This window comes from Pseudarthrobacter albicanus, from assembly GCF_018224015.1.
Lineage (GTDB): Bacteria > Actinomycetota > Actinomycetes > Actinomycetales > Micrococcaceae > Arthrobacter > Arthrobacter albicanus.
This window is the reverse complement of the sequence record NZ_JAGPOT010000033.1, coordinates 1-56806: the sequence shown is the minus strand read 5'-3', so window position 1 is coordinate 56806 and position 56806 is coordinate 1. Positions and strand designations below refer to the sequence as shown.

50 protein-coding genes (1 of these 50 cut by a window edge) are annotated in these 56806 nt (G+C 67.1%); 17 read left to right on the top strand and 33 right to left on the bottom strand.

What is annotated here, in order from left to right; all coding sequences use genetic code 11:
* From J9611_RS09500 to J9611_RS09480, 5 genes are all read right to left on the bottom strand, one after another.
* Positions 1 to 879, bottom strand: the 5' portion of a protein-coding gene (locus tag J9611_RS09500) for a sulfate adenylyltransferase subunit 1 (RefSeq protein ID WP_211879607.1). 546 nt of this gene lie to the left of the window's left edge; only the first 879 of its 1425 coding nucleotides appear in the window; it begins with the start codon at positions 877 to 879; its stop codon lies off the left edge, out of view.
* Positions 879 to 1901 (bottom strand): sulfate adenylyltransferase subunit CysD, encoded by a 1023-nt coding sequence (gene cysD, locus J9611_RS09495; RefSeq protein ID WP_246527600.1) that lies wholly within the window; start codon positions 1899 to 1901, stop codon positions 879 to 881. Before cysD ends, J9611_RS09500 begins: the two co-directional genes overlap by 1 nt.
* Positions 1898 to 2692, bottom strand: a complete 795-nt coding sequence (locus J9611_RS09490; protein ID WP_246527599.1) for a phosphoadenylyl-sulfate reductase — start codon at positions 2690 to 2692, stop codon at positions 1898 to 1900. The genes cysD and J9611_RS09490 overlap by 4 nt, the downstream gene beginning before the upstream one ends.
* Positions 2689 to 4437 carry a nitrite/sulfite reductase gene (locus J9611_RS09485; RefSeq protein WP_211879605.1) on the bottom strand — a complete coding sequence of 583 codons (1749 nt, stop codon included), beginning with the start codon at positions 4435 to 4437 and terminating at the stop codon, positions 2689 to 2691. Before J9611_RS09485 ends, J9611_RS09490 begins: the two co-directional genes overlap by 4 nt.
* A gap of 132 nt (positions 4438 to 4569) precedes the next feature.
* Entirely contained in the window at positions 4570 to 5322 is a 753-nt protein-coding gene (locus J9611_RS09480) for a sirohydrochlorin chelatase (RefSeq protein ID WP_211879604.1), read from the bottom strand.
* A gap of 60 nt (positions 5323 to 5382) precedes the next feature.
* On the opposite strand from J9611_RS09480, the gene J9611_RS09475 reads away from it, so the two are divergent.
* Both J9611_RS09475 and J9611_RS09470 read left to right on the top strand, forming a co-directional pair.
* Positions 5383 to 6054: a trimeric intracellular cation channel family protein gene (locus J9611_RS09475; RefSeq protein ID WP_211879603.1), complete on the top strand. Its 672-nt coding sequence runs from the start codon at positions 5383 to 5385 to the stop codon at positions 6052 to 6054.
* A 13-nt stretch (positions 6055 to 6067) separates the two neighbouring features.
* Positions 6068 to 6496, top strand: coding sequence for a hypothetical protein (locus J9611_RS09470; protein WP_211879602.1), 429 nt, complete (start codon positions 6068 to 6070; stop codon positions 6494 to 6496).
* 127 nt (positions 6497 to 6623) lie between these two features.
* Here J9611_RS09470 and J9611_RS09465 read toward each other — a convergent pair whose 3' ends face one another.
* From J9611_RS09465 to J9611_RS09440, 6 genes are all read right to left on the bottom strand, one after another.
* Positions 6624 to 7460 carry a type IV toxin-antitoxin system AbiEi family antitoxin domain-containing protein gene (locus J9611_RS09465; RefSeq protein ID WP_211879601.1) on the bottom strand — a complete coding sequence of 279 codons (837 nt, stop codon included), beginning with the start codon at positions 7458 to 7460 and terminating at the stop codon, positions 6624 to 6626.
* A gap of 233 nt (positions 7461 to 7693) precedes the next feature.
* Positions 7694 to 8794 (bottom strand): polyprenyl synthetase family protein, encoded by a 1101-nt coding sequence (locus tag J9611_RS09460; RefSeq protein ID WP_211879599.1) that lies wholly within the window; start codon positions 8792 to 8794, stop codon positions 7694 to 7696.
* Positions 8791 to 10137, bottom strand: a complete 1347-nt coding sequence (locus tag J9611_RS09455) for a geranylgeranyl reductase family protein (RefSeq protein ID WP_211879597.1) — start codon at positions 10135 to 10137, stop codon at positions 8791 to 8793. The genes J9611_RS09460 and J9611_RS09455 overlap by 4 nt, the downstream gene beginning before the upstream one ends.
* Positions 10138 to 10150: 13 nt before the next feature.
* Positions 10151 to 10936 (bottom strand): demethylmenaquinone methyltransferase, encoded by a 786-nt coding sequence (locus J9611_RS09450; protein WP_211879624.1) that lies wholly within the window; start codon positions 10934 to 10936, stop codon positions 10151 to 10153.
* Positions 10937 to 10948: 12 nt separating this feature from the next.
* Entirely contained in the window at positions 10949 to 11965 is a 1017-nt protein-coding gene (locus tag J9611_RS09445; RefSeq protein ID WP_211879595.1) for an L-idonate 5-dehydrogenase, read from the bottom strand.
* Complete coding sequence (locus J9611_RS09440; protein ID WP_211879593.1) at positions 11962 to 13410, bottom strand: MFS transporter; 1449 nt, start codon at positions 13408 to 13410, stop codon at positions 11962 to 11964. The genes J9611_RS09445 and J9611_RS09440 overlap by 4 nt, the downstream gene beginning before the upstream one ends.
* 281 nt (positions 13411 to 13691) lie before the next feature.
* On the opposite strand from J9611_RS09440, the gene J9611_RS09435 reads away from it, so the two are divergent.
* From J9611_RS09435 to J9611_RS09415, 5 genes are all read left to right on the top strand, one after another.
* Positions 13692 to 14405 carry a GntR family transcriptional regulator gene (locus J9611_RS09435; protein ID WP_211879592.1) on the top strand — a complete coding sequence of 238 codons (714 nt, stop codon included), beginning with the start codon at positions 13692 to 13694 and terminating at the stop codon, positions 14403 to 14405.
* Between the two features lie 68 nt (positions 14406 to 14473).
* Entirely contained in the window at positions 14474 to 15919 is a 1446-nt protein-coding gene (locus J9611_RS09430; protein ID WP_211879590.1) for an isochorismate synthase, read from the top strand.
* 161 nt (positions 15920 to 16080) lie between these two features.
* Entirely contained in the window at positions 16081 to 17037 is a 957-nt protein-coding gene (locus J9611_RS09425) for an ABC transporter substrate-binding protein (protein ID WP_211879588.1), read from the top strand.
* 35 nt (positions 17038 to 17072) lie between these two features.
* Positions 17073 to 18059 (top strand): amino acid ABC transporter permease, encoded by a 987-nt coding sequence (locus J9611_RS09420; RefSeq protein ID WP_211879586.1) that lies wholly within the window; start codon positions 17073 to 17075, stop codon positions 18057 to 18059.
* Positions 18056 to 18832, top strand: a complete 777-nt coding sequence (locus J9611_RS09415) for an amino acid ABC transporter ATP-binding protein (protein WP_246527597.1) — start codon at positions 18056 to 18058, stop codon at positions 18830 to 18832. Before J9611_RS09420 ends, J9611_RS09415 begins: the two co-directional genes overlap by 4 nt.
* Positions 18833 to 19035: 203 nt before the next feature.
* On the opposite strand, the gene menD is transcribed toward J9611_RS09415, so the two are convergent.
* The 4 genes from menD to J9611_RS09395 form a co-directional block, all read right to left on the bottom strand.
* Positions 19036 to 20838, bottom strand: a complete 1803-nt coding sequence (menD, locus tag J9611_RS09410) for a 2-succinyl-5-enolpyruvyl-6-hydroxy-3-cyclohexene-1-carboxylic-acid synthase (RefSeq protein ID WP_372447778.1) — start codon at positions 20836 to 20838, stop codon at positions 19036 to 19038.
* A gap of 124 nt (positions 20839 to 20962) precedes the next feature.
* Positions 20963 to 22783, bottom strand: coding sequence for an arginine--tRNA ligase (gene argS, locus J9611_RS09405; RefSeq protein ID WP_211879584.1), 1821 nt, complete (start codon positions 22781 to 22783; stop codon positions 20963 to 20965).
* 242 nt (positions 22784 to 23025) lie between these two features.
* Complete coding sequence (locus tag J9611_RS09400) at positions 23026 to 25149, bottom strand: PhoX family protein (protein WP_211879581.1); 2124 nt, start codon at positions 25147 to 25149, stop codon at positions 23026 to 23028.
* A gap of 101 nt (positions 25150 to 25250) precedes the next feature.
* Entirely contained in the window at positions 25251 to 25739 is a 489-nt protein-coding gene (locus J9611_RS09395) for a MarR family winged helix-turn-helix transcriptional regulator (protein ID WP_211879578.1), read from the bottom strand.
* Positions 25740 to 25972: 233 nt separating this feature from the next.
* On the opposite strand from J9611_RS09395, the gene J9611_RS09390 reads away from it, so the two are divergent.
* Positions 25973 to 26587, top strand: a complete 615-nt coding sequence (locus J9611_RS09390) for a TasA family protein (protein ID WP_211879575.1) — start codon at positions 25973 to 25975, stop codon at positions 26585 to 26587.
* 186 nt (positions 26588 to 26773) lie between these two features.
* Positions 26774 to 28207, top strand: coding sequence for a LamG-like jellyroll fold domain-containing protein (locus J9611_RS22470; protein ID WP_211879573.1), 1434 nt, complete (start codon positions 26774 to 26776; stop codon positions 28205 to 28207).
* A 28-nt stretch (positions 28208 to 28235) separates the two neighbouring features.
* Here the strand turns inward: J9611_RS22470 and J9611_RS09380 are convergent, their stop codons facing one another.
* Both J9611_RS09380 and J9611_RS09375 read right to left on the bottom strand, forming a co-directional pair.
* On the bottom strand, positions 28236 to 29084 hold the full coding sequence (locus J9611_RS09380) for a COG4705 family protein (RefSeq protein WP_211879571.1): 849 nt from the start codon (positions 29082 to 29084) through the stop codon (positions 28236 to 28238).
* Between the two features lie 39 nt (positions 29085 to 29123).
* On the bottom strand, positions 29124 to 30194 hold the full coding sequence (locus tag J9611_RS09375; RefSeq protein WP_281414552.1) for an o-succinylbenzoate synthase: 1071 nt from the start codon (positions 30192 to 30194) through the stop codon (positions 29124 to 29126).
* Between the two features lie 387 nt (positions 30195 to 30581).
* Here J9611_RS09375 and J9611_RS09370 point away from each other — a divergent pair, with 387 nt between their 5' ends.
* The gene (locus J9611_RS09370; RefSeq protein ID WP_211879569.1) at positions 30582 to 31241 is read left to right on the top strand and encodes an MBL fold metallo-hydrolase; all 660 of its coding nucleotides are present in this window, start codon (positions 30582 to 30584) and stop codon (positions 31239 to 31241) included.
* Positions 31242 to 31275: 34 nt separating this feature from the next.
* On the opposite strand, the gene J9611_RS09365 is transcribed toward J9611_RS09370, so the two are convergent.
* The gene (locus J9611_RS09365; protein WP_211879567.1) at positions 31276 to 31734 is read right to left on the bottom strand and encodes a Clp protease N-terminal domain-containing protein; all 459 of its coding nucleotides are present in this window, start codon (positions 31732 to 31734) and stop codon (positions 31276 to 31278) included.
* A gap of 8 nt (positions 31735 to 31742) precedes the next feature.
* The gene (locus J9611_RS09360) at positions 31743 to 31946 is read right to left on the bottom strand and encodes a helix-turn-helix domain-containing protein (RefSeq protein ID WP_211879565.1); all 204 of its coding nucleotides are present in this window, start codon (positions 31944 to 31946) and stop codon (positions 31743 to 31745) included.
* A 113-nt stretch (positions 31947 to 32059) separates the two neighbouring features.
* Between J9611_RS09360 and J9611_RS09355 the strand changes: the two genes are divergently transcribed.
* Complete coding sequence (locus J9611_RS09355) at positions 32060 to 33058, top strand: phosphatase PAP2 family protein (protein WP_211879563.1); 999 nt, start codon at positions 32060 to 32062, stop codon at positions 33056 to 33058.
* A gap of 174 nt (positions 33059 to 33232) precedes the next feature.
* On the top strand, positions 33233 to 34447 hold the full coding sequence (locus J9611_RS09350) for an aminotransferase class I/II-fold pyridoxal phosphate-dependent enzyme (RefSeq protein ID WP_211879561.1): 1215 nt from the start codon (positions 33233 to 33235) through the stop codon (positions 34445 to 34447).
* A gap of 298 nt (positions 34448 to 34745) precedes the next feature.
* Here J9611_RS09350 and J9611_RS09345 read toward each other — a convergent pair whose 3' ends face one another.
* From J9611_RS09345 to tnpA, 8 genes are all read right to left on the bottom strand, one after another.
* Entirely contained in the window at positions 34746 to 35960 is a 1215-nt protein-coding gene (locus J9611_RS09345; protein WP_211879559.1) for an MFS transporter, read from the bottom strand.
* Positions 35961 to 36141: 181 nt separating this feature from the next.
* On the bottom strand, positions 36142 to 37131 hold the full coding sequence (locus tag J9611_RS09340) for a glycosyltransferase family 2 protein (RefSeq protein ID WP_211879557.1): 990 nt from the start codon (positions 37129 to 37131) through the stop codon (positions 36142 to 36144).
* A gap of 160 nt (positions 37132 to 37291) precedes the next feature.
* The gene (locus J9611_RS09335; RefSeq protein ID WP_211879555.1) at positions 37292 to 38026 is read right to left on the bottom strand and encodes a GAF and ANTAR domain-containing protein; all 735 of its coding nucleotides are present in this window, start codon (positions 38024 to 38026) and stop codon (positions 37292 to 37294) included.
* A gap of 9 nt (positions 38027 to 38035) precedes the next feature.
* Positions 38036 to 39247: a MinD/ParA family ATP-binding protein gene (locus J9611_RS09330; protein ID WP_211879553.1), complete on the bottom strand. Its 1212-nt coding sequence runs from the start codon at positions 39245 to 39247 to the stop codon at positions 38036 to 38038.
* Positions 39248 to 39492: 245 nt separating this feature from the next.
* Positions 39493 to 39636 (bottom strand): hypothetical protein, encoded by a 144-nt coding sequence (locus tag J9611_RS09325; RefSeq protein ID WP_211879551.1) that lies wholly within the window; start codon positions 39634 to 39636, stop codon positions 39493 to 39495.
* Between the two features lie 113 nt (positions 39637 to 39749).
* Complete coding sequence (locus J9611_RS09320) at positions 39750 to 40565, bottom strand: MBL fold metallo-hydrolase (RefSeq protein WP_211879549.1); 816 nt, start codon at positions 40563 to 40565, stop codon at positions 39750 to 39752.
* A gap of 365 nt (positions 40566 to 40930) precedes the next feature.
* Entirely contained in the window at positions 40931 to 42097 is a 1167-nt protein-coding gene (locus tag J9611_RS09315) for an acyltransferase family protein (RefSeq protein WP_211879547.1), read from the bottom strand.
* 271 nt (positions 42098 to 42368) lie between these two features.
* Complete coding sequence (gene tnpA, locus J9611_RS09310) at positions 42369 to 42785, bottom strand: IS200/IS605 family transposase (protein ID WP_211879545.1); 417 nt, start codon at positions 42783 to 42785, stop codon at positions 42369 to 42371.
* Here tnpA and J9611_RS09305 point away from each other — a divergent pair.
* A complete protein-coding gene (locus J9611_RS09305; RefSeq protein ID WP_246527596.1) occupies positions 42732 to 44060 on the top strand; it encodes an RNA-guided endonuclease InsQ/TnpB family protein in 1329 nt (442 codons plus the stop codon). The two genes, tnpA and J9611_RS09305, sit on opposite strands and share 54 nt — an antisense overlap.
* Before the next feature lie 78 nt (positions 44061 to 44138).
* Here the strand turns inward: J9611_RS09305 and J9611_RS09300 are convergent, their stop codons facing one another.
* Positions 44139 to 45254, bottom strand: a complete 1116-nt coding sequence (locus J9611_RS09300; RefSeq protein ID WP_211879541.1) for an acyltransferase family protein — start codon at positions 45252 to 45254, stop codon at positions 44139 to 44141.
* Between the two features lie 356 nt (positions 45255 to 45610).
* On the opposite strand from J9611_RS09300, the gene J9611_RS09295 reads away from it, so the two are divergent.
* A complete protein-coding gene (locus J9611_RS09295) occupies positions 45611 to 46153 on the top strand; it encodes a hypothetical protein (RefSeq protein ID WP_211879539.1) in 543 nt (180 codons plus the stop codon).
* Between the two features lie 67 nt (positions 46154 to 46220).
* Here J9611_RS09295 and J9611_RS09290 read toward each other — a convergent pair whose 3' ends face one another.
* Genes J9611_RS09290 through pdhA form a run of 3 tightly spaced genes read right to left on the bottom strand, consistent with a single transcriptional unit; the run spans position 46221 to position 50019 of the window.
* Complete coding sequence (locus tag J9611_RS09290) at positions 46221 to 47681, bottom strand: dihydrolipoamide acetyltransferase family protein (protein WP_211879538.1); 1461 nt, start codon at positions 47679 to 47681, stop codon at positions 46221 to 46223.
* A gap of 2 nt (positions 47682 to 47683) precedes the next feature.
* The gene (locus tag J9611_RS09285; RefSeq protein WP_211879536.1) at positions 47684 to 48769 is read right to left on the bottom strand and encodes an alpha-ketoacid dehydrogenase subunit beta; all 1086 of its coding nucleotides are present in this window, start codon (positions 48767 to 48769) and stop codon (positions 47684 to 47686) included.
* Complete coding sequence (gene pdhA, locus J9611_RS09280; protein ID WP_211879534.1) at positions 48766 to 50019, bottom strand: pyruvate dehydrogenase (acetyl-transferring) E1 component subunit alpha; 1254 nt, start codon at positions 50017 to 50019, stop codon at positions 48766 to 48768. The genes J9611_RS09285 and pdhA overlap by 4 nt, the downstream gene beginning before the upstream one ends.
* Positions 50020 to 50178: 159 nt before the next feature.
* On the opposite strand from pdhA, the gene J9611_RS09275 reads away from it, so the two are divergent.
* Positions 50179 to 50643: an Lrp/AsnC family transcriptional regulator gene (locus J9611_RS09275; protein ID WP_211879532.1), complete on the top strand. Its 465-nt coding sequence runs from the start codon at positions 50179 to 50181 to the stop codon at positions 50641 to 50643.
* A gap of 184 nt (positions 50644 to 50827) precedes the next feature.
* On the opposite strand, the gene J9611_RS09270 is transcribed toward J9611_RS09275, so the two are convergent.
* Positions 50828 to 51658, bottom strand: a complete 831-nt coding sequence (locus J9611_RS09270) for an IS5 family transposase (protein WP_211879617.1) — start codon at positions 51656 to 51658, stop codon at positions 50828 to 50830.
* Between the two features lie 740 nt (positions 51659 to 52398).
* Between J9611_RS09270 and J9611_RS09265 the strand changes: the two genes are divergently transcribed.
* Positions 52399 to 53964, top strand: a complete 1566-nt coding sequence (locus tag J9611_RS09265; protein ID WP_211879530.1) for a tyrosine-protein kinase domain-containing protein — start codon at positions 52399 to 52401, stop codon at positions 53962 to 53964.
* A gap of 174 nt (positions 53965 to 54138) precedes the next feature.
* Entirely contained in the window at positions 54139 to 55527 is a 1389-nt protein-coding gene (locus tag J9611_RS09260) for an O-antigen ligase family protein (protein ID WP_211879528.1), read from the top strand.
* 1075 nt (positions 55528 to 56602) lie between these two features.
* On the opposite strand, the gene J9611_RS09255 is transcribed toward J9611_RS09260, so the two are convergent.
* The coding region (locus J9611_RS09255; protein ID WP_211879527.1) for a hypothetical protein at positions 56603 to 56806 on the bottom strand (204 nt) is incomplete at its 5' end.

Here is a 56806-nt window from a genome sequence, read left to right as displayed (position 1 = left end):
GCCTTCGGTGATCTGGCCGGCGTAGGCGCGGTAGTCGCGGTACTGCCTGGCGTCGAGCCCGCCGGCGAGGGCGTCGGGCGCCAGCGCGCCCTGCGGCCGGATGACGAGCTGCACCGGGAAGCGGAAGCTCTCCAGGTCGCTTTCGAGTTCGTCCGCGGCCGGCAGCGACTCGAGGACCTCGAGCATGGCCGGCCCGCCGTACCAGGGCGTGCGGGCGGAGCGGTCCACGACGTTGTCGCCGTCGAGCGCCGACACCGGAATGACCAGCAGGTCGGTGACGCCGTCCGCGCCGAGGCCGAGCTCGCGGCCGACCTTCCGGACGTCCGCCTCGATCCCGCGGAACACGGCCTCACTGAAGTCCACGAGGTCGATCTTGTTCACGGCCACGACCACGTGCGCCACGCGGAGCAGCTTCAGCACAGACAGGTGCCGGCGGGTCTGTTCCAGGACACCCTTGCGGGCGTCGATGAGCACGACGACGGCGTCCGCGGTGGACGCGCCGGTCACCGTGTTCTTGGTGTACTGCACGTGGCCGGGGCAGTCCGCGAGGATGAAGCTGCGCCGGTCGGTGGCGAAGTAGCGGTAGGCGACGTCGATGGTGATGCCCTGTTCCCGCTCGGCCCGCAGGCCGTCGGTCAGCAGGGCCAGGTCGATCGCCTGGGTGCCGGTGGCCCCGGACCCGCCGAAGCCGCGGTCCGCGGAGGTGCGGGCGACGGCGTCGAGCTGGTCGGCGAGGATCGCCTTGGAGTCATGCAGGAGCCGGCCCACCAGGGTGGACTTGCCGTCGTCGACCGAGCCCGCGGTGGCGAAGCGGAACAGCGTGGTGGGCAGGGCCGCGGACGCCAGGTCCGGGCCCGGGAGGAAAGTGTCGGTGCTCATTAGAAATAGCCGTCCTTCTTGCGGTCTTCCATGGCGGCCTCGGAGATGCGGTCATCTGCCCGGGTGGCCCCACGTTCGGTGATGGTGGACGCGGCAACTTCAATCACGACGTCGCGCACGGTGGCGGCGCCGGATTCGACGGCGCCGGTGCAGGACATGTCCCCGACGGTGCGGTAGCGGACGGTCTTGGTGATGACGTCTTCGTGTTCGCGCGGCTGGGAGACCTCGCCGACCGCGCGCCACATGCCGTCGCGGGCAAAGACCTCGCGGTCATGGGCGTAGTACAGGCCCGGCAGGTCGATGCCTTCGCGCTCGATGTAGCGCCACACGTCCAGCTCGGTCCAGTTGCTGATCGGGAACGCGCGGACGTGCTGGCCCACGGTGTGCCGGCCGTTGTACAGGTTCCACAGTTCGGGCCGCTGGTTGCGCGGGTCCCACTGGCCGAACTCGTCGCGCAGGCTCAGGATGCGTTCCTTGGCGCGGGCCTTGTCCTCGTCGCGGCGGCCGCCGCCGAACACGGCGTCGAACTTGTTGCGCTCGATCGCGTCCAGCAGCGGGACGGTCTGCAGCGGGTTGCGGGTGCCGTCGGCGCGCTCGGCGAGCTCGCCCCGGTCAATGAACTCCTGCACGCTGCCGACGACGAGCTTCAGTCCCAGCCGCTCCACCGTTCGGTCGCGGAACTCGATGACCTCCGGGAAGTTGTGGCCGGTGTCCACGTGCAGCACCGGGAACGGCACCTTGCCCGGCCAGAAGGCCTTCGTGGCCAGGTGCAGCATCACCACGGAATCCTTGCCGCCCGAGAACAGCAGCGCCGGCTTCTCGAATTCGGCAACGACCTCGCGGATGATGTGGATGGCTTCGGACTCGAGGGTGTCCAGGCTGGAGAGTCTTGCCACTGCTTCTCCACGCGGCTTAGACACACTCGCTCGTTCCTCGCTCGCGCGATGCGCCGCTTTCGGAGAATCAGCGTCAAGATCCAGCACAGACAGCTCCAGGTCCTCGTTGGTGATTTGGGTGCTCATACGTGTAGTCCGCATTCTGTCTTGTCGGTTCCTGCCCAGCGGCCGGCGCGGGGGTCGTCCCCGGGCGCCACCTTCCGGGTGCAGGGCTGGCAGCCAATGGACGGGTAGCCCTGGGATAGCAGCGGGTTGACGGGAAGGAGGTTGTCGTCGGAGTACTGCACCAGCTGGTCGAAGCTCCAGGCCGCCAGGGGGTTGACCTTGACCAGTCCGTTGGTTTCGTCCCAGCTGACCAGCGGGGTGTTGGTGCGGGTGGGGGCCTCGTCGCGGCGGACTCCGGTGAACCAGAGTTCGTAGCCGGCGAGGGTGCGGCGCAGCGGCGCGACCTTGCGCAGCGCGCAGCACTGGGCGGCGTCGCGGGCGAAGAGGTCCTTGCCCAGGAGCCGGTCCTGCTGCTCCACCGTGTTCTCCGGCAGCACGTCCACGACGTTGACGCGCAGGTTCGCGGCGACCTCGTCGCGGGTGGCGTAGGTTTCCGGGAAGTGGTAGCCGGTCTCCAGGAACAGGACGTCGACGCCGGGCAGCTGGTCCGCGACGAGAGCCGGGAGCACGGCGTCGGCCATGGAGCAGGCGACGGCGACGGCGGGCAGCTCGAAGTTCCGCGCCACCCAGGCGATGACATCCCGGGCCGGGGCATCCCAGCCGAGCTCGGCGGCGCCGGCCCCGGCGAGGGCCTTGAGCTCGTCGTGGGAACGCAATGTGCCGGTGACCTGGCCGCCGGTGGTCGAGCTTGTCGAGACCGGGATTTCGACAGGCTCAATCACCGGGTCCACTCCCAATGCGTGCTTGCTCATTGCAGGTCCCCCTCATCGGCGGCGAAGGCCCATTCGGCGAAGGTCTGGCCTTCGGCGTGGTCGGCCACGAACTTGCGGACCACCCGTTCGACGTAGTCGGGCAGCTCCCCGGCGGTGACCTTGAGCCCGCGGACGGTGCGTCCGAGGCCTGCTTCCTCGCGGCTGGAGGAAGCCAGCCCGCCGCCCAGGTGGACCTGGAAGCCGGGGGTGGGGTCGCCGTCGGGCGTGGGCAGCATCATGCCCTTGAGTCCGATGTCCGCGGTCTGGATGCGGGCGCAGGAGTTGGGGCAGCCGTTGATGTGCAGGGAAAGTGCCTGCGGCAGCTGCTTGCTTTCGACGAGGTCGGCCAGTCGGCGTTCCAGTTCGGCGACGGCGGTGGCGGCCGTGACCTTGGTTTCGACGATGGCGAGCTTGCAGTATTCGATGCCCGTGCAGGCGATGGTGCCGCGGCGGAACACCGACGGGCGGGCGGAGAGGCCCAGGGCGTCGAGCTCGGCCACGAGCGGTTCCACCTCGTCCTTGGGCACGTCGAGGACCACGATCTTCTGGTGCGGGGTGGTGCGCAGCCGCCGGGAGCCGCGGGCCTCGAGGGTGTCCGCGAGCCTGACCAGCTGGCTGCCGGAGAGGCGGCCGGCCAGCGGGGTGGCGCCGATGAAGAACTTGCCGTCCTTCTGCTCGTGGACGCCGATGTGGTCGCCCGGGGCGGAGGGCTTGGGGGCCGCGGGGCCGTCGCTGAGCTTGTAGCCGAGGTATTCGTCCTCGAGGACCTGGCGGAACTTCTCCGTTCCCCAGTCGGCCAGCAGGAACTTCAGGCGGGCCTTGGTGCGCATCCGCCGGTAGCCGTAGTCGCGGAAGATGCTGGTCACGCCGAGCCAGACGTCGGCGGCCTGGTCCGGCTTGACGAACGCGCCGAGCCGTTTGCCCAGCATGGGGTTGGTGGAGAGCGCGCCGCCCACCCAAAGGTCGTAACCGGGCCCGAGTTCGGGGTGGACCATGCCCACCAGGCCGATGTCGTTGATCTCGTGAACGACGTCCTGGCTCGGGTGGCCCGTGATGGCGGTCTTGAATTTGCGCGGCAGGTTGGCCAGTTCGGGGTCACCGATGAAGCGTTCGGCGAGTTCCTGGATCAGCGGCGTGGGGTCGATGATCTCGTCCCTGGCGATGCCGGCCACCGGGGAACCCAGGATGACGCGGGGAACGTCGCCGCAGGCCTCGGTGGTGGACAGGTCCACGGACTCGAGCCGGCGCCAGATTTCCGGCATGTCCTCCACCCGGATCCAGTGCAGCTGGATGTTCTGGCGGTCGGTGAGATCGGCCGAGTCGCGGGCGAAGTCCACGGAGATCTGGCCGATGACGCGCAGCTGTTCGGTGCTGAGCGCGCCGCCGTCGATCCTGACGCGCAGCATGAAGTACTTGTCTTCGAGCTCGTGCGGCTCGAGCGTGGCGGTCTTGCCGCCGTCGATCCCGGGCTTGCGCTGGGTGTACAGGCCCCACCACCGGAAGCGGCCGTGCAGGTCCGTGCCGTCGATGGAGTCGAAGCCGTGCTTGGCGTAGACGGACTCGATACGCTCGCGGACGTTGAGGCCGTTGTCCTCCTGTTTCCAGGTTTCGTTGGCGTTCAGCGGCGCGGTGCCGTCCACTTTCCACTGCCCGTGCGGCTTGGCGGCGGGGCGGGAGGCGGGGCGTTTGGCGCGTGCGGGGGCAGCCTGGTCCGGGGACGCTCCGGCTAGAGCTGTATCAGTCATGGATCGACTGTAGGCGGCCTTTAATGCCGTCACAAAGGGTCTGAAACGGGAAGTCACCTAGGGAAACAATTCGTCACGAACCGCCCCGAAGCCTTGAACTGCCGGGGCGTGCGTGCATGGCGGGTCCCGGCTTTACGCCCGGGGTGCCCGCGCCGCGACGGCCGCGTCATACCGTTCCAGGGCGATCCCGGCGAGCACCGGCGAGGGAAGCAGCGGCGCCGTGACCAGGTCCGCCCCGGCCTTGGCCAGCTGGTCGTGGAAGAAGCCCGGCGCCAGCAGGTAGGACGCGATGACCACCCGGCCGGCCCCCGCCTCCCGGCCCACGGCCTCTTCGCGCAACGCAGCCTCCCCGCGCAACGCCGCCTCTTCGCGCAACGCAGCCACGGCCTCGGGTACGGAGGGTTTGGCCGAGGCGCCGTAGCCGGCCACGATCCGGTTCGGCCGCAGCGCCCGCAGCTGGCCGGCGAGTTCCTCGACATTCCGGGCGGCGGCGGGATTGGAGGAACCGGCGGCGGCGAGGACCACGGCGTCGTTGTCCGTCACGCCGGCCTCCCGCAGGCGCGCATCCAGCAGGGCCGCCAGCCGCGGGTCCGGCCCGAGCGGGGCGGCGGCGAGGGTGTCCGGCCGGCTTTTGACCGCCCGCGCGATGTCCACCTTGACGTGGTAGCCCACGCTCAGCAGCAGCGGCACCACGACAGCGGGCTCCCCCGCCGGCAGGCCCGCCACCACGGCCGGCAGTTCGGGATCCTGGACGTCCACGTAGGCCTCGCGGACGTCGAGCCCGGGGCGCAGGGCCGCGATGCCGGCCCGGAGGGCGTTGACCTCCGCCGCGCCGGCCGCGCTGGAGGTGCCGTGGGCGCAGGCGATCAGGATGGGGCTATTCATAGCCGCTAGCGTAACCTTGGAGCCGCCCCATCCGCCCCCTGCTACCGACCGGGACGCCCCATGACCTTCTCCTTCAGCATCGCCCTGGTCTGGCTGGACCTGGCCGGCGTCTTCTTCTTCGCGGTCTCGGGTTCGCTGCTCGCGGCGCGGAGGCAGTTCGACATCGTCGGTTCCCTGCTGCTGGCCTCGGTGGTCGGCCTGGGCGGCGGCGTCATCAGGGACATCATCATCAACGCCGGCCCGCCCGCCGCCTTCACCAACCCCGCCTACCTTGCGCCCCCGCTCCTGGCCGCGGTGCTGGTGTACTTCCTGTTCTCCAGCGTCGAGCGCTTCACCTCGCTGCTGATCCTGTTCGACGCCGGCGGCCTGGCCCTGTTCTGCATCACCGGGACGCTGAAGGCGCTCGGTGCCGGGATGCACCCCGTGCCGGCCGTCCTCCTGGGGGTCACGACGGCGGTGGGCGGCGGACTGCTGCGGGACATCACCGCCAATGAGGTGCCCCAGCTCTTCGACCCCAAGGACATCTACGCCCTGCCCGCCTTCGCGGGGGCCGCGCTGACGGTGTTGCTCTCCGTTACGGGCACGTTCAACGTGGTGACCGCGGGTGCGGTGGCCGCCGTCGTCTTCGCCTTCCGTGTCACGGCCTGGCGGCGCCACTGGCACGCCCCGCTGGCCGTCCGCGGCTGGCACCGCCTCGGCCTGGACCCGGCGGATAGCGGCCCCCGGGATTAGCTAGGATAAGAGCATGACTGACATGTTCCTCGAGAAATTCCGCGCGCTTGTCCCGAAGTATCTCGAAGACGAATGGCAGGAAGAGGATGGCCTGCCGGCCGAGGACCTCGAGAAGGCCCTCGCGGAGCACCAGTTCCAGGTGCCGCTGGTCCTGCGGGAGTTTTACGAGGCGGTGGGCGGCTGCGAGGACCTCATGGAGGCCTACCACTACTTCTGGGACCCCGAAGAGCTCGAAGTTGATGACGAAGGCTTCCTGATGTTCCTCGAGGACGAGGAGGAACAGTTCACCTGGGGGTTCCGGGTGGGCGACCTCAGCGTCCCCGACCCGATCGTGTGGCGCCGCAACAACGCCCGCGGCCAATGGAAGAGCGAAGAAGGAACCTTCTCCGAGTTCGTCTTCGACATGTTCGAGTGGGCCTTCAACGACGACGACGAGGACTAGGCCTCCGCGCCTGGCGCGGTCCGGCGCGGTCCGGGGGCACTTTGACGCCGACACGCCGTCCCCGGGCCCGGATTCCGCAGCCGGGGGCTTCAAAGTCGCCCCGGACGGCAGCCACCGTCAATGTGGATCAGGGGTGGAACGCGCCGGCGCGCCGCTGCTCCAGCACCGCCAGGACTTGCGCCATCATCCGCTCCGGGTGATGGACGACGTCGGCATAGCCAAACCGCAGCCCGAGGTAACCTCCAACGACGGTCGCGTTGTTCCGGCTCCGGTCCTTCCTGACCTGGATCGGCTCGAGGTGGGTTTCTCCGTCGGTCTCCACCACGAGGCACTCCTCGATCAGGAAGTCGACCTCGCCCACGCCCGGAATCTCCACATGCCGCCGCACGTGCAGCCCGGCCCGGCGGAAAGCGTCATTGGCCAGGACCTCCAGCACTGAATCGGCCCGCGGGATGACCCGGTCCAGCACCGACCTGGCCCGGCCGTTCCGGTTGCCGCCAAGCTTGCTGCGGAGGAACCCGAGGCTGATGTCGCCACGGCCCACGGCACACTGGACCATCACGAGGGCCTGCAGTTCCGGCAGGCAGTGCAGGGCATGGATGAGCACATCGGCGAGGCCCGCCACCGGCAGCCAGGGGTGTTGCGGGTGGCGGCAGGCGCCGTGGGCCACGGTGTCCAGCGGTGCCCTGCGATGCCCGGAGCACAGGTGCAGGGTCCGCGCCGGGACCAGGGTCCACAACCGGTAGCTTGGGGCGGCGGACAGGCACGTCAACAGCGCCTTCAGCTCTCGAGCGGCGCGGTGGTCGCTGGGATCCTGCGGCAGCCCGTAGTGCCCGCGGCGGATCCTGATAATGGCACCGGCTGCCAGGGCCCGGTCCAGCCCTGCACGGCTGAATCCCGCCCGGGCAAGATCAGCCGTACCGGCTGCACCGCCTCGCGCGGCCAGGAAAGCGGAAAGGTTCATCCCCCCAAAATGCCTTGTTCACGGCGCCGCCTGCAGACTCCGCCCAGGCCATGTGGAGAACTCTGGACAACTCTGAACAACGGGCGGCGCGGTCAGGGGGCACTTTGGCGCCGACACGCCGTCGTTTAGCCCCTAACGTGCCCGGATCGGGCCCAAAGTCCCCCCGGACGGCAGCACTCCCGCAAAAACCCGAAGGCGCCCCCGCTGAACCCGAAGGCGCCGGCCGGGAAAAACTAGCTGCTGCGGTCCACCACGGCCAGCGCGAAGCTGGTCAGCGACGCCTTCACCACACCCTCGGGCAGCGGGGCCAGGGCGGCGATGGCCTCGTTGGCCCAGGCGCGCGCCACAACCCAGGATTCCGCGGTGACGGGGTGTTCGCGGAGTCCGGCGACGGCGGCCGCGAGGGCCTCGTCCGAGGACAGGTCGCCGTCGATCAGCTGCAGGAGTTCGACGGCGGAGCGGTCACCGTCCGCGGCGGCCTTGCGCAGCAGCAGGACCGGCAAGGTGGGCACGCCTTCGCGCAGGTCGGTGCCCGGGGACTTGCCGGACTTGACCTTGATGCCGGTGACGTCGATGACGTCGTCGGCCAGCTGGAACGCCACGCCCACCTTCTCGCCGTACTCGACCAGCAGCGGTTCGTAGGACTCGTCGGCGCCGGCAAAGATCGCGCCGAGCTGGCCCGAGGCCGCCACGAGCGAGCCGGTCTTGTCCGCGATGACGGAGAGGTAGTGCGCCAGCGGATCCTCGTCCGGGCGGGGGCCCACCGTCTCGTGCAGCTGGCCCAGGCACAGCCGCTCGAAGGTGCGGGCCTGGATGCCGAGCGCACGGGACCCGAGTTCCGAGACCAGGATGGAGGCCCGGGCGAAGATGAGGTCGCCGGTGAGGACGGCCACGGAGTTGCCCCAGACCTCGTGGGCGGTGGGGGCGCCGCGGCGGAGCGGGGCCGAGTCCATCACGTCGTCGTGGTACAGCGTGGCCAGGTGCGTCAGTTCCATCACGACGGCGGCCTGCACCACCGCCGGCCGGGAGGCGTCGCCGAGGTGAGCGCACAGCAGGGTCAGCAGGGGGCGGATCCGCTTGCCGCCGGCTTCCACCAGGTGCCGGGACGTGGCGTCGGCCAGCGGGTCCGAGTTGGCGATCGCTTCGCGGAGCTTCTTCTCCACGCGGGCCAGGTTGGTGGTCAGCGCGGGGCCCAGTTCCGGGTCCCCGGCGATGGCTGCGAAGCCGGCCGGGAGTTGCAGGCCGGTGGCGATGGCGGTGGTGTTGAGGTCGGGCTCGGAGCTCGGCAGGCCGTGCCCGGCGTGCGTCCAGCTGCGGTCTGGAGAGTTGGTCACGGGTTAACCCTAACTTTTGTTGCGGAAACCGCGGAGTCGGCGCCGGAGTGCGGGGGGCCGGAGCTGTTGGACGTGGCGGGCACCAGTGATTCCAGGACCCGGATGGCGCGGTCCTCGAAGCCCTTGGCCGCAGGATCGGTGAGGTTGGCCAGCAGCCGCACCACGAACCGCATCAGCACAGGAATGGGCATGCCCGTCCGGAGCGCGAGCTTCATGACGGCGGGCTTGCCGATCAGCGCGGCGAAGGCCCGGCCCAGGGTGAAGTGCGAGCCCCACTGGTCCCGGACATGGTCCGCGTACCCGGCGAGGTGGGCGTCGGCGTCGGCCCCGGTCCAGCCTGCGGCGGCGGACCGGGCGGCGCCGTCGATGATGAACTCGGCCGCGAACCGCGCGGATTCCATCGCGTAGGAGATGCCCTCGCCGTTGAACGGGGACACCATGCCGCCGGCGTCGCCGAGCAGCAGCAGGCCGGGCGAATAGTGCGGGGTGCGGTTGAAGCCCATGGGCAGCGCGGCGCCGCGGATCTCGCCCACCTGGTTCCCCGGCGTGAAGCCCCACTCGGCGGGCATCCCGGCGGTCCATTCGCGGAGCACCTGCTTGTAGTCCAGCCTGCCGAATTCCTTGGAGGAGTTCAGGATGCCCAGGCCCACGTTGGAGGTGCCGTCCCCGACGCCGAACACCCAGCCGTAGCCGGGCAGCAGCTTGCCGTCGCGGCCGGGGAGCTCGAGCCAGCCTTCCATCCAGTCGTCGTCGTGGCGCGGGCTGGTGAAGTAGGTGCGGACGGCGACGCCGAGCGGCCGGTCGTCGCGCTTCTGCAGGCCCAGGGACACGGCCGTGCGCGAAGAGTTTCCGTCCGCGGCGAGGACGACGTCGGCGGCGAAGTCGCGCGTTTCGCCGGTCTTGCGGCCGGATTCGTCCAGCAGGGCGGCGCGGACCCCGGTCACGCGCCCGGCCTCGGAGCGCAGCGCCTCGGTGACGCTGTGCCTCTCCAGCACGACGGCGCCCGCGGCCTGGGCGTGCCGGGCGAGTTCCTCGTCGAAACCGAGCCGGGTCCGGATCAGCCCGTACTGCGGGAAGTCGGAGACCTCGGGCCAGGGCAGTTCGATGCTGCGGCCGCCCGCGATCAGCCGCAGGCCCTTGTTCCGGCGCCAGCCCCCGGCCTCGGGGTGCGGCAGGCCGAGCTTCTGGATCTCGCGGACGGCGCGCGGGGTGAGGCCGTCGCCGCAGACCTTTTCGCGGGGGAAGCTGGTCTTCTCGAGCACCGTGACGCCGATGCCGGCCTTGGCGAGGTAGTAGGCGGCGGTGGACCCGGCGGGCCCCGCCCCGACGATCAGTACATTCACGGGCAGCGCTCGGCTAACGCGCCGGCCGGGTGATGTTCCGGCGCAGCCTGGCGACCGGGCCGCTGTGGGCGGCAATGGCGGCGGCGCCGCCGTCGGGCGTTGAATCGAGGGGCTTCCGGGCGCGGTGCACGGCCACGATCCCGCCGCTGAGGTTCCGGTAGGTGACGTCCTCCCAGCCGGCTTCCTGCAGCCACGCGGCGAGGTGGTCCTGGTCCGGCCAGGCTCGGATGGACTCGGCGAGGTAGACGTAGGCGTCCGGGTTGGAGGAGACCTTCACGGCGATGGCGGGCAGGGCGCGCATGAGGTACTCGGTGTACATGGTGCGCCACAGCGGCACCACGGGCTGGGAGAACTCGGCGATGACGAGCTTCCCGCCGGGCCTGGTGACCCGCAGCATCTCGGCCAGGGCCTTCTTCGGCTCGTTGACGTTGCGCAGGCCGAAGGAGATGGTGGCCGCGTCGAAGGTGCCGTCGGCGAACGGCAGCGCGGTGGCGTCCCCGGCGATGAAGTCGATGTCCGGGCGGCGGCGCTTGCCCACCTTGAGCATGCCGAGGGAGAAATCGCAGGCGATCACGTTGATCCCGGCATCGGCGTACGGCTCGCTGGAGGTGCCGGTCCCGGCGGCGAGGTCCAGCACGCGCTGGCCGGGCTTCATGCCCATGGCCTCGACCACGATCCGGCGCCAGCGGCGCGTCTGCCCCAGGGACAGGACATCATTCACGACGTCGTATTTGGGCGCCACATCGTCAAACATGGTGGCTACTTCGTCGGGACGCTTATCCAAGGATGCTCGGTTCACCATGACATTGTCTCAGACAAATTTGAGAAGGACTTTCGAGGAGCCGGTCCCCCGGTCCGAGGCCACGGCAAACGCTTCGGCCACCTCGCCGGCGTCGAAGGTGTGGGTGAGCAGCGGCTCGACGTCCAGGCCGTCGGCCAGGTACGCCAGGGCGTCGTCCATCTCGTCCGCGAAGCGGAAGGTGCCGCGGTAATCGATCTCACGGAACACCAGTGCCGCGAGCTCGGCGGTCACGGGTCCGGCCGGCAGGTTCCCCACCTGGACCACGGTGCCGCCCCGGCGCACGGCAGCGAGGACGCCGCCCAGCGCGCGGGCGGCGCCGGAGGCCTCGAACGCCACATCCACCTCGGGCAGGCCGGCGACCGAACCCACCAGCACGACGTCGTCGGCCCCCATGCGCTTGGCGATCGCCAGCGAGGTTTCGGACAGGTCGCTCGCGACGACGCTCGCCGCGCCGGCGCGCCGGGCGGCGGCCACCAGCAGCGCGCCGATCGGCCCCGCACCGTTCACCAGCACGTCCTTGCCGGCCAGGCTGCCGGCCCGGTTGACGGCATGGATCGCGACGGCGAGCGGCTCGGCGACGGCGGCCCGGCGGGTGGACACGCCGTCGGGCAGCCGGCGGAGCTGGCTTGCCGGCACGGCCTTGCGGGAGGCGAACGCGCCGTCCGTGTGCGGGCTGTGCGCGGCGCTGCCGTAGTAGGTGACACGCGGGCACAGGTTGGTGCGCCCGGCCAGGCAGTCCGCGCAGGCGCCGCAGTACACGGCAGGGTGGACGGTCACGGCATCGCCGACGGCGAAGCCCTCAACGCCCTCGCCGAGCACGGAGATCCGGCCGGCGACCTCGTGGCCCAGGACCATGGGATCGGCCAGGATGCTCAGTCCCGAGGCGCCGTGGCTGACGTAGTGCAGGTCCGAGCCGCAGATGCCGCCGTATTCGATGTCGACGATCACCGAGCCGGCCGGGCAGTCCGGGTCCGGCCGGTCCTCCAGGCGGAGGTCTCCGGCCGCGTGGACAACAACGGCTTTCATGCCGCGTCCTCCACGAGGGTCAGGTCGCGGCCCTTGGTTTCGGGGGCGAGGAAGGTGGCAACGAAGGCGATCGCCGAGTAGAGGACCATCATGCCGGCAATCGGCCACCAGGAGTTGGTGAACAGGGCCAGGAGGCCTGCGGCGATGATCGGGGCGAGGCCGCCGGAGAGCACGCCGCCGATTTCCTTGGCCAGGGCCAGCTGCGTGTAGCGGTTGCGGGAGCCGAAGAGCTCGTTCACGTAGGCCGACTGGACCGAGAACATTCCGAGCACCGAGACGGAGAGGCCGATGATCAGGGCCAGCGAGACCAGGAACGGATCGCGGGACTGCATCATCAGGATCGCGGGAATGGCGAAGAGCATCTGGAAGCCGGACAGCGCACGGTACATGCTGCGGCGGCCGAACTTGTCGGACAGCCAGCCGGCCAGCGGGACCGTGGCGAAGCCGATGATCGAGCCGATGAGCAGCGCGAAGGTGCCCACGCCCTTGTCCATGTGCAGGCCGGAGACGATGTAGCCGATGAGGAAGGTCTGGATCATGGCGGAGTTGCCGGATTCGCCGATCCGCAGGGCCATGGCCAGGAAGAACGCCTTGCCCTTGCGCTGGGTCTTGGTCTCCGCCCGGCCGGCGGCGGGCTGCCCGACGGCGGGCTGCCCGACGGCGGGCTGCCCGACGGCGGTGCCGGAGGTCGCGGCGGACTGCCCGACGGCGGTGCCGGAGGTCGCGGCGTCGGCGGCGGCAGCTGCGGCGTCGTCGGCGGCGTCCTGCTCACGGGTGGCCTCGAAAACGGGGCTTTCCTTGAGGTTGCGGCGCATCCACAGGGCATACAGGGTGATGCCGATGCTGGCGATGAACGGCAGGCGCCAGCCCCAGCTCATGAGTGCTTCCTCGGGCAGGAGGGTCAGCAGGACCCACAGGCCGGAGGCGAGCAGGGTGCCGGAGTTGGTGCCCAGGCAGACGAAGGAGGCGATCAGTCCGCGCTTCTTGGGCGGGGCGTACTCGGCCAGCATGACGGAGGCGCCGGAGAGTTCGGCGCCGGCGCCGAATCCCTGCGCCAGGCGGAGGACCACCAGCAGGATCGGCGCTGCGAGCCCGATCTGGGCGTAGCCGGGGAGGAAGCCGATGAGCATGGTGGACACGCCCATCATCATGATGGTGATGACCAGGACCTTCTTGCGGCCCACGCGGTCACCCATGCGTCCGAAGAACCAGGCACCCACGGGGCGGGCCATGAAGCCGACGCCGTAGGTGATGAAGGCGACCAGCAGGCCCACTACGGGGTCGAAGTTGGGGAAGAAGATCTTGGGGAAGATGATGGCCGCGGCCAGCGAATAGAGCTGGAAGTCCATGTATTCCATGGCCGTGCCGAGCCAGCCGGATACTGCTGTTCTGATCAGGTCTTTGGATGAGCGCTGGGTGGCGCCGATCTGGATTGTTGCCGTCATGAACCCCTCTGTTCTACGGGCCGGCCGAATGCGCATCTTCAATGATGGGGCACGCTGCCAGAGTCTTCATGTATCCACCATTGGAAACATAACTGCCATTCAAGCACTGCCATACCAGTATGTCAAAGTGACTGGCGCCACTCCGCAGGGTCCTGGCCCTGGCCCCGGGTGCGGGCCCGGTCGCTGGCCCGACTGGTGCCTGACCGCGCCGCGCCGCCCGGCCCCGCCTGGTGCCTGACCGCGCCGCGCCGCCCGCCGCGCCGCCCGGCTACTGTGGAAGCATGGCCGCCTCCGACAACACCCCCCGCGCCTCGGCACGCGTGATGGCGTATGCGCGGATCCGCGAGCGCATCATCTCCGGCCAGGACGCACCGGGCACCCTCCTCTCCGAAAACGAGCTCGCGCACCATCTGGGCACCAGCCGCCAGCCGATCCGCGAGGCGCTGCTGCTCATCGCCCAGGAAGGGCTCGTGGAGATCCGGCCGCAAAGCGGCACCTACGTGACCTACATCGATGCCGACACCGTGGCCCAGGCCCAGTTCATCCGCGAGGCCATCGAGGTGGCCTCGCTGGCCGAATGCGCCCGCAACATCACCCCGGAAGCCACCGCCGCGCTCCACCGGCTCCTGGACCGCCAGGACGCGTGCACCAGCCGGGAGGAGTTCTACCCGCTGGACGAGGAGTTCCACCGCGCCCTCCTCTCCATCGCCGGCCACGAAACCGCCTGGGCCACCGTTTCCAACGCCAAGGGGCATCTGGACCGGGCCCGGTATCTGGGACTCAACGGCTACCGCGGCATCAGGGAGTACGCGGCCGACCACCGCCGGGTCCTTGAAGCGGTCCTGGCCGGCGACCTCACGGCCGCGGAGGACTGCCTGCGCAGCCACCTGCGCTTCATCCTGGACGACGTCACGAACATGCGCGCATTGCGGCCGGAGCTGTTCTCGGCCCCTGCCGTACCGGAGCGCCGCACGGGCCGTCCGGCTCGGGTCTGAACCGGAGGGCCGCACCGGAACGGCCAAACACCGGACTCGGCCCGGCTCCGGAGTAGTGTTGTCCCATCATGACGAGCGCGTTCCGTACCAGCACTTTGAAGACCCTGACAGTCCCCCTCGAAGTTGACTCACCTTCCGGGGGGCTGCCGTCGTTTCTGGTCCGGGACGACGTCCTGTGCTGGACCCGCCGCGAGGCCGGCCTGGTGGGCTTCGGCGAGATCGCCCGGTTCACGGCCACCGGCCCGGAGCGCTTCCTCGAAGCGGACATCTGGTGGCGGCACCTGGTCCTCGAGGCGGACAGCGTGGACGCCGTGCAGTGCCCCGGCACCGGACCGGTGGCCTTCGGCTCCTTCGCCTTCTCCAAGGCCTCCCCGCACGGGTCGCGGCTGATCGTCCCCGAGATCGTGGTGGGGCTCCGCGACGGCAGCTACTGGCTCACGCAGCTGACGTTCGACGACGGCGAGCTCACCGAAGCGGGCGCCCTCGCCGCACTGGACGGCTGGCTGGGCGGTGGCGGCGCAGGCGGCTCCCCCGGTGGCTCCTTCACCGGATCCCCCGCCGCCGGGCACCTCCCGGCGTCGGGCGCGGCCGTAGTTGGGGACGGCACCGCCAGTGACGTGCCCGCCAAGGCGGGCACCGCCGTCGTACGCCCCCTGCCTCTTGCCGCCGGCGCAACGCTGCACACCGGCTCGCTGAGCGAGGCGGACTGGATGGCGGCGGTGGCCGAGGGCGTGGCCGAGATCCGCACGGGGGCGCTGGAAAAGCTGGTGCTGGCCCGCGACATCGTCGCCACGGTGCCGGCCGGCGTGAACGCGGCGGAAATCCTGCGCCAGCTGGCCGTCCGTTACCGCGAGTGCTGGACCTACGGGGTGGACGGCCTGGTCGGCTCCACCCCCGAGATGCTGATCCAGGTGGAAGGGCGCACGGCCCAGGCCCGCGTGCTGGCCGGAACCCTGGACCGCCGCGACGCCGAGGGGATGGCCGGCTCGCCGCTGGAGTTCGCCGAACGCGTCCTGGCCGGGTCCGAGAAGCAGCGGCACGAACACGACATCGCCATCCAGTCCCTGACCACCCAGCTGGCGCCCTTCTCCGAGGCCCTGAATGCGCACGACGAACCCTTCATCCTGGAGCTGCCGAACGTGTGGCATCTGGCCTCGGATGTGAAGGCCGAGCTGGCCGAGGTCGAGGGCCACGTGCCCACCTGCCTGGCCCTGATCAACGCCCTCCACCCCACCGCGGCGGTCTGCGGCACCCCCACCACCGTGGCCGGGGCCCTGATCCGCAGGCTCGAGCACCTGGACCGCGGGCCCTACGCCGGCCCGGTCGGCTGGCTGGACGCGGCCGGCAACGGCGAATGGGGCATCGCGCTGCGCGGCGCGGTGATCGAATCCCCGCAGACCGTCCGGCTGTACGCCGGCTGCGGGATCGTGGAGGGTTCCGCCCCGGAGGCCGAGCTGGCCGAAACCTGGGCCAAGTTCCGCCCGATGCTCGAATCTTTGGGCATCAGCAGCTAGAGTCCGGGATTACAGACACACCGCCGCCGGAAACCCTTGCTTTCGGGGCGCAATAGTTATCCAATAGTGAAACTAAGTTTTCTGTGACGTACATCTCAGGTTCAGCGATACACTATGAACCGACTTTGTTACGCATCCCTCCTGACACAAAAGGTAAGAAAATGCAGATCTCCTCGCTTGTGAGCAACTCCAAGCTCAAGGCCGCCGCCGTTCTCGCCATCGGTGCGTTCGCCCTCTCGGGCTGCACCAACGCCTCCCAGTCCGGCACCCAGGGCTCCCCCGGCGCGTCGTCGGGCCCGTCCGGCAGCGCCAGCTTCGACCCTTCCACGGTCCAGAAGGACGACGCGCTGGCGGCCATGGTTCCCGCCGCGATCAAGTCCAAAGGCACCCTCACCGTGGGCTCGGACACGAGCTACGCCCCCGCGGAATTCCTCGGTCCGGACGGCCAGACCCCGGTGGGGTACGACGTCGACATCGCCAAGGCGATCGGCGCCACGCTCGGCCTCAAGGTCCAGGTGCAGACGGCTGAGTTCACAGGGATCCTTCCGGCCCTCGGTCCGAAGTACGATCTGGGGATTTCCTCCTTCACCATCAACCCCGAGCGGCTCGGCGCGGTGAACATGGTCAGCTACTTCAACGCCGGCACAGCCTGGGCCGTGCAGAAGGGCAACCCGAAGAAGTTCTCCCTGGATGATGTCTGCGGCAAGTCCATCGGTGTCCAGACCGGCACCGTCCAGGAGGATCCCGACCTGGCCGGACGCAACAAGAAGTGCGCCGCGGACGGCAAGCCGGCCATCAACATCATCACGCTCAAGAACCAGACGGACGTGACCACCCGGCTGGTGAACGGCAGCATCGATGCCATGGCGGCGGACTCCCCCATCATCGGCTACGCGATAACGCAGACCAACGGCCAGATTGAGAAGATTGACAAAGTCTACGACGCGGCCCCGCAGGGCATCGCCGTGGCCAAGTCCGATACCGCCTGGGCCGGGGTCGTCCAGAAGACCGTCACCAAGCTGATGGAGACCGGTTCCTACCAGAAGATCCTGCAGGGCTGGGGCAACGCCGAAGGCGCCATCACCAAGTCCGAGATCAACCCGGCGGCCGGATCTTGACTCTTCCGGCAGCCCAACACGAATCAGGTGTCCGGATGGACCGCCATCCGGAAAACCACGCAGCACCGGTGCTGAATAAGGCAGTGCCGGTGCGGCACCCCGGCCGCTGGATCAGCGCCATCGTCATTCTCGGGGTACTGGCCCTGGTCCTGCAGAGCCTGGTCACGAACCCCAACTTCCGCTGGGACATCGTGGGGACGTACATCCTGGATACCAAGGTGGTCCAGGGCGTCGGCTGGACCCTGCTGCTCACCGTCGCCGCCATGGTCCTGGCCATTGTCCTTGCCGTCATCCTGGCGTTCATGCGCCAGTCGGACAACCCTGTGCTGCGCTGGTCCAGCTGGGTCTGGGTCTGGTTCTTCCGCGGCACTCCCGTGTACACCCAGCTGGTGTTCTGGGGCCTGGTCTCGGTCCTTTACCCCAAGATCAGCGCCGGCGTCCCGTTCGGGCCGGAGTGGTTCAGCGTGGACACGAGCGCCGTCATCACGGCCTTGCCTGCGGCGATCCTGGGCCTTGGCCTGAACGAGTCCGCCTACCTGGCGGAAATCTTCCGGGCAGGACTGAAGTCCGTGGACCGCGGGCAGATGGAAGCGGCCGAGGCCCTGGGCATGGGCAAGACCAAGATCATGTGGCGGATCATCCTCCCGCAGGCCATGCGGGTGATCGTGCCGCCCACCGGCAACGAGACCATCGGCATGCTGAAGACCACCTCGCTGGTCCTCGCGGTGCCGTTCACCCTGGACCTGACCTTCGCCACGAACACCCTCGCCAACCGGACCTACCTTCCGGTGCCGCTGCTGCTCGTGGCGGCCACCTGGTACCTCGTCATCACGAGCCTGCTCATGGTGGGCCAGCACTTCATCGAGGCCTATTACGGCAAGGGCGTGGACAACCTCGCTCCGGCAGCCGTGAACCCGGCCGCCGCCAAGGCCGCCGCCGCCGGGAGGCCAACCGGGGTGGCGCCGAGCGCAGAGGCGGAGCCGGCCCTGAAGATGGACTTTCCCGAGGAGGAGGCAAAATGACTATCACCACTGAGAACCCGCTGGTGCGGATCGAGGGCCTTCACAAGTACTACGGCCCGCACCATGTGCTTCGGGGCATCGATCTGACGGTCAACCAGGGCGAGGTGTCGGTGGTGATCGGGCCGTCCGGTTCGGGCAAGTCCACCATGCTGCGCTGCGTCAATCTGCTCGAGACCATCAGCGCCGGCCGCATTACCGTGGGCGGCCAGCTGATCGGCTACCGCGAGGTCAAGGGCAGGCTGCATGACCTCAAGGTCAAGGAGATCGCCGCCCAGCGCCGCGAGATCGGCATGGTGTTCCAGCGGTTCAACCTGTTCCCGCACAAGACCGCGCTCTACAACATCATGGAGGCGCCCGTCCAGGTCAAGGGACAGTCCCGGCAGGCGGCCCGGAAGAAGGCGCTGGAGCTGCTGGACCGGGTGGGCCTCGCGGACCGCGCCGGCCACTACCCCTCGCAGCTTTCCGGCGGCCAGCAGCAGCGCGTGGCAATTGCCCGCGCGCTGGCCATGGAACCGGAGCTCATGCTCTTCGATGAACCCACCTCGGCGCTGGACCCGGAACTGGTCGGCGACGTCCTGAACGTCATGAAGGACCTCGCCAAGTCCGGCATGACCATGATTGTGGTGACCCATGAGATCGGCTTCGCCCGGGAGGTGGGCGACCGCCTGACGTTCATGGACGGCGGTGTGGTGGTGGAGTCCGGTGATCCCCGGGAGATCCTCGCCAACCCGCAGCATGCCCGCACCAAGGAGTTCCTCAGCCGGGTGCTCTAGGCCGGACTGACTGCCCCGCGCAATTGGCGCTGCGCTAATGCCCTGTCGCTGCCGGAATTCCGGTAGCGACAGGGCATTGGCGCCTCACGGTCCGGGGGTACTTTGGCGCGGACACGCCGGCGTTTAGCCACGAAATTGCCCGGATCGGGTCCAAAGTTTCCCCGGATCGCGCCAACCGAACTCGGCCGGGCGGGAAGCAGCCGCTACTCCGCCACCGGCAGCCCGGCGACGGCGGCGCCCACGGCGGCCCGGATGCGCGCGTGCAGTTCGCGGAGGCCGTGCCGGTCCGTGCGCACCTCGATGATGCTGCGGCCGGACAGCGGCGCGGACAGCGCGCGGGCGAGTTCCGCCGTCGTGCTGACCGCGCGGTGGGCGACGCCGTACGCCGCCGCGAGTGCCGCGATGTCCACGCTGTGCGGGGTGCCGAAGAGGCGTTCGACGGCGTTCCCGTAGCGGCCCGTGGCCTCGACCGCGCCGTGTTCCAGGAGCCCGAAGATGGCCCCGCCGGCGTCGTTGAGCACCACGATCCGGAGCGCCGGCTCGGCTTCTCCGGAGCCGAGCAGCAGGCCGCCGGCGTCGTGCAGGAAGGTGACGTCGCCCAGCAGCACGGTGGTGTCCTGCCGGCCGCCGAGCGCGATTCCGGTGGCGGTGGAGATGGTGCCGTCGATCCCGGCGAGGCCGCGGTTGGCGAAGACGGTGGCCTGCGGTGCGGCGGCGGGCGCGCCGGCGAGGTCGGCGTCGCGGATGCCGTTGGAGGAGCCCAGGACCAGCTGGCCGCGCGAGTGCTCCCAGACCAGGGCGGCCACCGACGGGCCGGTGGCCGCCGCGGAACCGGTGGCCGCGGCGGAGCCGGACAGCACCAGGTCGATGGCGTGCTGGGCGGCGGCCCCGGCCAGCAGCCAGGCGTCGAGCCATTCAGTGGGGCCGCGGCCGGCAAAATCGCCCAGCTCCGCCAGGTTTTCCAGCGGCAGTTCCGTGCGGCGGCCGGGCTCATACCAGGCCACGGGAACCGGCTGGTAGAGGGCCGAGGGGATGTCGGCGCGCGCCAGCAGGTCACTGACCGGCCGGGAGAGCGTGGCCCGGCCGAACAGGACCACACGCTCGACCGGCTGCGCCGACTCCGGTCCGAAGTGTTCGAGCAGCAGCCGGTAGGGGCCCACCGCGTTCGGCCCGTACCGGGCGTTGGAGGAGGGCTCGGCGAGCAGCGGCAGGCCGTGGGCGCGGGCAAACGCCTCGGCGACCGGGCCGGCGTCGTGCCCGGCGAGCACCACGGTGCGCCGCTCCGTCAGGGCCGCGGGCGCCGCCGGGAAATCCAGGGCCAGCGGGCCCGGGACCGCCCGGTACACGCGGCGCCCGGACTCGGCGGGAAGCCGGTCGCCGGGGGCCGGGACCAGCGGGTCGCGGAAGGCGAGGTTGAGCTGCACCGGCCCGGGCGGGGTGTCCTCGAACGCCCCGGTCGCCGCGTTCAGGGCGGTCTCGACGGCGCGCTGCGGGTCGGCCCCGGCGGGGACGTCGACGGCGAAGCGGACGTGCTCGCCGAACAGGTCCAGTTGCACGGTGCTCTGGTTCGCGCCGGTCCCGCGGAGTTCCTCGGGCCGGTCCGCGGAGATGACCACGAGCGGAACGGCGGCGTGGTTGGCTTCCATGACGGCCGGCAGGAGGTTCCCGACGGCGGTCCCGGAGGTGGTGAGCACGGCCGCGGGCGCGCCGGTGGCCAGGGCCAGGCCGAGGGCGGTGAAGCCGGCGGAGCGTTCGTCGATCCGGACCAGGAGCTCCAGCCGGCCGGCGGCGTCGGCCTCGGCCAGGGCGTACGCCATAGGCGCGGAGCGCGAGCCGGGAGCCACCACCACGGTGCGCACCCCGGCGTCCAGCAGGGCGGCGACGGCGATGCGGGCCGCATCGATCGAGCTCAGCCCGGGCAACGGCGGGGTGAGGGAAGCTGCCCGCGTTCCGGCGTCCTCCGGGTCCGGGGCGTCAAGCGGGTCCAGCGGGTTCTCAGAAGTCACCAAACCAGTCTGCCACCATCACCCCGACCCTCCCTCACTTCCCGCACCCCAAAGTGCAGCTTGTGAGGGAGCGTCACCGGAAAACGCCCCGAACGTGAGGGAGCGTCGAGAGGGGACGGGAGGCCTACATGTTCTCGGGCGTCTCGATGCCCAGCAGTTCCAGGCCGCCGGCGAGCCGGCGCAGCACCAGCGCGCACAGGGCGAGCCGTGATTCCCGGACCGAGTCCTCGGCCTTGAGCACCGGGCACTGGTCATAGAAGGAAGTGAAGAGCTGGGCGAGCTCGAACAGGTAGGTGCACAGCCGGTGCGGCTCGAGCAGTTCGCCCACCCGCTGCAGGGTGACGCCGTACTCCAGCAGGTGCAGGGCGAGCGCCCGTTCGGCGGGTTCGACGACGGCGATCGCCGTCGCGGGGGCGGCCGCCCCCGAAGCCGCACCCGCCGCCGTCGTCCCGGTCCCGGTGTAGTGTTCCAGGACGCCGGCCTTGCGCAGGATGGAACGGATCCTTGCGGCCGCGTACTGCACGTAGGGTCCGGTGTTGCCGTTCAGGGCCAGCATCCGGTCGAAGTCGAAGACGTACTCGGTGTCGTGCCCCACGGAGAGGTCGGCATACTTGACCGCGCCGATGCCCACCTGGCGGGCTGTCACGGCCCGCTCCTCGTCGGTGAGCTCGGGACGGCTGGCGTCGATGACGGCCCGGGCGCGGTCCACGGCCTCCTCCAGCAGGGCCATCAGCTTCACCGGGGCACCCGAGCGGGACTTAAGGATCTTCCCGTCCTCGCCGAGGACGTTGCCGATCTGCACGTGCACGGCGTCGACGGTGTCCGGCAGCCAGCTGGCGTCGCGGGCGGTGGCCATGACCATGCGCAGGTGGACGTTCTGCGGCGCGCCCACCACATAGAGGACGCGGTCGGCCGCCAGTTCACGGACCCGGTAGCGGATGGTGGCGAGGTCGGTGGTGCCGTAACCGTAGCCGCCGTCGGACTTGCGGATGATGAGCGGCTGCGGCGCACCGTCCCGGCCGGTGAAGCCCGCCGGGAAGGTGCACAGGGCGCCGTCGCTGATCCGGGCGATGCCGCGGGCCTGGAGTTCCTCGCACAGTTGGGCCAGATGCGCGTCGTAGGAGCTTTCGCCGGCGATGTGGTCATCGGTCAGGCTGATGCCGAGCATGGAGTAGATGGCGTTGAAGTAGCGCTTGGATTGCGCCACGAGCCGCTGCCAGACCGCGAAGGTCTCCTCGTCCCCGCCCTGGAGGGCCACGACGCGGAGCCGGGCCCGGGCGGCGAAGCCGTCCTCGTCGGTGGGGGAGGCGTCGAACTTGGCCCGGGCCGCCTGGTAGAAGGCGCTGGGGTCATCCACCAGCAGGGCGGCCTCCGGGGAGTCCTCGCCGATCTCCAGCCAGTGCTCGATCAGCATGCCGAACGGCGTGCCCCAGTCGCCGATGTGGTTCTGCCGGATGACGGTGTCGCCCAGCGCTTCCAGGACCTTGACGAGGCTGTCCCCCACCACCGTGGTGCGCAGGTGCCCCACGTGCATTTCCTTCGCCACGTTCGGGGAGGAATAGTCGACGACGACGCGCCCCGGTTCCGCGGCCGGCCCGGCCGCCGCCGTGGTCCCGGCGGCCGGGCCGGCGGCCGGAACCACGGCCGGGCTGGCGGACGTGGACGCCTGCGCGTTGAGCAGCTCCTCGATCCAGGTGCCGTCGAAGGTGAGGTTGATGAAGCCCGGCCCGGAGATCTCCACGGCGGTGCAGATGCCGTCCAGATCCAGGTCGTCCACGATCCTGGCGGCGGCGTCCCGCGGCGGCAGGCCGACCCTCTTGCCCAGGGCCATGGCGGCGTTGATCTGGATGTCCGCGAACTGCGAGGGCCGGATCACCGGGTCGGTGCCGCGGAACTCTTCGCCGAACGCGCTGGCAATAGCTGCCTGGACTCTGGGGATAACCATTTCGGCCGGATTGTTCACCCTCCCAAATTATCAGTCCCTGGGTGGCGCTCCCTCACGCTTCGCGGGTTCCAGCCCGACGCTCCCTCACCTCCCGCGTCGGAGCCGCAGAACGTGAGGGAGCGTCACTGCAAAGCCCGCAAGAGCTGAGGGAGCGTCACAGCAAAGCCCGCAAGAGCTGAGGGAGCGTCACCCCAGAACGTGCGGAAGGTGAGGGAGCGTCCCGGCGGCGGCGGCAGCAGGGGTCAGGAGTCGCCGCGGAACACCTGGACCACTGCCGGACGGGGGGCGCGCCCCTGGCCGGGGGCCGGCGTCGTACCTGCCGCAACGTAGTCCGGGAAGTACGAGTGCTGGTCCGCGAACGTGCCCTCCTCGCCCGGGTGCTGCACTGCCACGAACACGGAGCGCTCCTCGTCGTGGATGATCGGGCCGCAGGTCTCGGCGTCGCGAGGCACGGCCAGGAACTGTTCCACCTTGCCGCGTTCCGCGCCGTCCAGGGTGACCTTGAAGAGGCCGTCCGCGTAGTGGATGGCCGAGGGGGCGCCGTCGGTGGCGATCCACATGTTGCCCACGGAGTCGAAGGCCACGTTGTCCGGGCAGGAGATCGGCGAGACCTTGTCCGTCGGGAAACCGGCGAAGTACGTGGACTTGTTCTTGGCCGGATCGCCGCAGACCATCAGCAGGTTCCAGGCGAACTTCGTGGAGGTCTGGTCTCCGGTCTCGGTGATTTCCACGATGTGGCCGTCGCGGTTTTCGTTGCGCGGGTTGACCTCCGTGGCGCTTTCCAGGCCGGCCGGGCCGCGCAGGTTGTTGTTGGTGCAGACCACGTAGACCTTGCCGGTGTGCAGGCTGGGCTGGACGTCCTCGCAGCGGTCCATCTTGGTGGGGCCCACCTTGTCCGCGGCGAGGCGGGTGTAGACCAGGACCTCGGCCACCGACATGCCTGCCACGGCGGACGTGCCGTCCACCACGAGCGGCAGCCATTCGCCGGAACCGTCGAAGGCGCCGTCGGAAGGAAGTGCGCCGGTGCCGGTGATTTCCGACGCCGGGGAGTCGCCGGTGAACCTGGCCACGAAGAGGTCGCCCTCGGAGAGCAGGTTCATGTTGTTGCGTCGGGCGGCCTTGGAGTCGCCGGCCTGGTACTGGCCCTTGGAGACGAACTTGTAGAGGTAGTCGAAGCGCTCGTCGTCGCCCATGTAGGCCACCACGTGGCCGGACTCGGCGACGATCACGTTGGCGCCCTCGTGCTTGAAGCGGCCCATGGCGGAGTGCTTCTTCGGGGTGGAGGTGGGGTCGAAGGGGTCCACCTCGACGATCCAGCCGAAGCGGTTCGTCTCGTTGGCGTAGCCGGCGTTGCGGGTGTCGAAACGCGGTTCGTCAAGTTCCCATTTGCGTGCCGTGGGCTTGTTGGTGAGGCCGTAGCGCTTGTCGCCGGCCGACGTACCCGGGGAGACGAAGTAGCCGTTGAAGTTTTCCTCACCGGAGAGGATGGTGCCCCACGGGGTGGTGCCGCCGGCGCAGTTGCCCAGGGTGCCCTTGATGGCGCGGCCGGTGGGATCGTCGGTGGTCTTGACAAAGTCCGTGCCGGCAGCGGGACCGGTCAGTTCGTAGGTGGTGTCCGTCAGGAAGCGGCGGTTGAGCTTGGCGCCCTGCACGTAGTCCCACGGCTTGTTCTTGTTCTTCCGCTCCAGTTCCACCACGGTCAGGCCGTGCGCGGCGCGGCCGATTTCCCGGCCCTCGGCGGCGTCAAAACCGGCCGGGAACATGATGTTCTCGTTGGTGTATTCGTGGTTCGTGAACAGCACGGCACGGCGGTCATTGTTGTTGTTCTGGCCATCGTAGTTGCCGTTCTCGGGGAACCGCAGGATGTCCGTGTAGTCGTTGTTGTAGCCGAACTGCCGGGCCTGGGCGGCTGCCGTCTGCTTGTCCAGGTCAAACGCCGGAGCGTCTTTGAACAGGGGGTCGCCCCAGCGGATGATCGGCTGCCAGGTGAAGCCTTCGGGGACGGTGAACGCGTCAACAGAGGCGTCCACCGGCTTGATCGGCGTGAACTCCAGCTTGGACTTCGCGAATCCCTTTTTCGCGGCGGCCGCAAGGCCCGGACCGCCGTCGGCCGCTGCCGTCGGGGCGGACGTCACGGCATTGCCGAGGACGACGGCGAGCGCACCGGCGGCGCCGAAGCCCAGGGCGGCGCGGCGGGACATGGTGGCGGAGGCGATGTCGCGGAAGTAGCTGTTGGAGCTGGTGTTGCAGACCTCGCCGGTGCAGGCATTGTCGCACTTCAGCGCGCAGGTGACGGGGCTGCGCTTGCCTTTGGTGTGGCCAAGCATCGGGAGCAGGCTGAAGCGGCGGGCGGCGGTTTCGGGCATGGTGGGAGACCTTCCAGGCGGGGATGGGATGCGTTCCCGCCCACCGTTTCAGCCACCGGCTACGCGGAACGGTCCCCCGGGTGAAGTTCCGGTGAACTCGCTTAGCTCGGAGCCTGGTCCGGCGCGCTGGCCGCGGTGATCAGCCGCTGGCCGATGCCCTCGAGAAACTGCGCGATGTCGGCGATGCTCCCCTCGGAGGATCCATCGAGGACTGCCGAAGCCGCCTCGGCAAAGTGTTGGTTGGCCCACTGCATGGCGTGGGTCCCGGCCGGGCTCAGGTGCAGGAACACGCTGCGCCGGTCCGCGGGGTTGGGCTTGCGGACCATGAAGCCCTTGGATTCCAGGCGGTCCACCATGGCGGTCACCGATCCGGTCGTGATGCTGAGGATGTTGCCAAGGGCCTTCGGCGTCATGCCGTCGACCTCGCCCACGAAGGCCATCGCGTTGATATCGATGGTGCCGATCCCCAGTTTCTCGGCCAGCCGGATCCGCAGGGCGTAGGTCCCGACGTCAACCCGCCGCAGGCCCTGGGTGATCCGCAACAGTGCGTCCTTGCCTACCGATGCCAGCCCCTCCGCCTGCTCTGCCATGTCCAACCCCTTATTTCGCCATAAACCTCTATCTCGATCTACTTTACTCTCAAGCTAACGCCAGTGAAATCCCCAGAATCACGCGCTTCTTCGGGTCAGTAAGTTAGGCCAAATGTCCTGTAACTTGATAATCAAGTAAAACGGTTGTAGTTTTACATTCATCGGTTCCAACTACGGAACATGCGCCAGGTCTCAACCGGGCACAGTCCCCACTTCCTCACCAGGAGCACCTCATGGCACAGATTTCAGCACGCACGGCCAAATGGGCCAAATGGGCCGTCGTCCCCGCAGCACTCCTCGTGAGCGGCCTTGCGGTATCCCAGGCTTCCTACTCGGCGTTCAGCGACAAAACCGTGGACGCCGGGAACAACTGGGCAGCCGGCACGGTCAAGCTGGTCAACAACGCTGGCTCTGCGGTGTTCACTGCAACGAACCTCAAGCCCGGACAGAACGGGGCCAAGTGCATCACCGTCAGCTCCACCGGCTCGCTCGCCTCCACCGTGAAGCTCTACGCCAAGGATTTCAACACGACGCCAGCCGTCACCAACGACCTCAGCCCCTACATCGATCTGATCATCACCGAGGGCACCGGTGCAGCGGCCAACTGCTCTGACTTCGCGGTGTTGAGCCCCACCCCGGCGACCCCTTCCACGATTACCCTTGCGGCCTTCGACGCCAAGAAGACGTTCAGCGACGGCGTGGGCATCTGGGCACCGGCTAGTGCAACATCTGCAGCACCGGCAACGCGCACCTACAAGATCGACTACACCCTGAGGAACAACGTACCGGACAGCGCCCAGGGCGGCACCGCGAACGTGGTCTTCACCTGGGAAGCCCAGAACAGCTAATCTCCGATGCCCGCGTCGAGTCAGCTACCCGTGGCGTCCGGGCACCGTCCCGGTCGCCCGGCTACTGGCCCGTCCCTCGGAACACGCCCAATCAACTTCTCCTCCGGGCCTGCCCCCCGGCCCGGAGGAGAACCCATCCAGTCCGACCACGCCGATGCCGCCCAAGTAGGGTGGGCACGGCTGGCCGTGACTGTTGTCGCCCGGGTGGTCTTGTTCACTGTCCTCGGCATGCTGGCCTGGGCGGTGCTCCCGACCGCCCTCGGCTGGACCCCCACCACCGTGATGACCGGATCCATGGAGCCCCGCATCCACCCCGGAGACGTGGTGGTCAGCCGCCCCGTCCAAGCTGACGCGGCAGCCCTGGGCCACGTCTTGCTGGTGGATGATCCGGACCATGCCGGCCGGTTGCGCCTCCACCGCTTCGCCGAATTCGCCCCCGACGGCAACCTCATCCTGCGCGGCGACGCGAACTCCGCCAACGATTCCACCCCGGTTGCGCCATCCGCGGTCCACGGTGTAGCAGTGCTGCGTATACCCTTCGTGGGCCTTCCGATTGTTTGGTTCGCGGAAAAGAACTGGGGCGTCCTCGCTGCGACCCTCGCGGCTGTGGCGGCCCTGACCGTGGCAGCGGCATCGGGCTCCAGCACGGCACCCCTCCCCGACGACCCCGAAAAGCCCGGCGAAAAGCCTGGCGAGAAGCCCCGACCACATGGGAAGCCGCGCATTCGCCGTGCCATCCGTCCTCGCGTGCGCGCAACCGCTCGCAAGACCCGGCGAATTCGGGCGTTCTTGGCCTTGGCCACAATACCGGTCTTGGCGTCCCTAATGACGTCTGCGACGGCGCACGCCAGCTTCTCGGCCGCAGCCCCCACTCAAACCAGCAGCTTCTCCGCGCTGGCCAGCTTTCCTTGCCAGCCGGCCACCCCGCTGGACAGTCCCTACCTGTTCTACCCATTCAATGAGGGCTCTGGAACGGTCGCCACTGACGCATCCGGGAATGCGCGGAACGGCGCCCTCCAAGGGACAACCACGTGGGTGCCAGGATCGTGCAGTCCCAGCCCCGCCCTGACGTTGAACGGATCCACCGGTTACGTCAGCACCGCGTCGTCTGTTGCGGCCCCGAACATTTTCACCGTGGAGATTTGGTTCAAGACCACCACGAGCACCGGCGGGAAACTTATTGGCTTCGGCAATGCCCAGACCGGCCTTTCCACCATCGCTGACCGGCACCTCTACATGACGGACACCGGCGCCATCGCGTTTGGTGCCGCTAATCGCAATGGCAACAGCCAGAATTTCAGGGCAGCCACCATCACCAGCCCCAAGGTTGGGTACAACGACGGCGCCTGGCACGTGGCCGCTGGGACGATGTCTGCGGCCGGAGCCACTCTCTACATCGATGGAAAAGAGAGCGTCCGCATTTCCAACAGCGTCGTCGCAGAACGTCCCTACAACGGGTACTGGCGCATCGGCTACGACACCATGGACTTCGACGGCAACAAAGACTGGGCGGCCACTCCCACCAGCCCTTTCTTCGCGGGCACCATCGACAACGCCGCCGTCTACTCCGCGGCGCTTACGGCGGACCAGGTCAAAGCCCACTACGACGCCGGCCACTGAGCACGCGTGATACCGCTATTGGGCGCCGTTACTTGCTGCCCGCGGGCCCGGCCGAAACATCGTCGCGTTGGACGTCCTTGCCGGTGATGGCGAGGTAGGCGACGAATCCGAGGATGGCAACCGCCCATCCGAGGCTAACGGGACCGGAACCCCAGTCGAGTCCGCCGCGGGCCGGGGAGACTGCCATCCAGTCGGCCACCGAAGCCCCGAGGGGCCGGGTGGTGACATAGGCAAACCAGAACCCGAGAACGGCGTTCAGCCCCAGCCGCCGGTATCCGATGGCTGGAATCGCGATGATCACCGCAAACAGCACTGCCGAGGGAAGATACCCGAGCTGCAGCGTCATGGCCGTGAGATCCCCCGCAGCGGTCCCCAGGGCAAAGGTGGTCATCACTGCCGCCCAGTAGAAGAACTCCCGCCGCGGCGTGAGGATGCTGTGGATGGACAGCGTCCGTTCGGTGCGGTGCCACACCAGGAAGACGACGGCCAGGACCACCGCGAACAGCGCGGTCGATGCCGCATACGGCACGTCGAGCCCCACATGGAGGACGTCGGCGGCCATGGTGCCGAAGACGCTGACCATCACCACGGCAGACCAGTAAATCCACGGAACGTACCGCCGGACGGCAAACTGCAGCACCAGCGTGATGGCCAGTCCTGCCGCCCCGAGCGCGACGGCGATTACCGGATCGAGCCTCGTCACCAGGAAATCCGAGGTTGTCTCGCCCATCCCCGTGGTGAGTACTTTGGTGATCCAGAAATAGAGCGAGACTTCCGGGACCTTGCTGGCGGCGTACCGGGCGCCCCCGGCCACGCGGTCGGGTTTCAGGGACGTCTGGACAGTGTTGTGGTCTAGTTCTTGAACCGGCTGAGTCATGGACGGGATTGTCGCAGACGGACCTTGGCGTTCCGGTCTCTATGACAAGGATCGGTCACGTGCAGCCAGCACCGCGTGCACCCGCCGCAGCCGGTCCAGCCACCAGTCCCTGCGCTCCGGGGCCGCGGCGTGCTGCGCCAGCAGTTCGGGGTCGGCAGCCACGTCGCGGAGGCGGATAGCGCCGTCGTCGGGCACCAGGGAGTCCCTGGTGACATCGGCGGCGAGCAGGGACACCGTCCCGAGCCCGCAGGCGTAGGGCAGGTCGGGGAGCGCCGCGGCGAGCGCCAGCCCGGCCCGGATCCCCACCGAGGTGTCCAGGGCTGAGCTGACGACGGCGGGGAGCCCGGCCTGCGCCACGATGTCCAGGGCGCGCCGCACTCCCCCGAGCGGTGCCACCTTCACCACGATCAGGTCCGCCGCGCCGGCGCGGGCCACCTTGAGGGGGTCGTCCTCCTTGCGCACGCTCTCGTCCGCGGCGATGAGGACCGGGGTGCCGGCGGCACGGAGCCGGCGGCGCACTTCGGCGAGGCCGGCGATGTCCGGCACCGGCTGTTCGGCGTATTCGAGTCCGACGACGGCGAGCCGGGTGAGTGCCTCGACCGCCTCCGCGACGTCCCAGCCGCCGTTCGCGTCCACCCGGATCGCGGCCTCCGGGAAGGCCGCGCGGACAGCGGCGACGCGGGCGGCGTCGTCCTCGAGGCTCTGGCCGCGTTCGGCCACCTTGACCTTGACGGCGTCCACCCGGCCGAAGCGGGCGAGGATTTCGGGGACGCGGCCTGCGGGAACGGCCGGGACGGTGGCGTTGACCGGGATGGCCTCCCGCAGCGGTTCCGGGAAGCCCAGCCAGCCGGCCTCGATCGCGGCGGCCAGCCAGCGCGAGGCTTCGGCGTCGGCGTACTCGGGGAAGGGGCAGAATTCCCCCCAGCCCAGCGGCCCCTTCAGCAGCAGGGCTTCGCGGTGCAGGATCCCGCGGAATTTCACGCGCATCGGCAGGCTGACCACATAGGCGCCGGCGAGGAGTTCGTCCAGTCCGGGGAGGCTGCCGGAGGCAGCCACACGGAGCCCGGTCCAAAAGTGCTCCTGGGCGGGGGTGACTGGGTCGCTCGGCATGATGTCACTCTACCGGGATGCCGCGCCGGCCGTCCGGGAGCAATCCTCAATGAGAGCTGCCGTGAATGGACCGGCGTGCCTCGCTGTCGCCTTGAATGGGCCGGCGCGGACTGGGGGTGAGTCCCTGGTCTAGGAAACTCGTCTGCGCCGGCCCCGCTCAAGGAGCGACTTCACGGTGAGCCACACCGGTAAGACGAGTCTAGGAACCGCGCTCCGGCGCGGCACGAGTACCGTGTACTTGATTTTCACGGCGGACACTACCCGTGGGGCGCCCTGCAGGGTGCAAGCCCGGGCCGGAGGGTGGCCGCGCGCCGAGCGGTCCTCCTTGACGTTCCTGCCTGCGGCGCCGATATTGGGGGAATCAGCCGCCCGCCGGAAAGGTACACCATGGTCAACGCCGGAACGTTTGTGGAACCAGTCATCCAGCAAGTCCACGTGCCGGCAGGCGTTGCGGGGCCGGTCGAGCTCAGTTTTGACGTGCGCTGCTTCCTGGTGGGCCTTCCGGACGGGCTGGTCCTGATCGACGCCGGTCCGGCGGGCAGTGCCGGGGAGATCGGAGCCGCGCTCGAGCGGGTCGGTGCGCACTGGTCCGATGTCACCGACGTCGTCCTCACTCACTCGCACCCGGATCATGTGGGCGGTCTCGGCGAGGTCGCAGCACGGACGCCCGGGGCCAGGATATGGGCCGGCGCACCGGACTGCCCGCACATTGCTTCGCCGGTCCCGCTGCAGCCGCTCTCCGATGATGACCGTGTCCGGGACCTGCGGGTCATACCGACGCCCGGCCACACGAAGGGCCATATCAGCCTGCTGCACGAAGGCGAAGGCCTGCTGTTCGTGGGCGACGCGGTGGGCACTTTGTCGGGATCCATGATGCGGGCTCCCGCGCAGTTCACCGCCGACGCCGCGGAAGCGGAACGCTCGCTGCGCAGGCTCAGCGAGCTGGCGCCGGCCCGGATGCTTTTCTCGCACGGACCCGAGGTGACCGACCCTGTCGCGGAGCTCCGCCGTCTGCTCAACGGGAATGGCGGGGCTGGCGGGAACTGACGCTCCTGGCCCAGGGACGACGAGTGCGGCCTGATCAGCCGGCGAGGATCCTGCGCCGCACCTCGGTCCGGTCGACCGCCAGTTCGTTGAGGAGTGCGGCCGCCGGATCGTGTTCTTCACGGTCCAGGAGTGACAACAGAAGGTGCGCGGTCGTGATCTTTCGCGCCTTTTCGGCGGTGGCATACCGGTGCATGCGTTCCAATACCGAGCGGGCACCCGAGCTGAAGGGCAGGTGCTTGCCCGGGCGGGGCATGGTGTCCGGTTTGACGCCCTCGGCATCTATTCCGACGGAGGCCAACGCGGCGCGGTCAAGTTTCCTTGCCGCCGCCCGGGCAACCTCGACAGTGACACCCATAGTGCCGGCGGGGCCGGGTTCACGGAGCGCACCCAGCAGCAGGTGATCCGTGCCCAGGCGATTGTCGCCGCGGTACCGGGCTTCCTCCATGGCGAAGCCCAGGATCTCGCGGACGTCGTTGGCAAGGCGTTCAAACATGGTTCATCTCACTCTCGGTGCTTTGCATGGACTGACTGTCTCGAGACGCCCAGGGCGTCACCGATCTGTTCCCAGGTCCACCCCTGCTGACGGGCGGCTTTCACTTGGGCAGCCTCGACCTGTTCTGCCAGCCGGTGAAGGGCGCCGACCGCCCGTAGCCCCACCGCGGGGTCTGCGGAACGGATCTGGCTCGAAAGATCTCCGGTTTCCATGCTTGTCAGCCTAGACTGACAACTTACGACTCGTCAATACAGACTGACAGCAGGCCGCGGATGCGCACCGGCCCATCAGGCCGCTCGCAGGGTTGTGTGGGAACCTGTTAAGGATGAGTTTTAGGCAGGAACGCACCAGCAATCACCCCTCCGCGGAGTACCCGGCGCCCCCGACGCACGCGCCGCGCCCGGCACCCCCGGCGCAAACGCCCGGCACCGCCACAGGTCTCCTGTTCCTGCTCGCCACCCTCGGCTGCGTGGCCGCGCTGGCCGCCACGTATTACTTCTTCGTCCGCACCACGACGGGCCAGTTCATCGACGAATCGGCGCTCGTGGAAGCCGTCGCCCTCAGCGGCACGGCCGGGAGGGCCGCCACCAAGTTCCTGGACTGGCTGCCCGCCCTGTCCGTGGTGATCGCCGCCATCGTGGTCCTCTTCGTCACCGTCATCCGGCGCCGCTGGGCCGCGGCGGGCATCGCGGTGGCAGCCTGCGTGGGCGCCAACGTGGCCACCCAGATCCTGAAAGACCTGGTGCCCGTGCGGCCCTTCCGCGGCGTCGAGACGCTGGAGCTGAACTCGCTGCCCTCCGGCCACACCACGATGGCGGCGTCGGCCGCGGCCGCGGTGTTCCTCATGGTCTCGCCGCGCTGGCGGCCGCTGGCCGGCTTCCTGGGCGGCAGCTTCGCCGTCGCCACCGGGGTGTCCACCCTGATCAACCAGTGGCACCGCCCGGCCGACGTGATCGCCGCCTTCCTCGTGGTAGCCGCGTTCATGCTCCCGGCCGGCTGGCTGATCATCCGGACCGGACCGCGCTGGAACGCCTGGGACGGCGACGGGGACCATCGGGCCGCCGCCAGGCTGTGGGTGGCGCTGCCGGTGATCCTGGGTCTCGCGTCGGCCGGGGTGGCCGGCTATTCGCTGCTGAGGATCGCACCGGGTCCGGGGCAGGAAACCGGCACCACCGACTACTTCTGGGCCGGAACGTCGCTGATCGTGATGGCCGGATACCTCGCCACCGCGGCCGGCGTCTGGCTGTTCGGCCACGCCGCACGCCGCACCGCACGCCGCACCGCACGCCGCACCGCACGACGGCGGGACGCGCCGGGGCGCTGAGCGGCAGCACATCCGGCCACCCAAACGGCCGCCCCGGCAAACCGCCCGCCGACCCAAACGCCGTTTACATCCGGCCCGCCGAGGGCCAGAATTAGTCCCGCCCAGGCACTGGCTCAGCAGCGCGTTGGGCCCATCCGTCCATACGGTCAAGCTGCCACGTCTCGAGGGACTGTCATGAGCACTGATTCTCCGGTTTCTCGGCGCGCCACCACCCTCGCGTCCGTACCGTCGCAACAGCGGATCAACACCTTCCTCCGCGACTCCGCCTACGCCCGGCGCCAGCACGAGCCGGGGATCTGCGACCTCGCCCTCGGCAACCCGCACCAGATGCCGCAGTCCGCCTATGTCGAAGCCCTTAAGGACGCCCTGACGCCCCGGAATGAGCGGTGGTTTGCCTACAAGACGAATGAGCCGGAGGCGCAGGCCGCGGCTGCGGCGTCCCTGCAGCGCCTGCTGGGCCTGCCCTTCGAACCGGCGGACATCCACCTCACCACGGGAGGCTTCACCGCGATTCCGCTGGCGCTGAAGGCGGTCGCCGACCCCGGCGACGAGGTCATCTTCACCCTGCCGCCCTGGTTCTTCTATGAGCCGCTGGTGATCGAGGCCGGGCTGGTACCGGTTAAAATCCGCTGCGACGCCGAGACTTTCGACGTCGATCTGGCGGCGCTGGGGGCGGCCATCACGCCGCGCACCCGGGTGGTGATCGTCAACACGCCCAACAACCCGACCGGCAGGATCTACCCGCCCTCGCTCCTGAAGGACCTGGCCGACATGCTGGAAGGGGCGTCGCGCAGCAACGGCAGGCGCGTCTACCTGCTTTCCGACGAGGCCTACAACCGGATCGTCTACGACGGCGCCAGGTTCCACAGCCCCGCCGAATACTATCCGTACACGCTCCTGGCCTACTCATACGGCAAAACCCATCTGGCGCCCGGGCAGCGGATCGGCTACCTGGCCCTGCCGCCCACCATGCCGGACCGTGGCCCGCTGCGGGAGGCGCTCACCGCCCTGCAGATGGCGATGGGCTGGATCTATCCCAACGCCCTGCTGCAGCATGCGCTGCCAAGGCTGGAACAGTTCTCGATCGACGTCGGGCAGCTGCAGCGCAAACGCGACCTGATGGTGGAAGCGCTGACCGGCATGGGGTACCAGCTGCCCCGACCGGAAGGGGCGTTCTACCTCTTCGTCCGCACCCCCGCCGACGACGACGAGCAGTTCACCGCCGCCCTCGCGGACCAAGGCGTCATTGTGCTACCGGGCACCCTGTTCGAGACGCCGGGCTATTTCCGGATCTCGCTCACCGCATCTGAGGAAATGATCCAGCGCAGCCTCCCGGTCTTCGCGGATGCGCTCGCGAAGACCAGGCATGCAAAGGAGAACGCACCATGAGCATCCTGAACCTTCCGTCCGACGCCGAAGCAACCGGCCTGCCGGCTGAAATCTACGCGGACGACATCCGCTCGACGGGCCATGTGCCCAGCCACACCAAGGCCCTCAGCCTCTGGCGGTGGATCTTGGCGTCCCGGAGGGCCTCAGCCCGGCTCTCCGGGAGGCGTTGCTGGCCCCGCGCCCGGCCCGCCCAACTAACTCGCATTAGTTGCCGTTTTGGGCGCTCAAAACGGCAACAACTGCGACCCAGTTGGGTGAGAAACCGGGCCGGAGGTGCACTGGCCGGCCCCGGCCCGGCTCAGTAGTTCCGGCGGTGCCTGAGGCGGGGAATGGTGACGCCGAAGACGGCCGCGGCGGCGAAGCCGAGCACCCCCGTCGCGCCCACCCCGGCGCCGAGCGAGGCCGCGGCGGTCACGCCCGAGAGCAGCACGGGACCGCCGGTGGCGCCGGCGTCGGCCATGAACCGCCAGATCCCCAGGAACTGGCCGCGGCCGTTATCGGGCGAGAAGTCGGCCCCGAGCGTCATGTTCAGGCCGGAGCTGATGCCGTTGCCGAAGCCGATCAGGAGCGCCGCCAGCATCAGGGTCACGAACCCGGTGCTGAGCGGAATCAGCAGCAGGGCCGTGCCCATGATGAGCGTGGACGGCACCGCCACCCATTGCCTGCCCTTGCGGTCCATCAGCTTGCCGGCCGGGTAGAAGACCAGCATGTCGATGGCACCGGAAATGCCGTAGATGAGCGAGGCCTGCGTGGCGTCCAGGCCCAGGTGGTCGGCCCAGAGCGGGATGACCACCTGCCGGGAGGCCCGCAGGGCGCTGAGCAGCAGCACGCCCACCCCCACGCTCAGGAACACCCCGGCATGGGACACCGCGACGCCGCGCAGCGTGGCCTGCCGCACCGGCGCGCCGCCGGCCGGGGCCGGTTCCGCCACGAGGTCCGGGATGGTGACGGCCAGGCCCGCGGCGGCGGCCATGGCCACCACCCCCACCCAGTACGCGCCGGTGATCCCGGCGAACTGCATCACCCCCGCGCCGATGAAGGGGCCGATGAAGATCCCGATCCTGGTCACTCCCCCGAGCGTGGACAGGGCCCGCGCCCGGAAGACCACCGGCACCGCCTCGGTCAGGTACTTCTGCCGGGCCAGCGCGAAGACGCTCGCGGCCATCCCGACGACGACCATCGCCGCCGCCAGCAGCCACAGCCCCGCCGGGAGCAGCGGGGCCACCGCCGCCGCCGCCAGCGCCAGCGCGCTTGCGACGGCGGCGCCCACGATCGCCCAGCGCTCACCGAACGTCATGGTGATGAGGGAGGCCGGCAGGTTGAAGAACCACGAGCCGAGGCCGATCAGGGTGACGATCAGGGCGGCAAGTGGTACCGAGGCGCCCAGGTCCCGGGCGGACAGGGCCACCACCGGCAGGACCGCGCCCTCCCCGATGGCGAAAAGCAGGGGCGGCCCGAAGGCAGGGAGGGCGATGCTGCGGAGACTGAAAGGTGCGGGGCGTGTGGTGGTCATCCCCTTCATCCTAGGGCCCAAGTAACTCGCAGTTGTTGCCGTTCTGAGCCCTCAAAACGGCAACAACTGCGAGTTACTTGGGGCGAACCAGGCGGGGCCGGAGCCGGAGCCGGGGCGGGGGTGATGCCGCCTGGATGAACACCCCTCGCGTCGCCCATCCGAAGGTTCTGCCAGCGTCGAGCTACTTCCTTCTAAGGCGGTCTTTGGCCCTGCGGTAGCGCCGACGGAGAAAACTGACCAGGCTTGCATCGCTGATCGATTCCTCGAGGGACCTGAGCCTCTCCTCAGTCCGTGCGGAGCGCTCGATGAGCTCCCGGAGGAGACCCTCAGAGTACGTCTGGCGGCGGTGGAAGTGCTCTATCTCCGCGTCTTGGTGCTTGGTGAGGTACAGCAGGCCGCCGAGACCGACCTCCGCGGCATAATTCCTTAGGTATTTTTCCCGTACGGTGCGGTCGAAGTTGAGGTGCGCGAAGTCGGAGGCGATGACGCTGTTGCCGAGGTCCCCGGTAGCTTCCCTGCGCTGGTGCCAAAATGCCAGGGGCGCCCCGTCGATGAATCCGAGGTGGTGGCCCTGCAGCATCCGGAGCTGGAACTCCCAGTCGCCCACGACGTCCAAATCCTCGTCGTAGTAGCCCACGGAGTCGTGGACCGAACGGCGGTAGAGCAGCGAAATCGGGACGCACCGGTTGGAGCGCAGCGTATCGAAGAGGGTGATGGCGCGGACCTCGGGTTCGAATATTTCCCGGCTGACCTCCTGGATCAGGTCTTCCTCGAGGCGCTCATAGACGATTTCCGTCCGCACGCCCACGCCAGCATCGTCGGCCGTGCGCAAATGGTCGACGGTTCGCTGCAGGAAGTCGGGATGCCAGGTGTCGTCGTCGTCGTGGATGGCGATGAATTCGGATTCGCTCCCCGCGATGCCCGCGTTTGAAGCCGCTTCCATTCCGCGGCTGACTTGATGGTTGAGGATCCGGACCCGGCCGTCGAGGTGCCGCCGGTGACGCTCGATCACGGAGTCGACCTCCGAGGCGTTTCCGCCGTCGTTGACTACCACCAGCATCCAGTTCGTGAAGGTTTGTGCGAGCACGTCACGAACGGCGCGGTCAAGCAGGACCGCCCGGTTCCTGGTCCGCATGATGATCGCCACGGAAGGCAATTGGTCAGTTGTCATTTGATTATTTTCCCAACGAGAGTCCGGACCGGGGCAAGTTTACGAATGAATGCGAAGCTCCGCGAGTCGAGCCAGCGCTGCTCCTTGGCCGCTTCTGAGGCCCCAGAACGGCAACAAATGCGAGTCACTTGGGGCGAACCAGGCGTCGAAGGGGCCCGTGTCAGGCGTCGAAGTGGGTGCGGACGTCCCCGCCCGGCAGGTTGCGGAGGAGTTCGGCGGCGACGTCCCTGAGCTTCTGGTTCCGGTTGCTGGAGACCTTGGTGAGGATGGCCATGGCCTCCTCCTGGGAGCAGCGGTTCTGGCCCATGATGACCCCGCAGGCAAGATCGATGGACGTGCGGTGCTCCATGGCGGCCTTCAGGTCCTCGGCGCGGGACTGGGCGGTGCCGATCCGGACGGCCAGGCGCAGGGCCCGGCCCGCGAGATCGGCGAACCCGACAGCCTCCCGCACCACCGCCTCGGTGAAGACCCCGTGTCCGGAGGCAAAGAAGTTCAGCACAGCGGCCGCATCGTCACCGATTTCGAGGGGGACGCCCAAGGTGCTGCGGCATCCGTTGGCCGCGAGCTGCCGCTGGTAGTCCGGCCAGCGGCGGTCAGTGTCCACATCGGCGAGCAGGACCACGGATTTGATCCGCAGCGCCTCCAGGCAGGGCCCATCGCCGAGGCTTTGCTCAATCCGGTCCAGGACAACCGCCCTCGGACTGCTCCCCGCCACGGTCATGGTCCGCTTGCGGCGCTGGAGCGTCACGCCGCATTCGATCTTCACCCCGACAGATTCGGTGAGCGTGGCCGCCGAGAATTCCGCGAGGCGGTCAAGGAAATCCTCGACGTTCCCGGTACCCATGATGAGGTCCTGAAGCTGGCGGGCGGCTTCATCCCCGGCATAGTTGGCCATCCCTAAAGCTTAGACGTACCCGTCCACGATCGCGGCGGCGATCTCCTTGTAGGCGCGCCGCGTTTCGGGGCGGAGCACGTCCAGGGTGACCAGGTCGCCGTCGGCCACGCCGCGGTCATGGGGAACGGCGATCAGCTGGCGGCAGATGCCGGAGAGGTGGTCCTCGATCGCGTCCTTGTCCACCCGCGAGGAGACCTCGTCCTTGTCGGTGATGACCACGATCGCGTTGCGGGCAAGCTCCTCGTAGCCGTGGCCGGCAAGCCAGTGCAGTGTGGCGCGGGCGCGTTTGGCGCCGCTGACGGCGTAGCCTGCCGCGATGATGAGGTTGTCCGCGGACTGCAGGATGCCGCTCATGGCGTTGTGCGTGACGCCGGTGCCGCAGTCGGTCAGGGCCACCGAGTAGTAGCCGGAGACGAGTTTGCGGATCCGCAGGTATTCCTCGGCGGTCAGCGAGTCGGAGACCTCGGGGTCCTGTTCGCCGGCGATCAGGTGCAGCCGGCCGGCGTGGTGCATGTACCGGGCCAGCTCGGTGAGGGAATCGACCTGCTCGATGTTCTGGAGCAGGTCCGTGATGGTGCGCGGGCTCTGCTGCTGGTAGAGCCCCTCCCCGAGGGCTCGCTCCACGAGGTCCCCGGAGTCCGGGTTGGCGTCGATCGCGCAGGGCGGATCCCCGCGGTATTCGGCCAGGGTCAGTCCGACGCCGACTGTGGTGGAGGTCTTGCCGATGCCGCCCTTGAGGCTCAGGATGGCGGTGTTGTAGCTGCCCTGGAGCTGGCGGGAGATGCGCTTGGCGAGTTCGTCCTCCGCGCGCTGCCGGGCGCTCGGGCCCAGGTTGATCCCGCCGCCGGTCATGGCGAAGAGCGCGCCGCGGAAGCCGCCTTTCGGCCGGGGCTTCTGCGCCCGGACGAAGCCCGGTGAGCTGGTGAAGTCCGTGCCCGGTGCGGCCTGCGCCGCTGCCCGGCCGGCGGAGCGGGTGGAACGGCTGGGGCGGGCCGGGACCGCGGGTGCCGTTTCGGGTGCGGCGGGCGCCGCAGCACGCGGCGGAAGCGGCGGAACCGCCGCTGCCGAAGCACCCTCCGCGGAAGCACCCTCTGCGGAAGCGCCCTCTGGGGCAGTGAGGTCGGCGGCAGCATCCGCGGCCGCGGCGGCCTCGGCCCAGGAGCCGCTGCGGACCGGACCGGGCGGGCGGGTGTCGACGTCGTCGGGCGTGATGATTGGCATGGTTCCTGTCCAGGCGTCGGAGCCGTCGCCGCGGCGGTAACGCCGGCGCCGGAGATCGGGTTGCTCTGCCCCCACGGCAGCGTCAGTAGAAGTGGTGTCCACCGGTTCCGGCATATGTGTTCCCCTAGGACTCACAGCGCAGACGGGTGCGGCGCTCGTATGAATAGGTCCAAGGACCAAGTCTAGGGGCAGGCAGCGCAGCCGGCGGACCAGCAGGTCCGGCGCGGCCGGAGGAGGTCAGCGGCTCACCGCTGCAGCGCGAGCACGACGACGACGACCGTCACCGCCGCGAGCGCGGCCAGCCCCACGTAGGCCAGCGCCTGAAGACGCCGTCTCCGGAACTCGCGCTTTGCATCCCTGGCGTAGTACCTGCCCGTATCTGTCCCCATGCCGACGATCGTATAGGCACAACCTTGGGATTGGTGCAAGTCATACGAATATTTCGAAGATCGCTTCCAGGATTCGACGGCGGCCGCCACGTGCGCCCAGGCCCGGAGAAGCCTCAGTGCTGGGCCCGGGTCTCCTGCAGCCGCTTGATGAACCAGCGGGACTGTTCCGGCCCGTACGGGAGGATCGGGATCGCCTTGGTGGCGTCGTCGGGGGTTTCCCGGGTGGCCTGGATCGCCTGCCGCACCGCGGTGGACATGGTGTTCGCCATGGTTTTCACGAGCTGGTCGCCGAACGGCTGCCCGTGGCCGGGAATCAGGAATTCGTACCGGTGCCGCAGCGCGGAGATGTGCCGGAGGGCGTCCGCCCATTCCTCGGGGTAGGAATCCTCGAACGACGGGTAGGAGCCCTGCTCCACGAGGTCCCCCGCGTACAGGGTGGTGCCGGTCCCCACCAGGAGGTCGCCGTCGGTATGGCCGCGGCCCAGGTAAAACAGCGTGACCGTCTGGCCGCCGAGGTCCACCAGGACCGGCTGGTCCTTCACGATCGCGTTCGGCACCACCAGCTCGACGTTCTGGCCGTCGCCTGCCGCCATTTCCGGCTCCCCGGACCCCACGAGCCGGCGCTGGGCGTCACCGTTTCCCTCGATTTCCGCGGCGCAGTTCTCGTGCGCCCAGAACTCCGTGACGCCGGCATCGGCGAAGACGGCGTTGCCGAAGAAGTGGTCGTAGTGGGCGTGGGTGTTGACGACGACGAGCGGCAACGCGGTCTTTTCACGCACCGCATCGAGGATCTCGCGTCCCTGCCGCGGGCCGCCGCCGGTGTCGATCACCATGGCGCGTTCGGTGCCGACCACCAGGCCGGTGTTGAGCAGGGATCCCTGGGTAGTCAGTACGTAGTTGTCCGGACCGACCTCGAGCCATCGTGACATTAAATCTCCGTATTCCGGCGCTGGTGCTTGCCATGTTCAGGCCTCGATTCTACCCGTGTGGGCTGGCAGGACCCTGAAGACGTGCCGCGGACGGGGGCAACCTCGCCATGGGGGCCTGAGCCGGGCACGCCCGATGCACGGATACGCGGCGCTTCGCGGAGGGGTAAGGCGCTCCGCGCCGGACGCGGATGTCCCAGTTCCGCGGTCGCCTTTCCGTAGCGGACGACGGCGGTAAGCCGGCGGAACTCCGCGGCTCGGTCACAGGCGCTGAGCTTGTCCGCGTTGCACGTAGGCGTCCAGAGATAGACCAGCGCGGCGCTTATTGCCACTTATGGCCCCGGGCTCCGAGGGCCGGTGCGATTTCGCTAATCAGCGGCCTTCTGGGTTCCAACCAGTGTTGCAGGTGCTTTCTGCCATCGCTGCAGGATTGCCGCCCGGAACCGGTAGCGGGCCGGGGTCTCGAAGTATTTGAATACCAGCACGCTGATCACAATTGTGGCAGCCAGGAGACACCAGCCGATCGGCACTGTGGGTTGGGCCATGGTGTAGATGTCGCGCAGCGGCACGTGGATCATGTACAGCGAAAAGCTCGCTTCGCCCAATACGACAAGTGGACGCCAGGCAAGCCAGCTGGGGCGGCGGGCCGGCGCGACCGCCAGTGTAAGGATGAGAACGGCAAAAAGTGGGCTCATGAGTAGGTATGCCGGGTTGACTGGCCGCAGATAGGCCAGCGCCGCTAGCGGAACAAGAGATCCGGCCAGCAGGAGATTACGCCTGGCGCCTTGCCCGATCCATTCTCGGCCGCCGCGCAGGAATATGAGTCCCGCGGTGATGCCGGCAAGGAATTCAAACAGGTGCGTCACCGGGAATTGATAGACCAGGAACCCCTTCTGGTCAATCGGCGCGAATGTTCGGGCCGCCCAAATGATGAAACACTGGAGGGCGAAGCACCCTTCGAGGATAATAGCGATCCGTGCCGGGGACAGGCGGCGCATCCTGACAATCAGAAACGGGAACAGCGCGTAGAAGAACATCTCACACGCGATGCTCCATGCCGGAGCGTTCCATGGCTGGTTGATCGAAGCCGTCGGAAACCACCCCGTGGTCATCGTGAGTTGAGCAAGCAAGCTGCCGCCGACGGTGAAGATGTTCGCATCCTCCAACGCGTACCAATCGGTCAGCACGCCGGCGTCGCGGTTGATAACGGCGTAGCCGACGCCACCAGCAGCGAGCAGCAGGGCGAGGATGGTGACGGGGTAGATACGCGCTATTCGGCTGGCGTAGAACTTCACGCGCTCGCTTACCCCGGCCATGTTGGAGTAGTTGTAGGTCAGGATGAACCCGGATAGGACGAAGAAAAGCGCTACGGCCGTCCGGCCGTCGTCCAGGAAATCTGTCAACTCTAACGGGACTGAAATCGTCCCTCGTTGGTTGAAGTGGCAGACGATCACGGCTGCAGCGGCGAGGAAACGGAGGCCCGTCAGCGCCGGTAGTTTGGTGCCGTCGTGAATCGGCGCGTCCGAAGCCCGCATGTTTCCCCCATTATTCAGACCTGATAGTGCGAAGCCAATCTTAGTGGTCCAAACGACCGGATGTGCCGCTTACTTTGTCACGGCTAAAAAGGCGACGCAGGCGGTTATGCCGGCCAGCGCGATCAGTGCCCCGTACTTGACATAGGGCCGCCACCGTCGGGAGGTGATGCCACTCTCGTACCTGCTGCAGTCTCCCATGCTCCACCCGTACACGGTCTACCTGTAGGCGCAAGAGTGCTCCACCCTTCAGGGTGGAGGTGAATTGCGGGGCTTACCCTGGGCGCCTTTGTGAACGGACGTAGTCGGCAAGGACACTCAGCGGGGCGCCGCCAGCAGTGCCGCAGTAGTACGAGCGGGACCAGAGGTGCCCGTCCCAGAGGTACTTGCTCAGATGGCCCGAGTGCTTCTGCCTCAGGAGCCTGGACGAGACGCCCTTCAAGGAGTTGACCAGCTTCGAGAGTTGTGCCGTCGCCGGGAAATTGATCAACAGGTGCACGTGATCGTCTTCCCCGTTGAACTCGACCAGGGTGCAACCGAAGTCCTCACACACCTGCCGCATGATGCTTTCACAGTCCGTGAGGATCTCGTCGGTGAAAGCTCCGCGGCGGTATTTTGTAAGGAACACCAAGTGCGCATGGCAGTCCCAAACGGCATGCCTGCCTTGGCGAATATCATTGTTTTTCTCCATGACACCAACTATAGTGTGAGTGTGTCGTTGAAGAAAAGGTATGCCTACAGGGCCTACCCCTCGAAAGGTCAGGAGCGGGCGCTTGCGCGCCTGTTCGGGTCCTGCCGTGTCGTCTTCAATGACGTGCTGGCGGCCCGGTCGCAAGCGCACGAGCAGGGCCTGCCGTTCCCGACATCTGGTGAGCTGTCCAAGAAACTCCTGACGGATGCAAAGCGCACCCCGGAACGGGCATGGCTGACTGAAGTGTCCAGCGTCCCGCTTCAGCAGTCCCTCGCGGACGCCGACCGCGCCTACCGGAACTTCTTCGACTCCCTGAAGAAGAAACGAAAGGGTGCCAAGATCGGGCGCCCGCGATTCAAGTCCCGGCGCGACAACCGGCAGGCCGCCAGGTTCACCAAAAACGCCGGTTTCAAAGTTGAGCAAACCTCCCACGGCGTCGGGTTCGCGACCCTCCCGAAAGTCGGCAGGGTCCGGTTCGCCCTCTCGCGGGATCTGCCGTCGAAGCCGTCGAGCGTGAGCGTTATCCGGCAGGCTGACGGGACCTATCAGGTGTCTTTTGTTGTCGATGTGGCCGAGACGCCGCTGCCGGAGTCGCCGCGCGTCGCTGGGGTCGACGTTGGACTCACCCATCTCGCGCATATCGCCAGCAATGACGGGGCCCGGGAGGTGGTCGACAACCCGCGGCACCTCAGGGCGACCGAACGCAGGCTTGCTGCCGCCCAACGAAGTCTGTCCCGGAAGAAAAAGGACTCAGCGAACCGGCGCAAAGCCCGCCTCAATGTCGCGAAACTGCACTCCACGGTGCGCAACACCAGGCTCGATCACCACCACAAACTTGCCCTCCGACTCGTCCGCGAAAACCAAACGGTCGCCGTCGAAGGACTCAACGTGAAAGGCCTCGCCCGCACCCGCATGGCGAAATCCATTCACGACGCAGGATGGGCCACCCTTGTGACCCTCCTGAAAGAGAAAGCTGCCCAATACGGGCGGGAAATTCGCGTCATCTCGCAATGGGAGCCCACCAGCCAGGTGTGCTCCGTCTGCGGCGTCAAGGATGGCAAGAAGCCCCTGTCAGTCCGTGTCTGGACCTGCGGGGACTGCGGGACTGTCCTGGACCGCGACTACAACGCAGCAGTGAACATCATGCTCGCCACCGGGCTGGTGGAGAGCCTAAACGCTTGTGGACCTGATGTAAGACGCACGCTCGCGTGCGCTACCGGGGTAGAAGCAAGAACCCACCGAACAGACCCCACCCTGATCGGTGAGGATGCGTAGGAATCCCCCTCCTTCAGGAGGGGGAGGATGTCAACTGGACCTTCCCAAAGCGGGTCGGAGCACGTCGAATAAGACCGGCTAACCCACCCTGCTGGGGGACGCACTAGCCTTTTCTTCCGCCTCAACCCTTGCAGGCCGGGGCCGGCGGCCTCGGAGCCGTTTCTCGAGTGGCTTCTCAAACCAGGTAAAGGCGGCGGCTGACACCGCAACAGCAACCAGCACGAAGGTACCGCCCTCGAGCAGCTGGAGGGGCACGGACCTGGCCTTGGACCCGGGGTCAAGATGGACCATCAACTCCAGGAGCAGCCAGTGGGTGAGGTAGAGGGCGAACGACCACTCGCCAAGCCGGACCACCCACGGGTGCGACAGGAACCTCCCCTTGCCGGAGATGTTCGCCGTCGCCGCCGACGCAATCACGAGCAGCATGAACGGCAGAATGACGGCGTCTTCCACGCCGTTGCCCAGAGGGTGCCCTGCACGGTTGCCTGCCGTAAGCAGCGCATAGGCGACGACGGCGGACAGGGCCGCAACAGGAAGCGGAACCGGGCTTCGCCACCCGGACTTGACCAACAGTGCCAGGAGGCAACCGGCGATGAACTCCAGGATGCGGAACGGCGGGAAGATGTACACCCAGAACCGGGCTTCATCCCCCGGCGTCAGCGCCATGGTCACGGTGCCGGCAATGACCAGCGACAAGCTGAGGACAGCCGCCAGCGACTTCCACAGGCCCGGGCGGCCCAGACAGGCCAAGCGCGCGGCCAGGAACGGGAAGGCCGCGTAGAACAGTGCCTCGCAGGAGAGCGACCAGCTGGGCGCGTTCATGCCGAAGTAGACGTTGCTGTCAGGAATCCAGGCCTGCAGCAGCCCGCCGGCGGCCACCAGCTGCCCGGCGTCAATCCCCTTCCCCTCAAACAGGAAAAACGGGACCGCCAGCAGCAGGGTCAGGAAGTGTAAAGGATAGACGCGGGCGAAACGCCGGCGGTAAAAGGCGCGCTTGGTGTCCGCAGGGCGAAGTGACCATGTCAGGACGAAGCCGGACAAGGCGAAGAAGAAACTCACTCCCACCGTCCCCAACCAGACCATGTCCGAGACGCCTGGAACGTCCACGAGATCCCGGAACGTGTGGTGGACGACCACCAGCAGCGCGGCGAAAAACCGCAGGCCGGTCAGGGAGTGAAGCTTGATTGATTGCACGCCCGCAGCGTGGGGAACCCCAAGTTGCATAAGGGCAAGCCTATGGCACGCGGACGCTCCTGAAAAAATGGATTACGTCGGGAAATCAAGGTCCTGCTTCGGGTGATTGGCGGAACTTTCCATCCCGAACGCCCCGTACTTGTTCAGGGGGAAGGTCCCGCGACCCAGATCCGCCGGGGTCGCTTTGCCGTCGCGGGCGACGGCGGTGAGCCGCCGGATCTCCCCGGTTCCGTGCCCAGTTGCCCAGTGTGCCCTCATGGATTGTCAGGGGTGCATCGGACAATGGGAGCATCAGAAAGCCCCGCAACTGCGCTAACAGTTCGGGGCCGTGACCACCGCTATTAAGGAGCGATGATATGTCCATTGTGACCCGCATCTGCCACCGTTGCAAAGTGAAGCAACCCATCACAGAGTTCTATGTGGAAGCCGAAGCACGAGCCACTATTCGCCGCAAGAAACAGACTAAATTGCCGTGTAGGGACTGCAATCAGAAGGCCTACTTCGAGCGCCGTAAACCACGTCAGGACTACATCGAGGTCGTCAAGCGCGAGAACGGATGCGCCGATTGCGGCCTAGTTCCTGATGTCTTGGAGTTTGACCACCGTCCCGATGAACACAAGACGACGGACGTTTCAAACCTCATGGCCTCCGGGTCGTGGGAAGCATTTATCTCAGAAGTCGCGAAGTGCGACGTCGTTTGTGCCAACTGCCACAGGATCAGAACAGTACAGCGCCGCCAGCTCGGCGGCCAGCGAGGACGAATCGTCCAGCGCAAGGTTCAACAAGCCATCGATAAGATCGCCGGATTGGACGTCTGGAAGAGCGATCTGGCACCGGTGGAGCCGTCGCCAACGGTCAAAAAGCTTGAGATGGAATCCCTGTTCGAAGTCCCCAAGTGAAATAGCCCCGCCCCCAGCCCGGGGAGCGGGGCCATGGATCACCAGAACGAGGCCAAGCTAATCAGCCTTACATGTCAGCCAGCACGGACCCCGGATTCTCGATCGCGTCGGCAACGTAGCGCAGGAAGCCGCCAGCCGTTCCGCCGTCGCAGACGCGGTGGTCGAAGGTGAGCGTCAGCTCGGTCACCTTGCGGACGGCGAGTTCGCCGTTGACCACCCAGGGTTTGTCGATGATCCGCCCGACGCCGAGGATCCCTACCTCGGGGTGGTTGATGATCGCGGCGGAGCCGTCCACCCCGAACACCCCGTAGTTGTTCAGCGTGAAGGTGCCGCTGCCCAGTTCCGCCGGGGTCGCCTTCCCCCCACGGACGACGGCGGTGAGCCGCCGGATCTCCGCGTCCAGTTCACGGGCACTGAGCTTGTCGGCGTTGCGCACCGAGGGCACCATGAGTCCGCGGTCGGTCTGGGCCGCGAAGCCGAGGTTGACGCCGTCGAAGGCCACGATCTCCTGAATCGCCCCGCCCACGGTGTCCTCGGTGGTGACAATCCGGGTATTGAGTTCAGGGAACTTCTTCAGCCCCGCGATGACAAAGCGGGCGATGAACGCCAGCAGCCCGGGAGTGTTGTCCGGGTCCGACTTCTTCAGCGCGATTCGCATCTCGACCAGCGCTGTGGCATCCACGTCCACCCACACCGTGGCTTCCGGGATCTCGGAACGGCTGCGCGTCATGTTTGCGGCAACGGCCTTCCGCACGCCGCGGACGGGGGTCCGGCCCGTTATGCCCAGCCCGGTGCGCGCGTCCGTGTTGCCACCGGATTCGGCGGGTCGAGCCAGCGGGCGCGGGGCCTCGACAGGCTCAGGCACCGGGCTCGGCGTAATAACGGCTTCCACGTCGCGCCGCATGATCATCCCGCTTGCCCCTGACCCGTGGAGTCCGCCCAGATCAACCCCATGATCGCGCGCCATCCGCCGGACGAGCGGAGAAATCACGGCACCGAGCTTGCCCGGCACCCGGGTGCGCAGCAGCAACAGCTCATCGGCAGCCTTCTCGGCCGCAGAAATCTGGGTTTCGGCTCCCTGGGTCTCGACAGATCCGACCGCCGGATGCTTCGGAGCCCGGGTGCGGCGAGCAACTCCCTGCCCGCCCGGGGTCCCGTAACCAATGAGGACGTTTCCGGATCCGGCTTTCTCTTCCTCGCGGTACGTCTCGGCGGTAACGGCGGCAGCAGACTCAACCGGGGCGGACGGGGACACGGCAGTCTCGGCAGGCTGAACCATGGACCCGAGGGGCGTCACCGAGATCAGCGGTTTGCCCACGTCGAGCGTCTGTCCGGGTTCCCCATGCAGCTCTGTGACGGTGCCGGCGTACGGGGAGGGCACTTCCACCATGGACTTGGCGGTCTCGACCTCGGCGATCGGCTGGTCCACGCGGATTTCATCGCCCACGGCCACCAGCCAGTTCACCAGTTCGGCTTCGGTGAGGCCCTCGCCGAGGTCCGGGAGGAGGAATACTTTCGTTTCGCTCATAGTCAGTCTTCCCACTGGAGGTCGTCAACGGCGTCGAGGATGCGGTCCACGCCGGGCAGATAGTAGTGCTCGAGTTTCGGCGCCGGGTACGGCACGTCGAAGCCGGTGACGCGACGGATCGGCGCGGCGAGGTAGTGGAAGCAGCGTTCCTGCACCCGGGCCACGATCTCGGAGGAGACGGAGGCGAAGCCGTGCGCCTCGGCGATGACCACGGCACGGCCGGTCTTACGGACCGAGGCGCAGACCGTCTCGTCGTCGAACGGCACGATCGAGCGGACGTCGATCACCTCCAGCGAGCGCCCTTCCTCGGCGGCTGCGGCGGCGGCCGCGAGCGCCGTCGGGACGGAGGGTCCGTAGGCGATCAGCGTGGCGTCGGTGCCGGGGCGGGCGACGGCGGCGTGTCCCTCCGAAGAAGTGCCGCGCTCGGTGTTGGCGGCGTGCTCGTCCCGCAGCGCGTCCAGGTCCACCTGGTCCTTGGACCAGTAGAGCTTCTTCGGCTCCATGAACATCACGGGGTCGTCGGAGTCGATGGCCTCGCGGAGCATCCGGTAGCCGTCCGCCACGGTGGCCGGGGTGAAGACCTTCAGGCCGGCGGTGTGGGCGTAGTAGGACTCGGAAGAATCGCAGTGGTGCTCCACTCCCCCGATCCCGCCGGCGTACGGCACGCGGATCACCATCGGCAGTTTCACGGCGCCCCGGGTGCGGTTGTGCATCTTGGCGACGTGGCTGACGATCTGCTCGAACGCCGGGTAGGCGAAGGCGTCGAACTGCATCTCGATGACCGGGCGCATCCCGTTCATTGCCATGCCCACCGCCATGCCGACAATGCCGGATTCGGCCAGCGGGGTGTCGAAGCAGCGGTTCTCCCCGAAGGTCCTGGTGAGCCCGTCGGTGATCCGGAAGACCCCGCCAAGCAGGCCGACGTCCTCGCCGAACACCAGGACGGAGGGGTCCGCGTGCATGGCGTCGGCCATCGCGGTGTTCAGGGCCTTGGCCAGGGTGATGGTCTGCGGCCCGGCCTGCTCGGCCGCAGTTGCGGCCTGCGCGGCCGCGCTGGCGGTGGCGGCACTGACATCGGTGGGGCTCATTTCGCGGCCTCCGTGGCGGTGGATGTGCCGGCGGCGTCGCGGGCGAGTTCATCGGCGAGCATGGCGGACTGTTCCTTCAACTGCGGGGTGGGGGCGGAGAAGACGTACTTGAAGAGGTCCTGGGGGTCCACCGGGACGTCCTCGCCGAGGCCCTCCCGCAGCTGCGTGGCGACCGCTTCGGCCTTGTCTGCGATCCGGGCGGCGTTGTCGTCGTCGAGCAGTCCGCGGTCCGTCAGGTACGTCTTAATCCGGCTCAGCGGATCCTTGGCCAGCCACTGGGCGACCTCGCTGTCCTGGCGGTAGCGGGTGGCGTCGTCGGCGTTGGTGTGCGCCTGCATGCGGTAGGTGTGGGCCTCCACGAGCAGCGGGCCGGAGCCGGCGCGGGCGAGCGTGACGGCCCGGTCCAGCACGGCGAGCAGGGCGACGACGTCGTTGCCGTCCACGCGTTCGCCGGCCATGCCGTAGCCCACGGCCTTGTGGGCGAGCGACGGCGCGACGGACTGGTGCGCGAGCGGCACGGAGATGGCGTACTGGTTGTTCTGGACGAAGAAGACCACGGGCAGGTGGAAGACGGCGGCGAAGTTCAGGGCCTCGTGGAAGTCGCCCTCGCTCGTTGCGCCGTCGCCGCACATGGCCAGGACCACGGTGTCCTCGCCGCGCAGCTTGGCGGCGTGGGCGACCCCGACGGCGTGGAGCAGCTGGGTGGTCAGCGGCGTGCACTGGATGCCCACCTTGTGCCCGGCGGGGTCGTAGCCGCTGTGCCAGTCGCCGCGGAAGAGCGTCATCGTCTGGACGGGGTCCACGCCACGGGCCATCACGGCCACGGAGTCGCGGTAGGTGGGGAACAGCCAGTCGCCGTCGGACAGGCACAGCGCGGCGGCGACCTGGCAGGCCTCTTGGCCGTGACTGGAGGGGTAGACGGCCATGCGGCCCTGCCGGACCAGGGCGGAGTTCTGGTCATTGACGCGGCGTCCGATGACGAGCTGCTCGTAGGCGGCCAGGAGTTCCTCATCGCCCGGGAGGCTGTACTCGTGGCCGGGCTGGGTGCCCTGCTCGGTGTGGGGGGTCAGGATCCCGTCCGGGCCCACCATCCCGATCTGGTGGCGGGCCGGCAGCATGTAATCCTCCGCCGTGATGCCGAACTTGCGCACGGCCTCGCTGGCGGCGTTTTCCGTTGCCTGCTCCGGTGCGTCTTCCGGCGCTGCGGCGCCTGCCTCCGAGTGCGCAGTGTGGTCTGCGGAGATCGTCATTGGTCTGTCCTTCTGTAGCCACTATTCTTTCCAAGTATGGCGCCGGACGATGATTCGTATCCAGCCCTCCCAGGAACCGTGGAGAAGTATAGAGATCTGACCTATTCTGGAAGACGAATTGTCAGTGTGAGCTGGCTTACCTGCGGGAGTTGTAGACGAATGGCAGACGCTGAGTCAGAGCAGGGGGCCGTGCCGCTGGATGACGTGGACCGGAACATCATCGCCGAGCTGACCCGGGATGGCCGGATGTCCGTCACGCAGGTGGCGGAGAACGTCCACATCTCGCGGGCGCATGCCTACACGCGGATCGCCCGGCTGACCGGCGAGGGTGTCCTGACCAAGTTCACGGTGCTGGTGGACCCGATCAAGGCCGGACTCAAGTCCTCCGCCTACGTGACGCTGAAGGTGCGGCAGCATTCCTGGCGGGAGCTTCGGGAGCTGCTGCGCGCCATCCCCGAGGTGCATCACATCGCCCTGGTGGGCGGAGACTTCGACGTCATCCTGCTGGTGCGAGCCGTGGACAACATCGACCTGCGCCGGGTGATCTTCGACCAGCTGCAGTCCATGCCCGGGGTGCTGGACACGCAGACGTTCCTGGTGTTTGAGGATGTCGATACGCGGTAGACGATGTTCGACGCATTTGGAGCTTGGGTCTGGAACAGACTCGCTCCGGAGCCAAAAGGGCTCGTCAACTTATACCGCGGTGCCCTTAAAATGGACGGCCTCGTTGCCGGCCAGCATTGATATTCTAAAGGTATCTACAACTGAGGACGACGAGCTTCATTTGCAGATTACTTAGTGCCTGTTCCTAAACCCGGTTGGCCAGGCGTTTGGCGGTGATTCTGGTCATTGACCAGCGGACCATGGCCTCATGGTGAGCCGGCAGCCGTTCGTAGTCCCGGACGCAGCGGCGGTGCCGCGCGATCCAGGCCAGAGTGCGTTCGACGACCCAGCGCCGGGGCAGGACATGGAAGCCTTTCTTATCTGATCGCTTCACGATGGTCACGGCCAGGTCCAGGGTCTGAGCGGCCCAGATCACGAGTTTGCCGGCGTACCCGCCGTCGGCCCAGACCAGGCGGATCCGACGGAAGGAGGCGGCGAGCTGTTCGAGCAGGGGCGTGGCCCCGTCGCGGTCCTGGACCCCCGCCCCGGTGACCAGCACGCACAGCAGCAGGCCCATGGTGTCCACGGCGATGTGGCGCTTCCTGCCGTTGACCTTCTTCCCCGCGTCATACCCGCGGCTTGCTGCCCCGACGGTCTCGGCCCCGCGGACAGAGGCCGAGTCGATAACCGCCGCGGTCGGGGCGGCGTTGCGGCCCTCGGCCAGACGCACCCGGCCCCGGAGGGTATCCAGAATCGTCCCGGTGGCCCCGGCGGCCTCCCAGCGGGTGAAGTACTTGAACACGGTGGAGTGCGGCGGGAAGTCCGCCGGCATCGCCCGCCACTTGATCCCGTTGTCCACCATGTAGAGGATCGCGTCCACGATCTGCCTGCGGCTGCGTGCCTCCGGGCGGCCGCCGGCCCCCTTGATGAATCCCGGGTCCGGCAGCAGCGCATCGATCAGCCCCCACTGCGCGTCCGTGATGTCCGTCGGATACCGGCGCTCCCGCCGCGGCACTCCCGCGTGGAACGGGGCCAGCCGGCAGCACTGCTCCGGTGCCCCGTTGGCGGTTTCATCCCGGGTACGGCAAACTAACACGAAGGAACTCCTGCAACTCCTGGCGATCTAGACACTCACCGGCTTACAGGAGTTCCGCCTCTTTTAACAACCGCTCCGCGCTGCCGGCCGGTCGCCCCCGGAGTTTAGGAACAGGCCCTTAGACGCACGATGTTTCGTCGATATCTTTTCAATGTGGACGGCCATGCAGTGCTCTCCGCCAAGTGCAGGGCGTCGGCCGAACCGTGCTCGTGGAACCGGTCAAGATGGGAAGGTGACGGCCCTGACTATGGCATACCGTCTTCCTCAGGCCTCTCAGTCCAACTTCTCAGGGATGTCCCGTGTGGCTGAGGGCTCTTGAGTGTGCTGGTCGACAAACGTCGACTCTATGACACGAACCGGCGCACGCGGGCCGGTCATTTGTGCAGACCATCGATCTGAACCCGCTCCGTGCCCGCCAGACCAGACCCGCATCGTTGCAGGCCTGTCCGACGAGCTGCCTGCGGTCTCCAGAGTCGCCTTCCCTCGACGACACCTATGCCTGTCGTGTCGGGCACTGCAGCCTTAGACGGAGTTATGGACCGGCGTGACCACTCATCCTGTTTCGTCATGGGATGTTTGGTTACTCGTGGCCGGTATGATTGGGCTGACCGAACGATAGCTGCCGTTGTGGCGGCCAGCCAAACGGCAACACTCGGGCATTCGAAACAGGGGGACAAAGGTTGGACTTACGCGACTACCTACGCATTCTTCGCCGTAACTGGATATTGATCGTCGCCGTTGCTTTGACAGGTCTTCTTGTCGGCGCTGCCGTATCGATGCTATCTAAGCCGTCGTACACGGCAGAGACACAACTCTTTGTGGCAATTCAGGGATCGGGTTCAGTGAGTGAACTCCAGCAAGGCAATACCTTCAGCCAGGCGCGCGTCCAGTCCTATGTAAAGACGGTCGGCTCGCCCGTCGTACTTCAACCGGCCATCGACTCACTTGGTCTGAACATCACCGCCGCGGAACTTGCCCACAATGTAACAGCCAGTAGTGACACCAACACTGTTCTCATTACGATCTCCGTTAGAGACAGCTCTCCAGTACAGGCGGCAGCCATAGCGCAGGCCGTGGCAGGCGGCTTGATCGCGGCCGTCGACAAGTTAGAACGCCCCAAAGCAGGAGGGACGTCCCCCGTCGGTCTGTCAATCATCAAACCCGCTGAAGCACCGACGGCGCCCTCGGCCCCAAACACCAGACTGAATCTGCTGCTGGGATTATTCGTTGGACTTGCATTAGGGGTGGCAGCATCCATACTCAGAATGACACTGGATAACAAAATTCGGGGCGAAGCAGATCTGCGACGTGTTACCAATATCCCGCTCCTGGGCGGCATCTCCTTCGATCAGGACGCCACGCGGAAGCCCCTGTTGACGCAGTCAGCACATCAGAGTCCGCGAGCTGAATCCTTTAGGCAACTGCGCACAAACTTGCAATTCGCCAACGTTTCTGGACAAGCCAAGTCGGTCCTTGTAACGTCCTCTCTTCCCGGCGAGGGAAAGAGCACAACTGCAGCAAATTTGGCAATTGCATTGGCCCAAGCTGGTCAAAACGTGTGCCTAATCGATGCCGACCTTCGCCGCCCGATGATTAATGAATACTTGGGCCTCGATCGCAGCGCTGGACTTACGACTGCATTAGTCGGCACCGCAGACGTAAACGACCTTTTGCAGCCCTGGGGCGAGGACAACCTTTATGTCCTCACTGCCGGACAAATCCCACCTAACCCAAGCGAACTGCTTGGTTCGGAAGAAATGAAAGACCTTATCTCAAGACTCGAGCTTGTATTCGATTCAATCGTAATAGATGCACCTCCGCTTCTTCCAGTAACCGATGCCGCTGTCCTTTCCCAGCACGTCGGGGGCGTGGTCATAATCGTCGGCTCCCAAAAGCTCAGGCATCAGGACCTGGAGAAATCCCTCAGCGCTCTCAACATGGTTGGTTCAAATATACTGGGCATCATCCTGAATAGGCTTCCTACTAGAGGCCCCGACGCCTATTCCTACAGCTACTACAGAAATGTTGATAGCCGTAACAACACGTCACGGTCCGACCCTAAACGCAACCAGTCACGCTCTGACACCGCTCTTTCTTCAACCGGGCAGGCCGCATTCTTCGACGACAACATTAGCAGTGCAGAACGGAGAAATCCAAGCGTATTTCCCTCTGATAGATTTGACCGGACTGAGGATGGAGTCGCCAGTATTCAAAGCCCACACATTCTTGGGGACCGCCAGCATTAGATGATAGGATATTCCACCTCGGCGAAAATGATATCTACACAAAGCCTGCCGAGATACTGCTTCCTGGAGGTGCGCGCACTAACGTGGGCACCTCCGACGCACAGGACCTCTAAGTGCCATTCGGACCTCTCCCAGGAATCCCTAGGGACCATAAATCGCCCAGAATGAAATCTCATGAACCTCACGAACATAGTATTTCTCGGGGCTGCCATTACTTGGATTGCACTGCCAATGAATGTCAATCACACTTCGGTCATGTGGAAAAAGCCCGAATATGTCATGGCCTTTGCCATGTTTGGATTTTCAGGCATTGCGATGTTCTTGGGGATTACTTCTAGTGTGGGAGGGGATGCCCTCCTTCTGATCCGGTTCTCGCCGTTGATTGCCGCAGGAATATTCGTTACAATCGTAAATCTCGCAAATGGCGCTATCGTTCGCCCTCCTGGATTGCTTCTTTTTGGAGTTTTCGTGCCAATGGGCGCCTTTGCAATAGTTGAACACTCGTTCGTCATGCCATTGATGTCGCTGGCCATACTTGGCCCGGCTATCGTTGTTCCACGACTAGGTTATTCAACTGAGCCTCTCTATACAGGGCTGCGCGATGCGGTCCGTGTCACGCTCATAGTACTGTCCCTCTATATCATGATATTGCCGGGGCAGGTTATTGGCCCATGCCGTGGTGACAAATGTTCAATTTGGGGTCTTTCGATTGGCGCGTTTGGTTCCGGTAACGCCTTCGGGGTTTATCTTGCCTTTGTCGCCGGGATATCGATCATACTCGCCAGGAACGCGATTACAGCAGCCCTGTCGACGATCGCCTCAGCGGCCCTGGTCGACGCAACAAGCGGCAGATCAGCCATGATAGCTTGGGCCGTTACCGTACTAGCGGCTCACACCTGGCGCCTGACACGATCTTCAAAGAAAAGCCATGCGGTCAAGGTAACCGGTATCGGGGCTGCAGCTCTCGTGACGGTAGTAGGCACTTACCCGTGGCGGCCCGACGACTTCACAGGAAGGGCAAATCTGTGGATTGTGGCGAAGGAACAGTTCCTGAGCAGCCCCCTTTTTGGATATGGCCCCTCTTTTTGGGTGCGGCAAGAACGGACAAGCTATGTGGACTCAAACTACGCAACACACAATCTTCTTTGGGAATTGCTGATTTCATCCGGATTCGTGGGAACCGCTCTCCTGACGATGTCGGTACTTTGGCTTATTCGCAGTAGTCACCCCGAAGTGCAAGGACTAACCGTCGTTCTGACCACCGCGTGGTTGGCCAGTTCGACCCTGGAAGTCACCGCTGCGCCCGGGCGTTTGTATCTGCTGCCCGGCGTTCTTCTCTTGATATTCGTTCAGGGTCAATCACGGACTCACAAAACCGGCGGCTCGTCGGACTTTCATGAGTCAGGAGCACTCATCTCCAGGGCTGATGCAGAGTCGTGGAGCATGCTCGGCGGATGGGCGCCGACACGCCCCGGGTCGGGTGCCTTTAAGGGAGGGGAACTCCTGACACGAAAATTAGGTGATGGGAGCCGGGGGTGTGGGGTGTTTCGGGTGTTTCGTTAGCCGGTGTGTGTGATCGACTATCTGTAGGCCGTTTCATCCAGGAAATCCTGCCGATTTGGTGGCCGGTTTCCGGCCAAAAGAGCGCTAAGAATCAGGCCAGGCAATTCCCCTCCAAATCATGGATTTGGGGATTGCGCAGAGATTGAGATCACCCGGTGGCCCGGGGCGGTTCCCAGTGTCAAGCCCCTAACGCTTGTCAAGCCTTTTTTGGCTCTGGACGGCAGGCAGGCTGAGTGCACCGTCACCGATCCTCTGCAGTGGCGGTCAGTGTTGTCCGTCCGGGATAGGGCCCAACGCCGGGGGCCCCGCTGTCGCCCCGGCGTGGTGGAAGGGGGCGGAGAGCGGGGATGCCCGCGGCTCGTCGCCAAACGGTATCGGTAAGAATTCATAGCTACCGTGTCAGGCGTGCCCGTTTCGCTTCGATCGTGTGGGACCGGGACTGGGTGCGCTGTTTGGGCGTAACGGTATAGCGGGTGTTACCGCGCACGTTATTTGACGACGTAGGCGTCATCGTCGGTGCCAACGTGCATCGTCAAGGTGGCGCGTGCTGTCCAGCCCAAGTCGGGCGGCTCCGTCGGCACGTTGACGCGCTCAAATCCCGTGTGAATCGCTCGGATGCGCCACGGTAGAGTTCCGCCGGCGCCGACGGGCCACCGCGCATGGCCTGGGCCAGCCAGGAGCCCCTGGCCGCGCGTTCACAGCGCTGACCACACAGGGGCGTGGCGGCGTCGGGCGCACCACGGCCTGGAAGACCCTCCGGCGGCCCACGAGCACACAGCTCGACGCGCAGCAGGAAGGCGGGTAGCTCATCGTCATGCTGACGCGATCATTGCTCACGCCTCGATCGTCAAACCGTGCGACGCGAAGGACCGAAGAAGAGGGCTCCATCGTCAGACAACGTGACCGACCCGTCGTCAAATAACGTGCGCGGTAACAGCGGGACGCGATAAGCTCTTTCGCGGCCCGTTTGGTGACCGGCTGCCCCTCGAGGTCGCGGAGCTCATACATCTGCCCGGTGGTGAGGGTTTTCCAGGTCCCAGGACTCTGGATATGGCGAGATCCTGGGTGTGGGGTTTTAGGGGTTTTTCTTCATTCTGTAGTGCAGGATGAGGTCGGTTCCTGGGTAGCGGGTTTTGGTTTGGGTGAGGTGTTCGCAGAGCTCGGCGAGGGCTTTGGTTTTGGTCTTGGTGGGCATCGGGTCCAGGGTGACCGTCAGGAAGCCGGGGACGGTCGGGTCAATGTCGCCGCTTGATGCCAGTGCGGTCCTTAGTAGGGTGTG

What these genes read in the sequence shown, in the direction of transcription:
- cysD (WP_246527600.1), bottom strand. Translation starts at nt 1,901, where the DNA reads ATGAGCACCCAAATCACCAACGAGGACCTGGAGCTGTCTGTGCTGGAT.
- J9611_RS09490 (WP_246527599.1), bottom strand. Translation starts at nt 2,692, where the DNA reads ATGAGCAAGCACGCATTGGGAGTGGACCCGGTGATTGAGCCTGTCGAA.
- J9611_RS09485 (WP_211879605.1), bottom strand. Translation starts at nt 4,437, where the DNA reads ATGACTGATACAGCTCTAGCCGGAGCGTCCCCGGACCAGGCTGCCCCC.
- J9611_RS09480 (WP_211879604.1), bottom strand. Translation starts at nt 5,322, where the DNA reads ATGAATAGCCCCATCCTGATCGCCTGCGCCCACGGCACCTCCAGCGCG.
- J9611_RS09475 (WP_211879603.1), top strand. Translation starts at nt 5,383, where the DNA reads ATGACCTTCTCCTTCAGCATCGCCCTGGTCTGGCTGGACCTGGCCGGC.
- J9611_RS09470 (WP_211879602.1), top strand. Translation starts at nt 6,068, where the DNA reads ATGACTGACATGTTCCTCGAGAAATTCCGCGCGCTTGTCCCGAAGTAT.
- J9611_RS09465 (WP_211879601.1), bottom strand. Translation starts at nt 7,460, where the DNA reads ATGAACCTTTCCGCTTTCCTGGCCGCGCGAGGCGGTGCAGCCGGTACG.
- J9611_RS09445 (WP_211879595.1), bottom strand. Translation starts at nt 11,965, where the DNA reads ATGAAAGCCGTTGTTGTCCACGCGGCCGGAGACCTCCGCCTGGAGGAC.
- J9611_RS09440 (WP_211879593.1), bottom strand. Translation starts at nt 13,410, where the DNA reads ATGACGGCAACAATCCAGATCGGCGCCACCCAGCGCTCATCCAAAGAC.
- J9611_RS09435 (WP_211879592.1), top strand. Translation starts at nt 13,692, where the DNA reads ATGGCCGCCTCCGACAACACCCCCCGCGCCTCGGCACGCGTGATGGCG.
- J9611_RS09430 (WP_211879590.1), top strand. Translation starts at nt 14,474, where the DNA reads ATGACGAGCGCGTTCCGTACCAGCACTTTGAAGACCCTGACAGTCCCC.
- J9611_RS09425 (WP_211879588.1), top strand. Translation starts at nt 16,081, where the DNA reads ATGCAGATCTCCTCGCTTGTGAGCAACTCCAAGCTCAAGGCCGCCGCC.
- J9611_RS09420 (WP_211879586.1), top strand. Translation starts at nt 17,073, where the DNA reads ATGGACCGCCATCCGGAAAACCACGCAGCACCGGTGCTGAATAAGGCA.
- J9611_RS09415 (WP_246527597.1), top strand. Translation starts at nt 18,056, where the DNA reads ATGACTATCACCACTGAGAACCCGCTGGTGCGGATCGAGGGCCTTCAC.
- argS (WP_211879584.1), bottom strand. Translation starts at nt 22,783, where the DNA reads ATGGTTATCCCCAGAGTCCAGGCAGCTATTGCCAGCGCGTTCGGCGAA.
- J9611_RS09400 (WP_211879581.1), bottom strand. Translation starts at nt 25,149, where the DNA reads ATGCCCGAAACCGCCGCCCGCCGCTTCAGCCTGCTCCCGATGCTTGGC.
- J9611_RS09395 (WP_211879578.1), bottom strand. Translation starts at nt 25,739, where the DNA reads ATGGCAGAGCAGGCGGAGGGGCTGGCATCGGTAGGCAAGGACGCACTG.
- J9611_RS09390 (WP_211879575.1), top strand. Translation starts at nt 25,973, where the DNA reads ATGGCACAGATTTCAGCACGCACGGCCAAATGGGCCAAATGGGCCGTC.
- J9611_RS09380 (WP_211879571.1), bottom strand. Translation starts at nt 29,084, where the DNA reads ATGACTCAGCCGGTTCAAGAACTAGACCACAACACTGTCCAGACGTCC.
- J9611_RS09375 (WP_281414552.1), bottom strand. Translation starts at nt 30,194, where the DNA reads ATGCCGAGCGACCCAGTCACCCCCGCCCAGGAGCACTTTTGGACCGGG.
- J9611_RS09370 (WP_211879569.1), top strand. Translation starts at nt 30,582, where the DNA reads ATGGTCAACGCCGGAACGTTTGTGGAACCAGTCATCCAGCAAGTCCAC.
- J9611_RS09365 (WP_211879567.1), bottom strand. Translation starts at nt 31,734, where the DNA reads ATGTTTGAACGCCTTGCCAACGACGTCCGCGAGATCCTGGGCTTCGCC.
- J9611_RS09360 (WP_211879565.1), bottom strand. Translation starts at nt 31,946, where the DNA reads ATGGAAACCGGAGATCTTTCGAGCCAGATCCGTTCCGCAGACCCCGCG.
- J9611_RS09355 (WP_211879563.1), top strand. Translation starts at nt 32,060, where the DNA reads ATGAGTTTTAGGCAGGAACGCACCAGCAATCACCCCTCCGCGGAGTAC.
- J9611_RS09350 (WP_211879561.1), top strand. Translation starts at nt 33,233, where the DNA reads ATGAGCACTGATTCTCCGGTTTCTCGGCGCGCCACCACCCTCGCGTCC.
- J9611_RS09345 (WP_211879559.1), bottom strand. Translation starts at nt 35,960, where the DNA reads ATGACCACCACACGCCCCGCACCTTTCAGTCTCCGCAGCATCGCCCTC.
- J9611_RS09340 (WP_211879557.1), bottom strand. Translation starts at nt 37,131, where the DNA reads ATGACAACTGACCAATTGCCTTCCGTGGCGATCATCATGCGGACCAGG.
- J9611_RS09335 (WP_211879555.1), bottom strand. Translation starts at nt 38,026, where the DNA reads ATGGCCAACTATGCCGGGGATGAAGCCGCCCGCCAGCTTCAGGACCTC.
- J9611_RS09330 (WP_211879553.1), bottom strand. Translation starts at nt 39,247, where the DNA reads ATGCCAATCATCACGCCCGACGACGTCGACACCCGCCCGCCCGGTCCG.
- J9611_RS09325 (WP_211879551.1), bottom strand. Translation starts at nt 39,636, where the DNA reads ATGGGGACAGATACGGGCAGGTACTACGCCAGGGATGCAAAGCGCGAG.
- J9611_RS09320 (WP_211879549.1), bottom strand. Translation starts at nt 40,565, where the DNA reads ATGTCACGATGGCTCGAGGTCGGTCCGGACAACTACGTACTGACTACC.
- J9611_RS09315 (WP_211879547.1), bottom strand. Translation starts at nt 42,097, where the DNA reads ATGCGGGCTTCGGACGCGCCGATTCACGACGGCACCAAACTACCGGCG.
- J9611_RS09305 (WP_246527596.1), top strand. Translation starts at nt 42,732, where the DNA reads ATGGCAGTCCCAAACGGCATGCCTGCCTTGGCGAATATCATTGTTTTT.
- tnpA (WP_211879545.1), bottom strand. Translation starts at nt 42,785, where the DNA reads ATGGAGAAAAACAATGATATTCGCCAAGGCAGGCATGCCGTTTGGGAC.
- J9611_RS09295 (WP_211879539.1), top strand. Translation starts at nt 45,611, where the DNA reads ATGTCCATTGTGACCCGCATCTGCCACCGTTGCAAAGTGAAGCAACCC.
- J9611_RS09290 (WP_211879538.1), bottom strand. Translation starts at nt 47,681, where the DNA reads ATGAGCGAAACGAAAGTATTCCTCCTCCCGGACCTCGGCGAGGGCCTC.
- J9611_RS09285 (WP_211879536.1), bottom strand. Translation starts at nt 48,769, where the DNA reads ATGAGCCCCACCGATGTCAGTGCCGCCACCGCCAGCGCGGCCGCGCAG.
- pdhA (WP_211879534.1), bottom strand. Translation starts at nt 50,019, where the DNA reads ATGACGATCTCCGCAGACCACACTGCGCACTCGGAGGCAGGCGCCGCA.
- J9611_RS09275 (WP_211879532.1), top strand. Translation starts at nt 50,179, where the DNA reads ATGGCAGACGCTGAGTCAGAGCAGGGGGCCGTGCCGCTGGATGACGTG.
- J9611_RS09260 (WP_211879528.1), top strand. Translation starts at nt 54,139, where the DNA reads ATGAACCTCACGAACATAGTATTTCTCGGGGCTGCCATTACTTGGATT.